The sequence below is a fragment of the Pedobacter sp. 01N416 genome, from assembly GCF_056399685.1.
Window position 1 is genome coordinate 1 of the sequence record NZ_JBFTRT010000054.1, and the last position, 44,411, is coordinate 44,411.

The 44,411-nt window shown below is 38.0% G+C and carries 40 protein-coding genes and 1 pseudogene; 16 read left to right on the top strand and 25 right to left on the bottom strand.

What is annotated here, in order from left to right; all coding sequences use genetic code 11:
* Nucleotides 1-323: 323 nt before the first annotated feature.
* On the bottom strand, nt 324-1,766 hold the full coding sequence (locus AC1DND_RS04895; RefSeq protein ID WP_477579592.1) for an APC family permease: 1,443 nt from the start codon (nt 1,764-1,766) through the stop codon (nt 324-326).
* A gap of 281 nt (nt 1,767-2,047) precedes the next feature.
* On the opposite strand from AC1DND_RS04895, the pseudogene AC1DND_RS04900 reads away from it, so the two are divergent.
* From AC1DND_RS04900 to AC1DND_RS04920, 5 genes and pseudogenes are all read left to right on the top strand, one after another.
* Nucleotides 2,048-4,110, top strand: a pseudogene (locus AC1DND_RS04900) (sodium-translocating pyrophosphatase).
* A gap of 116 nt (nt 4,111-4,226) precedes the next feature.
* On the top strand, nt 4,227-5,702 hold the full coding sequence (locus tag AC1DND_RS04905; RefSeq protein ID WP_477579594.1) for an amino acid permease: 1,476 nt from the start codon (nt 4,227-4,229) through the stop codon (nt 5,700-5,702).
* A 99-nt stretch (nt 5,703-5,801) separates the two neighbouring features.
* A complete protein-coding gene (locus tag AC1DND_RS04910; protein WP_477579595.1) occupies nt 5,802-7,133 on the top strand; it encodes a porin in 1,332 nt (443 codons plus the stop codon).
* A gap of 79 nt (nt 7,134-7,212) precedes the next feature.
* Nucleotides 7,213-7,779 (top strand): MarC family protein, encoded by a 567-nt coding sequence (locus tag AC1DND_RS04915; protein WP_029274105.1) that lies wholly within the window; start codon nt 7,213-7,215, stop codon nt 7,777-7,779.
* Nucleotides 7,780-7,837: 58 nt separating this feature from the next.
* Nucleotides 7,838-8,062, top strand: coding sequence for a hypothetical protein (locus AC1DND_RS04920; RefSeq protein WP_477579597.1), 225 nt, complete (start codon nt 7,838-7,840; stop codon nt 8,060-8,062).
* 89 nt (nt 8,063-8,151) lie between these two features.
* Here AC1DND_RS04920 and AC1DND_RS04925 read toward each other — a convergent pair whose 3' ends face one another.
* The 7 genes from AC1DND_RS04925 to AC1DND_RS04955 form a co-directional block, all read right to left on the bottom strand.
* Nucleotides 8,152-9,321, bottom strand: coding sequence for an RsmB/NOP family class I SAM-dependent RNA methyltransferase (locus AC1DND_RS04925; protein WP_477579599.1), 1,170 nt, complete (start codon nt 9,319-9,321; stop codon nt 8,152-8,154).
* Between the two features lie 33 nt (nt 9,322-9,354).
* Nucleotides 9,355-10,566, bottom strand: coding sequence for an ABC transporter substrate-binding protein (locus AC1DND_RS04930; protein WP_477579600.1), 1,212 nt, complete (start codon nt 10,564-10,566; stop codon nt 9,355-9,357).
* A 111-nt stretch (nt 10,567-10,677) separates the two neighbouring features.
* Entirely contained in the window at nt 10,678-12,207 is a 1,530-nt protein-coding gene (guaA, locus tag AC1DND_RS04935) for a glutamine-hydrolyzing GMP synthase (protein WP_477579602.1), read from the bottom strand.
* A gap of 244 nt (nt 12,208-12,451) precedes the next feature.
* Nucleotides 12,452-12,850, bottom strand: a complete 399-nt coding sequence (locus AC1DND_RS04940; protein ID WP_477579604.1) for a type II toxin-antitoxin system VapC family toxin — start codon at nt 12,848-12,850, stop codon at nt 12,452-12,454.
* Complete coding sequence (locus AC1DND_RS04945) at nt 12,847-13,083, bottom strand: type II toxin-antitoxin system Phd/YefM family antitoxin (RefSeq protein ID WP_477579606.1); 237 nt, start codon at nt 13,081-13,083, stop codon at nt 12,847-12,849. Before AC1DND_RS04945 ends, AC1DND_RS04940 begins: the two co-directional genes overlap by 4 nt.
* A 134-nt stretch (nt 13,084-13,217) precedes the next feature.
* Nucleotides 13,218-13,676 carry a deoxycytidylate deaminase gene (locus tag AC1DND_RS04950; RefSeq protein ID WP_138818054.1) on the bottom strand — a complete coding sequence of 153 codons (459 nt, stop codon included), beginning with the start codon at nt 13,674-13,676 and terminating at the stop codon, nt 13,218-13,220.
* A gap of 64 nt (nt 13,677-13,740) precedes the next feature.
* Complete coding sequence (locus AC1DND_RS04955; RefSeq protein ID WP_215131225.1) at nt 13,741-15,177, bottom strand: MFS transporter; 1,437 nt, start codon at nt 15,175-15,177, stop codon at nt 13,741-13,743.
* Between the two features lie 143 nt (nt 15,178-15,320).
* On the opposite strand from AC1DND_RS04955, the gene AC1DND_RS04960 reads away from it, so the two are divergent.
* Nucleotides 15,321-15,947, top strand: coding sequence for a LysE family translocator (locus tag AC1DND_RS04960; protein WP_477579608.1), 627 nt, complete (start codon nt 15,321-15,323; stop codon nt 15,945-15,947).
* A gap of 672 nt (nt 15,948-16,619) precedes the next feature.
* On the opposite strand, the gene AC1DND_RS04965 is transcribed toward AC1DND_RS04960, so the two are convergent.
* The 14 genes from AC1DND_RS04965 to ubiE all read right to left on the bottom strand — a co-directional run bounded on the left by AC1DND_RS04965 (nt 16,620) and on the right by ubiE (nt 30,725).
* Nucleotides 16,620-18,461 carry an amidophosphoribosyltransferase gene (locus tag AC1DND_RS04965; RefSeq protein ID WP_477579610.1) on the bottom strand — a complete coding sequence of 614 codons (1,842 nt, stop codon included), beginning with the start codon at nt 18,459-18,461 and terminating at the stop codon, nt 16,620-16,622.
* A gap of 451 nt (nt 18,462-18,912) precedes the next feature.
* Nucleotides 18,913-19,734, bottom strand: coding sequence for a glutamate racemase (murI, locus tag AC1DND_RS04970; RefSeq protein ID WP_477579612.1), 822 nt, complete (start codon nt 19,732-19,734; stop codon nt 18,913-18,915).
* 233 nt (nt 19,735-19,967) lie between these two features.
* A complete protein-coding gene (locus AC1DND_RS04975; RefSeq protein WP_057932778.1) occupies nt 19,968-20,546 on the bottom strand; it encodes an OmpH/Skp family outer membrane protein in 579 nt (192 codons plus the stop codon).
* A 63-nt stretch (nt 20,547-20,609) separates the two neighbouring features.
* The gene (locus tag AC1DND_RS04980) at nt 20,610-21,140 is read right to left on the bottom strand and encodes an OmpH/Skp family outer membrane protein (RefSeq protein WP_121283542.1); all 531 of its coding nucleotides are present in this window, start codon (nt 21,138-21,140) and stop codon (nt 20,610-20,612) included.
* Between the two features lie 100 nt (nt 21,141-21,240).
* Nucleotides 21,241-23,784: an outer membrane protein assembly factor BamA gene (bamA, locus tag AC1DND_RS04985; RefSeq protein WP_215131232.1), complete on the bottom strand. Its 2,544-nt coding sequence runs from the start codon at nt 23,782-23,784 to the stop codon at nt 21,241-21,243.
* A gap of 149 nt (nt 23,785-23,933) precedes the next feature.
* On the bottom strand, nt 23,934-24,674 hold the full coding sequence (locus AC1DND_RS04990; protein WP_029274091.1) for an isoprenyl transferase: 741 nt from the start codon (nt 24,672-24,674) through the stop codon (nt 23,934-23,936).
* A 297-nt stretch (nt 24,675-24,971) separates the two neighbouring features.
* Nucleotides 24,972-25,289: a DUF6089 family protein gene (locus AC1DND_RS04995; protein WP_477579615.1), complete on the bottom strand. Its 318-nt coding sequence runs from the start codon at nt 25,287-25,289 to the stop codon at nt 24,972-24,974.
* Between the two features lie 2 nt (nt 25,290-25,291).
* Complete coding sequence (locus tag AC1DND_RS05000; protein ID WP_477579616.1) at nt 25,292-26,173, bottom strand: NAD kinase; 882 nt, start codon at nt 26,171-26,173, stop codon at nt 25,292-25,294.
* 9 nt (nt 26,174-26,182) lie between these two features.
* Entirely contained in the window at nt 26,183-26,845 is a 663-nt protein-coding gene (locus AC1DND_RS05005) for a CBS domain-containing protein (protein WP_029274088.1), read from the bottom strand.
* Complete coding sequence (locus AC1DND_RS05010) at nt 26,846-27,610, bottom strand: alpha/beta fold hydrolase (protein ID WP_057932771.1); 765 nt, start codon at nt 27,608-27,610, stop codon at nt 26,846-26,848. It lies immediately after the preceding gene.
* 183 nt (nt 27,611-27,793) lie between these two features.
* Nucleotides 27,794-28,240, bottom strand: a complete 447-nt coding sequence (locus tag AC1DND_RS05015) for a GatB/YqeY domain-containing protein (RefSeq protein WP_057932770.1) — start codon at nt 28,238-28,240, stop codon at nt 27,794-27,796.
* A 111-nt stretch (nt 28,241-28,351) separates the two neighbouring features.
* Nucleotides 28,352-29,110 carry an SDR family oxidoreductase gene (locus tag AC1DND_RS05020; protein ID WP_477579619.1) on the bottom strand — a complete coding sequence of 253 codons (759 nt, stop codon included), beginning with the start codon at nt 29,108-29,110 and terminating at the stop codon, nt 28,352-28,354.
* Nucleotides 29,111-29,199: 89 nt separating this feature from the next.
* On the bottom strand, nt 29,200-29,997 hold the full coding sequence (gene porT / locus AC1DND_RS05025) for a type IX secretion/gliding motility protein PorT/SprT (protein WP_477579621.1): 798 nt from the start codon (nt 29,995-29,997) through the stop codon (nt 29,200-29,202).
* Nucleotides 29,994-30,725, bottom strand: coding sequence for a bifunctional demethylmenaquinone methyltransferase/2-methoxy-6-polyprenyl-1,4-benzoquinol methylase UbiE (gene ubiE / locus AC1DND_RS05030; protein ID WP_215131244.1), 732 nt, complete (start codon nt 30,723-30,725; stop codon nt 29,994-29,996). Before ubiE ends, porT begins: the two co-directional genes overlap by 4 nt.
* A 154-nt stretch (nt 30,726-30,879) precedes the next feature.
* Between ubiE and yihA the strand changes: the two genes are divergently transcribed.
* From yihA to AC1DND_RS05045, 3 genes are all read left to right on the top strand, one after another.
* Nucleotides 30,880-31,503 (top strand): ribosome biogenesis GTP-binding protein YihA/YsxC, encoded by a 624-nt coding sequence (gene yihA / locus AC1DND_RS05035; RefSeq protein WP_029274081.1) that lies wholly within the window; start codon nt 30,880-30,882, stop codon nt 31,501-31,503.
* A gap of 90 nt (nt 31,504-31,593) precedes the next feature.
* Nucleotides 31,594-32,451, top strand: a complete 858-nt coding sequence (locus AC1DND_RS05040; protein WP_477579624.1) for a UbiA-like polyprenyltransferase — start codon at nt 31,594-31,596, stop codon at nt 32,449-32,451.
* A gap of 75 nt (nt 32,452-32,526) precedes the next feature.
* The gene (locus tag AC1DND_RS05045) at nt 32,527-34,233 is read left to right on the top strand and encodes a M3 family oligoendopeptidase (RefSeq protein ID WP_477579626.1); all 1,707 of its coding nucleotides are present in this window, start codon (nt 32,527-32,529) and stop codon (nt 34,231-34,233) included.
* A 740-nt stretch (nt 34,234-34,973) separates the two neighbouring features.
* On the opposite strand, the gene AC1DND_RS05050 is transcribed toward AC1DND_RS05045, so the two are convergent.
* A complete protein-coding gene (locus AC1DND_RS05050; protein ID WP_477579643.1) occupies nt 34,974-36,191 on the bottom strand; it encodes an MFS transporter in 1,218 nt (405 codons plus the stop codon).
* A 291-nt stretch (nt 36,192-36,482) separates the two neighbouring features.
* Here AC1DND_RS05050 and AC1DND_RS05055 point away from each other — a divergent pair, with 291 nt between their 5' ends.
* Genes AC1DND_RS05055 through AC1DND_RS05065 form a run of 3 tightly spaced genes read left to right on the top strand, consistent with a single transcriptional unit; the run spans nt 36,483 to nt 38,771 of the window.
* The gene (locus AC1DND_RS05055) at nt 36,483-38,051 is read left to right on the top strand and encodes an amino acid permease (protein WP_477579628.1); all 1,569 of its coding nucleotides are present in this window, start codon (nt 36,483-36,485) and stop codon (nt 38,049-38,051) included.
* Nucleotides 38,052-38,083: 32 nt separating this feature from the next.
* Nucleotides 38,084-38,203 (top strand): amino acid permease C-terminal domain-containing protein, encoded by a 120-nt coding sequence (locus AC1DND_RS05060; RefSeq protein ID WP_477579630.1) that lies wholly within the window; start codon nt 38,084-38,086, stop codon nt 38,201-38,203.
* 16 nt (nt 38,204-38,219) lie between these two features.
* Entirely contained in the window at nt 38,220-38,771 is a 552-nt protein-coding gene (locus tag AC1DND_RS05065; protein ID WP_477579632.1) for a hypothetical protein, read from the top strand.
* A gap of 187 nt (nt 38,772-38,958) precedes the next feature.
* On the opposite strand, the gene AC1DND_RS05070 is transcribed toward AC1DND_RS05065, so the two are convergent.
* Both AC1DND_RS05070 and AC1DND_RS05075 read right to left on the bottom strand, forming a co-directional pair.
* The gene (locus AC1DND_RS05070) at nt 38,959-39,111 is read right to left on the bottom strand and encodes a hypothetical protein (protein ID WP_426325474.1); all 153 of its coding nucleotides are present in this window, start codon (nt 39,109-39,111) and stop codon (nt 38,959-38,961) included.
* Nucleotides 39,112-39,114: 3 nt separating this feature from the next.
* Nucleotides 39,115-40,818 carry a KUP/HAK/KT family potassium transporter gene (locus AC1DND_RS05075; protein ID WP_477579634.1) on the bottom strand — a complete coding sequence of 568 codons (1,704 nt, stop codon included), beginning with the start codon at nt 40,816-40,818 and terminating at the stop codon, nt 39,115-39,117.
* 228 nt (nt 40,819-41,046) lie between these two features.
* Here AC1DND_RS05075 and AC1DND_RS05080 point away from each other — a divergent pair, with 228 nt between their 5' ends.
* The 4 genes from AC1DND_RS05080 to AC1DND_RS05095 form a co-directional block, all read left to right on the top strand.
* Nucleotides 41,047-41,529 carry a T9SS type A sorting domain-containing protein gene (locus AC1DND_RS05080; protein WP_477579636.1) on the top strand — a complete coding sequence of 161 codons (483 nt, stop codon included), beginning with the start codon at nt 41,047-41,049 and terminating at the stop codon, nt 41,527-41,529.
* Nucleotides 41,530-41,604: 75 nt separating this feature from the next.
* Nucleotides 41,605-42,216, top strand: coding sequence for a fumarylacetoacetate hydrolase family protein (locus AC1DND_RS05085; protein ID WP_477579637.1), 612 nt, complete (start codon nt 41,605-41,607; stop codon nt 42,214-42,216).
* Nucleotides 42,217-42,219: 3 nt separating this feature from the next.
* Nucleotides 42,220-43,953 carry a M23 family metallopeptidase gene (locus AC1DND_RS05090; protein WP_477579639.1) on the top strand — a complete coding sequence of 578 codons (1,734 nt, stop codon included), beginning with the start codon at nt 42,220-42,222 and terminating at the stop codon, nt 43,951-43,953.
* 177 nt (nt 43,954-44,130) lie between these two features.
* Nucleotides 44,131-44,411 (top strand): peroxiredoxin (locus AC1DND_RS05095; RefSeq protein WP_477579641.1); only part of this gene is annotated, 281 nt, incomplete at its 3' end.

The following is a 44,411-nucleotide window of genomic DNA, read 5'->3' on the forward strand; positions in this document are numbered from 1 at the left end:
TCGGGTTTGGAAAACTGAGTTTAAGCACAGGTTTAACTTAGCTAAACCCGGTAGCAGCGAACACGATCCCGATTTTTCTATCGGGAGAAGTAAAGTGGATAACGGGGCTTTCGGAACCGATTGAAACAGAACCCTGCTTTTCAAAATGTAAAAATGGGATTTGAAGCGGTTAGATATGAGATTTGAGAAGCAAAAAACCTCGCAGTTTTTAAAAGCCTGCGAGGTTTCATGGTAAATTCTCATCTCATTTCGTCATCCTGAATTTGTTTCAGGATCTATCCTACCAGTAAGATGCTGAAACAAGTTCAGCAGGACGCCTCTGGTTAATCTTGCTGCTCTTTTTTATTAATAAAAAAGTAAACAGGCACTCCCAGCAAAACAATCACAAGCCCCGGCCAGGTATACTGCTGTTTATAAATGAGCAGCAAAATACAAAATGCCGCTCCTATCAATAAGTAAATAATCGGTGTAACTGGATATAACCAGGTTTTGTAAGGCCTTTCAAGACCAGGTTGTTTTATCCTTAAATAAATAACACCAAAAACAGTAATCATATAAAATAGCACGATAACAAAGGATATCATATCTAAAAGATTACCATATTGCCCACTTAAACATAAAGCAGATGCCCAAATGCCCTGCATCCAAAGTGATCTTTCAGGAACTCCATTTTTATTGTTTTTTAATGCTGCTTTAAAAAACATTCCATCTTTTGCCATGGTTTGAAAAACCCTTGCACCTGCCAATACGATTCCATTAACACAACCGAAAGTAGAAATCATTACCAACAATGCAATTACAATTGTGCCGATTCCACTACCAAAAATCTGTTCTGAGGCTGCAACAGCAACCCGATCATTGAGGGCAAATGCAATACTCTCTCTGTTTAGGGTATTGAGATAGATAAAATTGACCAATAAATAAAGAATCATCACTGCTGAAGTACCTAAAACCATAGAACGTACAACATTTTTTTTAGGGTTTTCGATTTCTCCCGAGACAAAAGTTACGTTTTCCCAGGCCACACTCGAAAATACCGAACCAACCATGGCAGCTGCAATCCCCCCCATTATTGCCATTCCGGAAATGGATTCCCATCCCGATTTCAAGAAATTGCCGCTTGGATCTGTTTTAAGATTATTGAAAGCATCCCAGCCAAAGCTCATATTTCCGGCCCAAAAACTGTTTTTCACCAAAAGAAAGCCTAAAATAATTAAGCCGATTAAAGCGACAATTTTAGAACCAGTAAAAATGTTCTGCAAAATTTTACCGCCTTCAACACCTTTTGTATTAATATAAGTTAAAAGCAGAATCACACCGATGGCTAAAATCTGTATCCAGGTAATTTTATAACCGCCACTCTGAAAAATTGGAGCAGCATCGTTTAAAGCTGGTATTAAATAGGCCGTAAATTTACCAAAAGCAACAGCAACAGCTGCAATAGTGCCGGTTTGAATTACGGTAAACAAGCCCCAACCGTAAAGAAATCCCATCATTTTACCGAAAATCTCTTTCAGGTAAGTGTATTGCCCACCAGCTTTGGGAAACATGGAAGAAAGTTCTCCATAAGAAATTGCGGCGGCAACTGTCATCACCCCAGTGATCACCCAAACCACAATCAGCCAATAACCGGAACCTAAATTCCGCATGATGTCGGCACTAACAATAAAGATACCGCTTCCGATCATCGAACCCATTACCAGCATGGTAGCATCAAAAAGGCTTAATTTTCTTTTAGAAGGTCCATCTTCTTTTTCAATATTCATTTTTAGTTTGGTTTAGTTTGTGGCTAATTTATTTAAAAAAAAGAAAATAGGAGTACTTCGCTTGTATTATTTTAATTGAGCGAAATTTTATTCTACTTGACAATGAAAAATTTAATCACAAGAAAAATATTTTATTATCTTGCTAGATATAAGTACGTAGTTTGGAGAGAAGCGTTTGGCGCTGAACGTTTGAAATAGATTAAACAATTGACCAATTTAAACAGTTAACCAGTTACACAACAACATAAACAACTAACCAAATATAAAACCAATTATTAACTATGGATTTTTTACAAAACAATTTAATTTACTGTATTCCGGCGCTAGGCCTTGTCGGGATTATAGTTATGATGATTAAAAGCGCCTGGGTAAACAAGCAAGATGCAGGTGATAAAAACATGCAGGAACTTGCGGGCTATATAGCCGATGGAGCTATGGCCTTTTTAAAAGCCGAATGGAGGGTATTGAGCATTTTCGCTGTTTTTACGGCTGCGCTCCTAGCCTACTCAGGAACAATTACCGAAATTAAAGGGGTACCTATGCATTCGAGCTGGATTATCTCTATTTCTTTTATTATAGGAGCGGTATTTTCTGCAACTGCGGGTTATATCGGAATGAAATCGGCCACAAAAGCAAATGTTAGAACCACACAGGCTGCTAGAACAAGTTTAAAACAAGCATTAAAAGTTTCGTTTACTGGCGGTACCGTAATGGGCTTAGGCGTAGCTGGCCTTGCTGTTTTAGGTTTAGGCGGTTTATTTATTGTTTTTTTACAGGTATTCCATGTAACCAGCGCCAATAGCACCGAAATGAGATCTGCTATTGAGGTTTTAACCGGATTTTCTTTGGGTGCCGAATCTATTGCCTTATTTGCCCGCGTTGGTGGGGGTATTTATACCAAAGCTGCTGATGTTGGTGCCGATTTAGTGGGTAAAGTAGAAGCCGGAATTCCTGAAGATGATGTACGTAACCCTGCAACCATTGCCGATAATGTAGGCGATAACGTGGGTGATGTTGCAGGTATGGGTGCCGATTTATTTGGCTCATATGTAGCAACGATATTAGCCACCATGGTTTTAGGACAAGAAATTACAGTAACTGATAAATTCGGGGGTATGTCTCCCATCCTTTTGCCTATGGTAATCTGCGGATTGGGTATTTTATTCTCGATTGTAGGTACCTGGTTTGTAACCATTAAAGATGATAAATCAAATGTTCAGACGGCTTTAAATCTAGGTAACTGGTCATCAATTTTGATTACAGCAGTAGCTTCGTTCTTTATCGTAAAATGGATGTTACCCGAAACATTAAACTTACGTGGGTATGAGTTCTCTAGTATTAATGTGTTTTATGCCATTATTGTTGGTTTAGTAGTGGGTACAATTATGAGTATTGTTACCGAATATTTTACCGCAATGGGCAAAGGCCCTGTAAATTCTATTATCCAACAATCATCAACCGGACATGCCACCAATATTATTGCAGGTTTAGCTGTCGGAATGAAATCGACTGTTATTCCAATTTTGGTTTTAGCAGGCGGGATTATGTTATCGTACCACTTTGCTGGTTTATATGGTGTAGCTATTGCAGCAGCAGGTATGATGGCCACTACAGCTATGCAATTGGCCATTGATGCTTTCGGACCAATTGCTGATAATGCGGGCGGTATTGCAGAAATGAGTCAGTTACCTCCAGAAGTACGCGAACGTACCGATAATTTAGACGCTGTTGGAAATACCACTGCAGCTACCGGTAAAGGATTTGCCATTGCATCTGCAGCCTTAACCTCTTTAGCATTATTTGCAGCTTTTGTAGGCATTGCAGGTATTACGGCGATAGATATATATAAAGCGCCAGTATTAGCAGGATTATTTGTTGGCGGGATGATTCCTTTCATTTTCTCACGCCGATAATTGTTGGTTTTACTTTTGGTCCTGAAGTTTTAGGTGGATTATTGGCCGGCGTAACCGTTACCGGTGTATTGATGGGGATTTTCCAAAGCAACGCAGGTGGCGCATGGGATAACGCCAAAAAATCATTCGAACAAGGTGTAATGATCAATGGTGAAATGCACTACAAAAAATCAGAACCACATAAGGCTTCAGTAACAGGGGATACTGTAGGCGATCCTTTTAAAGATACCTCGGGTCCTTCAATGAACATTTTAATCAAATTAATGTCTATTGTTTCACTAGTTATTGCTCCATACATCGCAGTTAAGGCAATTGCCAGCGAACATAAGCAAGAAGTTCGAAAAGAAATCAGAATTGAGCAAAAAACCGATAGTTTAGGTAACGTAATTACGGATACTTTAACCAATACCACCGACACTTTAAGGCGTTAGTTGTAAAAACATTGATAAAATAATAGCTAAAGGGATTTTTTAACCAAAATCCCTTTTACATTTCCGTAATTTTTAATTACGTTTGGAGCTGAATTAATCTAAACAAAAACTATAATATGGGTTTATTTACTAAAAAGCCAATGCATCTATTGCTTGAAGAAGCAGGTGATTCAAGCAAAGGCTTAAAGCGCACACTTAGTGCAGGTGCATTAGTTGCATTAGGTGTAGGGGCTATTATTGGTGCCGGGCTATTTGTTCGTACTGCTGCTGCAGCCGCTCAAAATGCTGGACCATCAGTTACAATCGGTTTTATAATAGCTGCGATAGGCTGTGCTTTGGCAGGTTTATGTTATGCCGAGCTCTCTTCTTCTATTCCAATCTCTGGTAGTGCATATACTTATACTTATGCTACTATGGGCGAGCTAATGGCTTGGGTTATTGGATGGGATTTAGTGTTAGAATATGCTGTAGGTGCCGCTACTGTAGGTATAGCCTGGAGCGAATATCTGAATAAACTATTGGTAGAAGTATTACATACCTCACCCATACCCTACGAGTGGTGCCACTCGCCTTTCCAATCGCATCCAGATGGTACCGTAAATGGAATTATGAATCTTCCTGCCTTGTTTATAGTAGGCTTGTTAAGTTTACTTTTAATTAAAGGAACTTCAGAATCTGCTTTTGTAAACGGTTTAATCGTAATTACCAAAGTGGGTATTGTTATCTTAATCATTGTTTTAGGTTGGGGCTTCATCCACGAAGCAAATCACCATCCATACATTCCGGCTGCTACCACATATGTAGATCATGCAGGTATTAGCCATAGTTTTGGTGGTTTCTGGGGCGTTATTGGCGCTGCCGGAACGGTATTCTTTGCCTTTATCGGTTTTGATGCTGTAAGTACTGCCGCTCAGGAAACTAAAAATCCTAAAACAGCAATGCCAATTGGTATTTTAGGATCGTTAGCAGTTTGTACTGTATTATACATATTATTCGCACACGTTTTAACGGGAATTGCACCAGTTGAGTTTTTCAGAACTAAAGGTGGTGAAGCATCTGTGGTAGCTGCAATTAGCGAATATATGACCGGATACTCATGGTTATCTAAATTAGTAACAGTAGCAATTTTAGCCGGTTTCTCTTCTGTAATCTTGGTGATGTTATTAGGCCAAAGCCGTGTATTTTATTCGATGAGTAAAGATGGTTTATTACCTAAAATGTTCAGTGATTTACACCCTAAATTTAAAACACCTTATAAAGCAAACTTAGTGATCTTGGTAATTGTAGGTTTATTTGCTGCATTTATCCCAGGCGATGTAGTGGGCGATATGACTAGTATCGGTACGTTATTCGCATTTATGTTGGTTTGTATAGCGGTAATCATCTTAAGAAAAACAGATCCAGATCTTCCTCGTCAGTTTAGAACACCTTGGGTACCTTTAATTCCGATTTTGGGTGTTGTTGCCTGCGGTTTAATGATCCTTGGTTTAGGCTGGACAAACTGGTTAAGATTATTTGGCTGGTTAGCATTAGGATTTATCATTTACTTTGGATACAGTAAAAAGAATTCTCATTTGAAAGACGTTAAATAAATTACATTTTTCAAAAAAACAAAAGCCTCGACCGAAAAGTCGGGGCTTTTTTATGTTAAATAATTGTTAATAAAACTACCTTTGCAAAAAATTGATAACATGTACCGCTATTTTGCTAAATTTAAGATCACTTATTTCTTCTTAACGATTGTTTTGCTATTCATTTCCGCTGCAGGATATGCGCAGAGAACAATTAACGATGTAATGGATTCTACCACGGTTAACCATTTGCTCATTATTTCTAAGAAATATGGTTCATTATCTTTTAGCGGGTACCTGCAGCCTCAATTCCAGGTTGCGCAAGCAAATGGTGCACAGGCAGAATACCAAGGCGGAAATTTTGGCGAGTTTACCAATAACCGGTTTAGGTTGAGAAGAGGTCGTTTAAGGGCCGATTATATGATGTTAACAGATGATGGCAGTCCTTCTACCTATTTTGTACTTCAGTTTGACGGTACTGAACAAGGTGTTGCCATTCGTGATTTTTGGGGACGTTATTACGAAAATAAATGGAAAATACTGGCGGTTACTTTAGGGCTTTCTGGCCGTCCGTTTGGGAACGAACTGCAATTATCTTCTTCAGTAAGGGAAGCGCCGGAGCGTGGCCGGATGTCGCAGATTTTAATGAAAACAGAACGAGATCTGGGGGCTACGTTTACCCTAAATCCTCGTTGGAAAGATGCCCGGTTGAAAAACTTTGTATTCGATTTTGGTATTTACAACGGACAAGGCTTAGCCGGCGCTGGAGAATTTGATAATAGTAAAGATTTTATCTTCAGGTTAAGCCATAAAACCTATGCCTTTAAAAATTTCACCATTGCGGGCGGTATAAGTACGCTACAAGGCGGCTTAAACCATCGCTTGCCCGTAAGTTATAAGATGGATAGAATCGACAACCAATGGAGAATGATGAAGGATTCGTCGGCCAATACCATCAATAAGGTTGCTCCAAGGAGATATTATGGTGCCGATATTCAGCTGGCTACAAAAACCAAAAGCTGGAAATCTGAATTGAGGGCAGAAGTGGTGTCTGGCTTACAAACAGGCACTTCAACTACCTCAACCACACCTGGCTCTTATCCTGTTGATAGCAAATCGATAGCCTTGCCTTATTATACCCGAACCTTCAATGGTGCTTACGTTACATTTGTACAAACCTTGAATAGCACCGACAATCAGCTTATTTTAAAATACGATTGGTATGATCCAAATTCAAAGGTAAAAGGGCTTGATATTTCAAATACTCAGGGGCTTTCTCCAGCGGATGTTCGTTTTGATACTTTTGGATTTGGTTTTTTACATCATTTTAATCCACATTTTAAGGCTGTACTTTATTATGATATCATTAAAAACGAATCGACCCAAATTCAGGGTTATACTGCTGATAGAAAAGACAATGTGCTCACGTTAAGAACACAGTTCTATTTCTAATAAATAACAGTACAATGGAGGAATTGATACAAATTCCGCTACCTTTGCTTAAAATTGCGCTGCTATGAAATTCGATTTTATGACGTTCAACTTAAGCCAGATCCTATCCACAACGATGGTGCTCTTCGCTATTATCGATATTTTGGGCGCCATTCCCGTTGTAATCGAATTACGTAGAAAAGCAGGTCATATCGAATCAGAAAAAGCATCTTTAGTTGCTACAGGCTTAATGATCCTCTTTTTATTTGTTGGCGAATCGTTATTAAAAGTAATCGGATTAGATGTAGAATCTTTCGCTATTGCGGGTTCTTTCGTGATCTTTTTTATCGCTATGGAAATGGTATTGGGATTAACGATTTTTAAAGAAGAAGCACCAGAAACAGTCTCCATCGTTCCGTTGGCTTTCCCTTTAATTGCCGGAGCAGGAACAATGACTACCCTACTTTCGCTAAAAACAGAATATCATACCCAGAATATTTTAGTGGGCATTATACTCAATATGTTGTTTGTATACTTTGTATTGAAAAATACCAACAGACTTGAAAAACTTTTTGGAAAATCGGGCTTGAACATCTTACGTAAAGCCTTTGGGGTAATTTTATTGGCTATAGCGATTAAATTGTTCAGAAATAATACGGGACTATAGGTATCATTTCAAAGATTCGTCACCCTGAATTTATTTCAGGGTCCAATAATCAAAAAAGATGCTGAAACAAGTTCAGCAAGACGACGAACGTAGAAAAGTACTCATCAAAATGACAATCCTCCAATCAATCTGTAACAATAATTACGTATATCCATCTAAACATAAAGCTTACATCATGAACAGCTTTGAAGAATATACCTTAATTATTGGAGCAATAGCCGTTTTAATCGAAGCGGTAAAATACTTTAAAAAGAATTTCAAATCCTGGTTTGAACATACGTAATGTCGCTTTAAGTGAGCGTCATGCTGAATTTATTTCAGCATCTATATGTTAAGACCCTGAAATAAATTCAGGGTGACGATACAAGTAGTTTAATCCTGGCTCTTCTTAATCAACCTCGCCACAAACATCGTATCGGCATTGTTTTCATAACCCTTTATCAATTCCATTTTTTCCAGTTCTAATGGCAACTGATCAATCATATGCTGAACAATGGCTTCGTTTTCTTCGGCAAAGGCAGAGCAAGTAATGTAAATTAAGGGCTTACCTGGCTTTAAATACTTTACAATATTTTGGACAATCCCCTTCTGGATGCTGGCAAATTGATTAATTTTCCGTTCCTCGAAAAATGTAAGCATTTCGGGTGTTCTGCCCCATGTTCCAGAACCAGTGCAGGGCGCATCCAAAATGATCCCGTCAAATTGATAGTGGTGTAAAACCTGATCGTTGTTCTGTAAAAGATCCAGTTCCTTTTTATGGTACTTTTTGATCCCGGCTAAGCGGAAACGTTCATCTAAATTTAAGAGTACACTTTCTCTCAGATCAGAAACCAAAAGCTCAATCACAGGCTCCAAACTGTGCAACAGCAGCGTTTTCCCACCAGATGCCGCGCAGCAATCCCACCATTTATCCCATTTGTTCGGTTTAAAATAACTGCCTGTGTGCTGAGAAGATAAATCCTGAACCTGATAACTGCCTTCTTTTAATATGGTTTCTAACTTGGTTCCATTAGGCAAAGCCAGAGCAGTATCAGAAATCGCTTTAACCGCAATGTTTTCATCTTCTAATTTTGCAATAATAGCTACAGATTCTTCTCCTCCTACCCTGATAAAGAGATCTGGCTGTTTGAAGAATGAGGTACAAAACGCTTCCCGGTCTAATCCATCAGATAGATTTTCGTGAAACGGATATACCTCCTGCAAATCAAAATCCGGATACCTGGTTTTAATGATGGATATTTTTTCTCCCAGCGGCAGTATAATACTTTCCTTTAATTCCGGCAGATTTTTCTCTACAATAAGGCTAAGTGTATCGTGGCATAAGAAATCGGCAATACTTAAACGTTCTTCCTGCGGAAGTGCCGATAAAGCCTTACCTAATCTAAAAAAGCTATACATATGACGTGTAGCCCATCTCCTATCGGATGAACCCATTTGCTTATGCTGCTTAAAATAGGTTGGTAGAAAACGATGCAAGGGCAAACTTCCATCATAATTACTCAAAATCTGTTCAAAGGCTCTTAACTGATGATCTGCTCTCATGCAATAATTAAAATGGAAGAAAAAATTATAGAATTACTCAACTAGGTTTAACGCAAAGTTTTTAAACTTCAGTAACATTAAACTGGTGTTAATATAGCCTAATTTTTCATCATGGATAAATGAAAAGTTATTATGGAGGCCTTTATATTTATCTTTTACCAGATAATCTCTATAATCCTCTCCATAAGTAGTTAACAGTTTACCGAAATAATAGCCAACATCAAAGCCTTTAAAGGCGTATTCTCCAGGCTCAAATCCATACCTATAGCGATATTTTTTAATAAAGGTAACAACTGTACTGTTTTTATAGTCTATTTTATAAGATGAGCTGATAATGGTATTTAGGTCTTGTAATTTATCAGTGGGATAATTCTGTTTTACCCAATTAGGATGACCAAATAGATTAATGCTATAACCACCAGTGGGTAGATGCTTTAATTTATACAGTTTTTCTACTGTTGGCAATACAAAAGTCCTGTCGGATGAGGTAAGCACCACTGCATATTCTTTGCCTTTGATCATTTTTGTTTCAAAAGCATAGGCCGAAGCATACTCCTGTACCACAAACTTGGTACTGGCTTGAAAATAGTTCCTTATTGGCGCTGCAAATTGTTCGTCTTCTGTTTTCTTTGGGTTAATCAGTACCACTATAGTATTGGCAGGATTATAATTTTTAGCAATGTATGTGGCTATCTTTTTTCCATGTAAACCAATATTATTTACAATGGACACCAGATTTGGATTATTAAATTCTGCAGGTTCGGAAGCAGCCAAAGGAGATACGATGATTGCATTGTTTTCTTTGGCATAATTGGAGATAAACTTTAACCCATCAGGAAAAACAGGGCCAATAATTAAATTGCTTTGTTTAAAACGCTCATTTTTGTACAAAACCGATATATGTGCATTATCATCCTGTGTATCGAAAACATTGAGTTTAAAATTTAAACCCTGAGCCGCGGCAGAATCCAATCCCAATTTAAAGCCCTGATAAAAATCGATAGGCATAGCATATTTTTCTATATCGGCTTTTGTTGCTGTTTTTAAATTCAGCTCATCCAATTTAAAGGGAACAAGTAAGGAAACACTTGCCTGCGAAAACTTTTTGATAGGCTTTTTATCTGTTGGCTTTTCTTTTTCAACCGGTTTTTCCGTTTCAGGCTTGGGTGTCCTGATTTTAGGCGAACAAGCACCCAAAACTACCGCAAACAAAACCAGCAACCAATAAACCTTCTTGAAATTCATACCTATCATTTTTAACAAAATATGCTAGCAAAGTTTATTCCACCTTGCTAGCATAAGCATATTATTTGTATATCGACTCCCGACTAATGACTCAGGACTCTGAACTAAAAACTATTCCCACTCGATAGTTGCAGGTGGTTTAGAGCTGATATCGTATACCACTCTATTGATCCCTTTAACTTTATTGATGATTTCGTTTGAGATTTTAGCCAATACCGGATAAGGTAAATGGCACCAATCTGCAGTCATCCCATCAAGTGATTCAACTGCTCTTAATGCAATTACATTTTCGTAAGTACGCTCATCGCCCATCACTCCTACAGATCTTACCGGTAAGAAAATAGCGCCTGCCTGCCATACTTTATCGTAAAGGCCTGCTTCTTTTAAATTGTCGATATAAATTTTATCGGCATCTTGTAAAATGGCTACTTTTTCTGGAGTAACTTCTCCGATAATGCGGATACCCAGGCCTGGGCCTGGAAATGGKTGACGGCCTAAAATAAACGATTCTAACCCTAAAGTGGTGCCTACTCTTCTTACTTCATCTTTAAACAAAGTTTTAAGTGGCTCTACTACTTTAAGTTTCATAAAATCTGGCAAACCACCTACATTATGGTGCGATTTTATGGTTGCCGACGGCCCTTTAACCGAAACTGATTCAATAATATCAGGATAGATTGTACCTTGGGCCAACCACTTTACATCCTGGATCAGGTGAGATTCTTCGTCGAAAACTTCGATAAATACACGGCCAATAATTTTACGTTTTGTTTCCGGATCTTCTACCCCGGCCAATTGGCCCAAGAATTTATCTTTAGCATCAACGCCTTTAATATTTAAGCCAAAATCTTTATACTGTTCTAAAACACTTTCATATTCGTTTTTACGCAATAAACCATTATCAACAAATATACAGTGAAGGTTTGTACCGATGGCTTTATGTAAAAGTACCGCAGCAACACTACTATCAACACCACCTGAAAGTGCCAAAACAACTTTATCGTTACCTACAGTAGCTTTAATATCGGCAATTGTGGTTTCAACAAAAGCAGCAGAAGTCCAGTCCTGGCTACATCCGCAAATATCAACCAAGAAGTTTTCTAAAAGGATTTTCCCATCAATACTATGCGTTACCTCAGGGTGAAACTGGATGGCATAAGTATCTGAATCTTTAATATGGTAAGCTGCGACTTTTACGCTATCAGTACTGGCAATCAGCTCAAAATTTTCTGGAATATCGGTAATGGTATCACCATGGCTCATCCAAACTTGTGAACCGATGTTAATGCCTTTAAATAATTTATTCTCCTGGTTTACAAAATTCAGGTTAGCACGACCATATTCGCGTGTTGAAGATGGCTGAACTGCACCGCCAGAATGTTGGGCAATATATTGTGCACCATAACAAACAGCCAATAAAGGAAATTTTAAATGGTATTTCGATAAATCGATCTGAGGTGCATCTTCCTGACGAACGGAGAATGGACTACCCGAAAAAATAACTCCTTTTACATCAGGCGTAACCTCAGGAAGATTGTTGTATGGATATATTTCACAGTAAATATTTAGTTCGCGAACCCTACGAGCGATGAGTTGTGTAAATTGCGAACCAAAATCGACGATAATGATTTTTTCTTGCATCCGCAAAGGTACCAATTAGATATGATATTTGAAGCCGGAGATTTGAGATTTTTAGCTTAAAAAAGTCCGGAGTCGGCAGTCAGGAGTCCGAAGCCAGTTTGGAGTCAATTAACCGCTTCAAACAGTTAACCGATTAACCAGTATAACTAAAAAGTCCGAAGTTGATTAACTGATTTAAACAATTAACCAGTAAACTACTTATCGTCACCAATGAACTAATGACAAATGAACCATTGAACAATAATCACCAAACAACCTTTAATCCCGCTGATCGGTATTTATTAATGTCTTCGTCTTTACTGATTAAAGTTATATCTTTCTGAATAGCCTGCCATATTAACATCCTATCAAAAGGATCTCTGTGCCAGTTCGCATTTAAGTGATGGTAATTAGCCACATCATTTGGTAAAAGGGGTAAAAGTTCGTAACCGGCCTCGATTGCGAGTTCAGGCAAAGCCTCCGGTATGATTCTCAAAATATCCAGTTTATTGATTGAATGTTTCAAAGATATTTCCCAAAAACTTATCGTACTCACTAGAATTGTATTTTTTTTGTTCTTTAAAATTTCCAAGCAGACATTCGAAAGCTTGGATGAATACATTAATGACCAAACTAGTACATGGGTATCTAAGAGGTAAATCATATGCCTAAGAATTCCTCTTCAGTAATTTTGAAATCATCTTTAAATATTATTTCGGCTTTCCCGTCAAGCATACCTATTTTACGCTCTTTATTGTTTTCTTCCAAATCAGGAACAAAATACCCAATAACCTCTTTTTTTCTTCCATAAGTTACGGCAATACCAATACCTGCCTTAACATCTTCAAGTACTTCAGAAAAGTGAGCTTTAAATTCTCCAACAGACATTGTTTTCATAGCTAATAGATTTATAATCAAATATAAACAAAACTTGTCAAGTTGTCAAGATAAACCGAGTTATGTTTTAGATATAAAATTGGTGAGCTGATTTACAACTTGCAGTCACCAATGACAAATGAACCACTGAACCTTTACGATTCTATCAAAACCACCTCAACCCCAAATTTCCGTAAAAAGTCTACTCCTTCATCGCTAGGCAAACCTTTGTAAGCTGCATACGATTTAGAATAATAAACCAATTTAATTCCTGATGACAAAATCAAGCGGGCGCAGGCAATACAGGGCGATAAGGTGGTATATAAAGTACAGCCTTCTATTTTCGAACCGTTTTTAGAAGCATACAGAATTGCATTCTCCTCAGCGTGTAAGGCTAAAGAACAGCTTCCCTTACTATCACGCGCACAGCCATGCTCAGGCCATTCCTCGTCGCAATTGTGGGTACCAGCTGGTGGGCCATTGTAGCCGATAGAAATAATACGGGTATCCTTTGTTAACACTGCACCTACATGGGCACGCACGCAATGCGAACGGGCTGCCAAATCGGTGGCAAGGTTCATAAATATCGAATCGAAACTTGGTTTATCTGCCATTATAAAAATCAAAAAAGCCACAAAGAACTAAATCTCTGTGGCTGCAAAATTACTTTATTAAAAATTAATGTCCGCCAGAAATTTTTTGATCAAAGTTTATTCCTTGTGATCTTAATATTCCAGCTACTTTCCAGGCATAGAATGCCAAGTAAGCAAAACAGATAATCCCTACAACATAACTGTATTGAATACCTGTAAATTCTGATACAGCACCTTGTGCCCAACTAATAATACCACCGCCCATAATCATCATAATTAAGAAGCTACTTCCCTGACTGGTGTGTTTACCTAAACCGCTTACTGCCAAGGTAAAAATACAAGGCCATAAAGTGCTACAGAATAAACCTACACTGGTAATGGCATAAACACTTACCATTCCTTTAGTAAACATTCCGATTAACAACGCAGTAATACCTATTGCCGAAAAGATTAGCAACATGCGGGCCGGGTTACCTTTACTCGCCATATCAGCAGCAATTAACACCAATATAATCAAACCGTATACATAAAATGGAGCAAGATCATGTTTTGCTATAGCATTTACAGCTAAGAAAATACCAAAAGCTAAATATGGTGCAATAAAACGTAATACTTTTTGTGTGCTGATATTATCAGTAAAAGCTTCAACAGCACCTGTCCAACGACCGATCATCATACTGGCCCAATATAAAGAGATATAAGGTGCGATATCTTTAATGGCAAAGCCTAAATCTTTCTCCATATAAGCCGGTAGATTACTTGCGGTAGATACCTCAACACCCACATAAACAAATATGGCAATCATACCCAAAACCAATTGCGGATATTGCAAAGCAGATCCCTTAATCGATTTAGTATCCTCAACCACAGCTTCAACCAAAGCAGGTCGATCAGGCAACGATGACATTTTTAAGAAAACAGCAACGGCAATAAAAGCAACTCCCAAAATTAGATATGGAATTTTAACGCTTTCTATACTAATATTTGTAGTTGCATTTGCCGCAGAACCAAAAATAGCGAAACTTACAATAAGTGGTCCAATGGTTGTACCAAAGTTATTAATACCACCGGCAAGCGTTAAACGTTGCGAACCTGTTTTAATTGGCCCTAATGCAATAGCTAATGGATTTGCAACAGTCTGCTGTAAGGAGAAACCTAATGCCACAATAAATAAGCCTGAAAGCATTAAAGGAAACGAATGCATGTTTGCTGCAGGATAAAACAATAAGGTTCCAAGTGCCGAAATAACCAGACCAAGCGCAAGCGAATTTTTATAACCCAATTTGTTTACAATATCTTGTCCTATTATAACAGAAATACCGTTATAAATTAAAGCACCCACTGTATAAGCAATATAAAATGCCAATGAAACCAATTGACTTTCGGCTTGCGATAAATCAAAAGCTTTTTTAAATACCGGTATTAAAATATCATTACTGGCGGCTACAAAGCCCCAGAAAAAGAATACCGTAACCAAAGGAATAAACTGCCCCCACTTGGTTTGTGTTTGTTCTGAACTCATTTTTTAAATCTAGTTTTAGTGGCTCTAAACATAAATAAAAAAAAATGAAAACCAGTAAATTTTATGCAACCTATGCAACAAAAATAAATGTTAAATGTTTAGGTATAAAGTTGCATATTCGCATATTATAAACAATACAATGCATGTTTGAAGCCATATTACTAGGTATAGGAGCAGGGATTATTTCGTCGTTTTTAACAGGGCCGGTATTTTTTGCAATGATTAAAACCAGCATAGAGAGGGGCTTCAAAGCTGGGTTTTCTTTAGCTGTTGGCGTAATTATTAGTGATGTGGTCTTAATTGGCCTGGTTCTTTTTGGCAGCCAGTTTTTTGATTATAAAGCAGAATTTGATAAATATGTAGGCACCATTGGGGGCCTATTCTTGTTAGCCGTAGGTATATATTACCTGGTTTCTAAAATAACGGTGCACTATAATAGTTCAACGCTTCAAAAAGTAAGTAAACGTGGCTATGTAATAAAAGGTTTTTTAATGTGCATCCTTACCCCCTCTACCTTAATGTTCTGGATTATTGTAAGCGGGATCATCTCGGTTAAATTGAATAACATGCTGAACGAAAAGCTAGTCTGCTTTTTTATTGCCATGGCTACCCAATTGAGTATAGATGGTGCAAAGAGTTTCTACTCGAGTAAACTCCGTTATAAAATAAAAGAAGACGCGCTTAAAAAACTGAATAAAATCGCAGGTGTGGTTATCATCTTTTTTGCCATTTGGCTCATCGTTAAAACTTACCTGAAGTTCTACGTATAGGTTTTTACCACAAAGATTATAAAGAAAATCGCAGCATACACATCTTATTATTAGCCACGGAAACACAGAACACACGGAAATTTCCTCACGTTTTGTCACCCTGAGCGGAGTCGAGGGGCCGACAAAAATTACTAGCAGTTTTTTTTGAAAAGCAGGGACAGTGCTGCTATTAAACGTTAGTCCTGCCAATGCTGCAAGTCCTCACCCGATAAAGGATCGGGTTCCGGGCTTTCCGCGAATGTCAGGTTTAGATTAGGGAAGATCGTACTCAATCTTACGGTCATCCTGAGCGGAGTCGAAGGGCAAACAAAAATCACTAAACCAGTTTTCTGTTTTTTTGGAAAGCAGGTGCATTGCTGCTATTAAACGTTAGTCCTGCCAATGCTGCAAGTCCTCACCCGATAAAGGATCGGGTTCCGGGCTTTCCGCGAATGTCAGGTTTAGGTAGGAAAAGATTGTTACCTTTTTTGATGGTCACCTTGAGCGGAGTCGAAGGACTCTTCTCTGCATAGGAAGCTACAATTTGTGTCTTCGTGCTCAGCGCTAAACAGGGGCTCGGAACTCTTCTTTTCTCTGTGCAAACTCGTTGTTCTCAGTGGTAAAAAACAAAAAAAATAGCCCATATAAAATATGAGCTATTTATTATTCAAGTACCCTTTAGGGAATTAGGACCTAATAAGCCCTTTGGTTATTTCCTTCTTTCCAGTTAACGAAAGCTTTATTTACCACTTTATTACCCCCCGGGGTAGGATAATTTCCTGAGAAATACCAGTCACCTTTGTTTTTCGGACAAGCTGTAATAATCTGTGCAATTTTAGCCGAAATTTCTTCAGGCGTAAACGGTTTATAAATTTCCTTAACGTGGTTTACAATTTCCTCTTTAGGTAAAAGCAACGAAGCTTTACATTTCGTGTAAACGTCTTCGATCACCTGCCACATACCGCGCTCCGTTAACAACTGAATAGCTGCATCGAAAGCCACGAACTGCCCCATCCTGCTCATATCGATACCATAACAATCAGGGTAACGGATCTGAGGTGCAGAAGAAACAATAATGATTTTCTTAGGGTGTAAGCGGTCAACAATTTTAATGATACTCTGCTTTAAAGTTGTACCACGCACAATCGAATCATCAAGTGCCACTAAAGTATCCTGGTGGTTATTGATAATACCATAGGTAGTATCGTAAACATGTGCTACCATTTCGCTACGGTCTGCGTCCTGAGTAATAAAAGTTCTCAGTTTTACATCCTTAACCGCAAGCTTTTCTACACGGGGCGCTAAAGATAACAGGTCTTCAAGCTGCTGATCTGTTAATGTTTCTTTTTTATGTAAAAGTATATCTTTCTGGTGCCTGCGCACATATTGCTGAACACCATCAACCATTCCAAAAAAGGCTACTTCTGCCGTATTTGGGATAAATGAGAATACTGTATTTTTTAGATCGTAATTAACGGCCTGAAGGATTTTATCGCTTAATAAGCGACCAAGCTGTTTACGTTCGCGGTAAATCTCTACATCACTTCCTTTTGAGAAATAAATACGTTCGAAAGAGCACGACAATCTTTCGGTTGGCTCGCGGAACTGCTCCATGCTCACCTCACCGTTTTTCTTGATAATTAAAGCATGCCCAGGATCGATCTCTTTAACATCTTTGAACTGGATATTAAATGCAGTTTGTAAAGCAGGCCTTTCAGATGCCGCTACAACAATCTCATCATCATAGTAATAATACGCCGGACGGATACCTGCCGGATCGCGCATAATGAACGAATCGCCATTACCCACCATACCACAGATCGAATAACCTCCATCCCATGTTTTGGCCGAACGGCGAAGGATATTTGCAATATCTAAATTATCAGATATTTTGTGTGTAATCGCAATGTTATCATGCCCTTCTTTTTTGTACTGATCGAAAAGCTCCTGGTTTTCATCATCTAAAAAGTGCCCGATTTTTTCTAATACCGTAACGGTATCTGCTTTTTCTTTTGGATGCTGACCTAACTCGTACAATTGCTCCAATAATTCATCAACATTCGTCATGTTGAAGTTACCTGCAATTACCAGGTTACGTGTCATCCAGTTGTTTTGCCTTAAAAAAGGGTGGCAATTTTCGATGCTGTTTTTACCATGCGTACCATAACGCAAATGGCCCATTAACACCTCGCCGATAAAGCTTACGTTGTTTTTGAGCCATTCTGTATCCTGCATTAATTCAGGCGTGTTTTCTTGGATATCGACAAATTTGTTCTGCACATATTCGAAGATATCAGCTACCGCATTAGATGCCATGCTCCGGTATCGGCTGATGTACCTACTGCCCGGTTTCATATCCAGCTTAATGGTGGCAATACCTGCGCCATCCTGGCCCCGGTTATGCTGTTTTTCCATTAAAAGGTATAATTTGTTAAGGCCGTAAAGTGCTGTACCGTACTTTTGCTGGTAGTAAGAAAGTGGTTTTAACAGGCGAATAAAAGCGATTCCGCATTCGTGTTTTATCTGATCACTCATTGTGTGGGTTTGAAGCCGCAAAGTTATCCTTTTAACTCGTTACAACCTAAAGAAAAATGTTTTCTTTTATTATGATGAGTTTAGGCTGACAGATGAACTAAAAGTGCGACTAATCTATCTCTAACTCCAATCGCCCCTTCTAATTAATTCCAATATGTTCAAATAGCCAGCTTAGTTAGTGTAAATTATACACACTTACTTGAATTACCTACAGAGATCGCGCTATTCAATTAATTTCATATATCAACGGTTTGCGTTTTACAGTTACTAATGCAAAAGAGAAAGATTACTGAACCGTCCATCTGTACTGGCAACAAATCAATTTAAAGATTTTTATCAACAGAATAGATACTGAAAGAAGTTCAGCAGGACGCAGATCAGGAATTAACAATTTTCAATGCGCAATTTCCAGTTAACCAATTCAAACAATTAACCAGGGTTCAGTTTACAGTTAAACAATCATTCTATCTGATTTCAACGGCTCTCCGAAAAAAATAGAGGCGTGTTCATCAAAAGCTGCAGGATCACCGCTAGTATAGAAATACCTTTCGCCCTGTTTAGCTAGTTTTTCTTCCATCTCAGGGTGTCTCTTTAAATAATCAGCTAAACTGCGGGATACAATCTCGCCTTGCGTTAAAACGCTTATATGGTCGGGGAATACCTTCTTCAGTTTAGGCATTAATAAAGGATAGTGTGTACAAGCCAATAGCACGCAATCGATAGCTGCCGATTGGCTCAATAACTGATCACAATATTCATTGATAAAAAAGTCAGCGCCAGATTGTAAGTGTTCGTTATTTTCAATCAGTGGAACCCACATCGGGCAGCTTTGCTGGTAAACCTTAATCTCAGGAAAAAATTTATTGATCTCTAAAAGATAAGATTGAGAATTAACTGTACCTCTGGTCCCCATTACCCCTACCGATTTAGTGCTCGTATAACCATCAATTACCTCAGCTGTGGGCCTGATTACGCCAAGCACTCTTCTACCGGGATATTTAGCAGGAAGATCTATTTGCTGGATCGTTCTAAGCGCTTTAGCTGACGCCGTATTACAGGCAAGAATAACCAAATGGCATCCTTTAGCAAAAAGCCATTCTACGCATTCTAAAGTATATTTATAAATGGTCTCGAAAGAATGGTCGCCATAGGGCGAACGGGCATTATCGCCCAAATAGATATAATTGTAATCGGGCAATTTATCGGCAATAGACCGGAAAACTGTTAAACCACCGTAACCTGAATCGAAAATACCTATTGGCGAAGCCTGCATTGTGTTGGAAAGTTATAGATAAATATTGAAAAGTTAAATCTTTAAAACGGTCGTCTTCCTGAACTTGTTTCAGGATCTGCTGCGCTGAAGTTAGACATCAAAGATGCTGATCCCGAAACTCGGGACAGCATGACGAAAATCCTAAAACAAAAAGCGAAACTAAGTTAAACTTAATTCCGCCTTATATTTTGAATTGGTAAGGAGATTTTGAACTCCGAACTTCCGACTCAGAACTACTTTTTAGGTGCTGCTGGTTTTGCAGCAGTTGCAGTGATTCCTAATTTAGTTTTTACTGAAGCAGTAATATCATCACCACCATCCCAGAAAACTAAATTGTTACCACCTTGTCCGTTTGCGATATCGAAAACGTAAGCTAAACCTTTTTCTTTAGCTACAGCAGAAATTGCAGTTGCAACTTTAGCCTGGATAGGTTGGAATAATTCACCTTGTTTAGTACCTATATCTTGCGACGCTTTAGTACGCGCATCAGTAATGCGTTTTTCTAAATCCTGTAATTCTTGACCCGCAGCTTGTAATTCTTTACCTACTGTTTCTTTGTTAGCCTCACTCAAAGTTTTTTGCTTAGCTTCTGCTGCAGCCATTTTACTTTGATATTCTTTGATCATTGCATCAATATCGGCTTGCTTTTGTTTACCTAAGGTTTCTAAAGTAGTTTGAGCTGTTTTAGCCTCTGGTAAATTTGCAAATACCTCTTCAGAATTAATGTGACCCAATTTTTGTTGTGCACTTGCCATATTCGCTGTAAACAATAACCCTGCTGCTACAAAGAATACGTTAATTAACTTTCTCATCGTTTTATTTTACTTTTTTATTTTTTTCTAATTGTTTTTCTTCAAAAATCAGGGGCGAATATACTAATTATTTACAGTCCCTGGTTTATAACCTAATTTTACAATTACGTCATTACTAACATCGTAACTGCTACTCGCATAAATCATCATTGTTGCTTCACTGCTCTTGTCGAAAATGAAGTCTAAATATTTAGATTTTGCAATCTGTTTAATCGCCTCGGCTACTTTATCCTGAATGGGTTTAATTAATTTTACCCTGCTTTGAAAAAGATCCCCATCTGGCCCAAACTTAGAACGTTGAAATTCTTTAGCCTGTTTTTCTTTTTCTATAATCTCGTTTTCACGGCGCTTGCGCATATCATCGGTTAACAAAACCTGATCGGCCTGATAAGCCTTGTACATCCTGTCTATTTCAGAAAAATTCTGGTCCACCTGTTGCTGCCATTGTTTAGAGGCRACATCTAATTGACTTAGTGCCGATTTATATTCTGGTAAATGTTTCAAAATATACTCCGTGTCTACATAAGCAAACTTCTGTGCAAAGGCACCAAAAGAAGTGCAAAGTAGGAATGCGATAAAAAGATACTTCTTCATTTGTGTGTGTGTTAATGATATAGTTAATAACCTAAGCTTTCTTTAAACTCCTATTGCAATGATTTATTGCATAATTAGTTAAATTTTTGTTCTTTATCAATTAAAATCCACCTAATTGTTGTGCGATACTAAATGTAAAATTTTGCTTTCCTCCGTCTGATAGTCCAGGTATGGTATCAAACGCATGTCCATAATCGATACCCAACAAACCAAATATAGGAAGGAAGATCCTTGCACCTACACCCACTGATCTTCTAACGTTAAAAGGATTAAAATCACCAAATCTGTTCCAGGTGTTACCAGCTTCTGCAAAGGCCAAAACGAAAGCTGTGGCTTGTTGGCTTGCAATAACGGGATAACGTGCCTCTAATACATATTTGGTATAAATTGGGCTACCTGATTGCTGCGCTACAGCCGGATCGGATCCATTCGGGATAACAGCATTGTTAGCGTAACCACGCATCGCGATCAGCTCAGATCCCTGCAAGAAATCGAATCCCTGCATACCATCACCACCAAGTTTAAAACGCTCGAATGCTGATTGGCCAACTGCTTTGTTATATTGCCCCAAGAAACCAAACTGGGCCTGCGCTTTGATTACCAGGTTTCCGGCTACACGTTGGTACCATTGTGAATCGAATTTCCATTTATGATATTCAGTAAAGCGATATTTCTCTCTATCTGATGCCGTTGCATAGTTTGTTTTATTTAACAATGAAAATGGTGGCGTTGCCTGAACGGTGAAACGTAAGAATGATCCAGATTTAGGGAAGATCGGCGAATCTCTTGAATCGCGGCTAATCTCCTGTGATAAACTTATGTTGTAAGATGTACCCGTATTGAATAAATATCCTGAATAGTTATTTAAGATGTACTGTTGTACACTAACCGCATGGCTTAACTGAAAATAGTTATCTGGCCAGTTTAATCTTCTACCTAAACTAACCGTTACACCATTTAAACGTATTTTTTGAAACTGCGCATTATCTGAACTTAATCCATTAGATTGTAGTGAAGTAAATGCACTCACACCGAAACTTACCGGTTTCTCGCCACCAAACCAAGGTTGAGAGAAGGAGAAACTATATGATTGGTAATATTTACCGTTGGTTTGTCCACGTAAGCTTAATTTCTGCCCATCACCTTTTGGCAATGGTTTGTAAGCTTTTAAATTAAATAAGTTACGTAACGAAAAGTTATTGAAGGTTAAACCTAATGTACCAATGATACGGCCACCACCAAAACCACCTGATAACTCAATCTGATCTGAAGGTTTCTCTTCTACAGCATATTCAATATCTACAGTACCATCTGCCGGGTTAGGGCGAGGTGTAGGTACAGTTTTAGACTCGTCGAAGTTACCCAATTGACCGATTTCGCGGATGGTACGGATCAAATCACTTTTGTTAAATTTCTGTCCGGGTTTGGTACGGATCTCACGCAAAACAACTTTATCGTTTGTAATGGTATTACCTTTTAAAGTAATGCGGTTGTTGGTATACTGTGGACCTTCGTACATGCGTAATTCCACATCAACAGTATCGCCATAAATTTTGGTCTGTACCGGATCGATATTAAAAGTTAAATATCCATTATCGGTATACATACTGTTAATGTCGCCACCGTTTTCGCCACCGCCGTTTAATTTTTTATTTAATTTTTCTTCGCTAAAAACATCACCTTTTTCGATGGTTAATACTTTTTGCAAAATACTATCCGGATAAATGGCATTACCTGCCCAGGTAATATTACCGAAGTAATATTTTTTCCCTTCGTAAAGGTCCATCCTGATGTTAACCTTTTTCTTGTTATGCTGGTAAATGGTATCTTTTAATAATTCGGCATCACGATAACCTTTCTCGTGCATTTTGGCAATCATTTTCACCTTGTTCTCTTCGTATTTCTCTTTCGCGAATTTTCCAGAGCCCCAAAAGCGCCACCAGGCAAATTGTTTAGGGGTTTTAAGGTATTTTCTGAGTTTTGCTGATTTAAAATCTTTGTTTCCGGTAAAATCGATATGCTGTACTTTAACACGGTGACCTTTATCGATATTTGCTTCTAATACCACACTGTTTTCTGCATTCGGATCTTTACGTGTTTTGTAATCGATCTGGGTAAAGAAAAAGCCCTTATCCAATAAGTATTTTTTAACAATGGCTGAGGTGGTGTTGTACAGGTTATCGTTTACGATTTTACCTGTTTTATCATTTAGCTTTTCTTGAATTGCAGTTTTTTCAGATTTACGGATACCTTTTAAATCGATAGAACTTAAACGCGGGCGCTCAACTACTTCAATTTCAAAATAAACCGAATCCTGAACAAACTTTTCGATATTAAGTTTAACATCATCAAACAATCCCTGCGCCCAAAGCGTTTTAATCGCATCAGAAGTTGCCTCGCCGGGAAGCACGATTTTATCGCCTTTAGTTAGTTTAGATAAGGTAATTAATACTTCTTTGTCTAAATATTGGGTTCCGGTTACCGTGGTACCACCAATGATATATTCTTTTGGACTAAAATAATCGAGATCTAAGCCACCAACCTTTAAAGAAGGGGTTACCGGTGCCTGACCTTGTGGACGTACTTGAGCGAAGGCCGGAGCGGCTAAAACTAGTAGGATTAAAACTTGAAATATTCTTTTCATTAAAATTAATTGTTCAGTAATGGCCAAAAGGTAACGATATTTTATAAAGCAAAATTTCTTTACGTTGTTCCCTTATTATGGTTTCATTTATCGTATAAAAGTGGTGCTAAGTTAGTTTAAACGCTTGTTAAAAAGTGTTAAAAGAAAAATTAGTTTAATTGTTCGCTAATTTTACCAAAACGGCGTTCGCGTTTTTGATAGTCTACAATAGCCTCGAAAAGATCTTCTCGTCTGAAATCCGGCCATAAAACATCAGTAAAATAAAACTCGGTATAAGCCATTTGCCAAAGCAGATAATTGCTGATACGGTGCTCGCCACTGGTCCTGATCATGAGTTCAGGATCGGGTATATTTACAGTTGTTAGTTTAGATGAAAACAGGTCTTCGTTTATATCATCCAAAGAAATCGTATTATCTTTCACAGCTGATGCAATTTTTTTGGCGGCCTCCAAAATTTCCCACTTTGCACTATAGCTCAACGCTAATGTTAAAGTACATTTTTCGTTATGGGCAGTCTTTTCCATGGCTTCTTTTAAATCATCTATACATTCTTGAGGTAAAGATGCAATATTACCAATGGCATTCAGTTTAATATTGTTTTTATTAAGTGTTTCGGTTTCTTTGTTGATGGTAGAAATCAGAATCTGCATTAATGCATCTACCTCTTCTTTAGGCCTGTTCCAATTTTCTGTAGAAAAAGCATACAAAGTGAGGTACTCGATACCTACTTCCACACAACCTTCCACAATGTCTTTTACAGAAAGTACACCTTGTTCATGTCCGAAAACCCGCACTTTACCCTGGCCTTTTGCCCATCTTCCATTACCATCCATGATTACGGCAATGTGCTTTGGCAGGCGGCTATAGTCTATTTGTTCTTTAAATCCCATTAATTATGTCAAAATCAGCTTAAAAGGAATAGCATTTTGAGGATACAAAGGTAAAAGATATGCCAACACTAACAAATAGATAAGTGTCCCTTTTTCTAAAATCGCCTCTTTGGGTACCCGCTTGTCCGATTTGGTAGCGTGAAGGATCGGATAAATTGACCTGATTTTGGCCATTTCCAACTATTACAGGATTAACCGGATAGCGGCCGCTTACATCGTCAATATAATCGGTAAGTGGTGTCCGGTAACCTAGTTCAGTAAAAACACTCCAGGTATTTTTATAATTATACCTGAGCCCTAATCAAACTCGTGCATTGATGTTTTAAAACGGAGGTTTCTTTCACGGAACTGTTCATTACTAGAATTAGCATCATCTGCCTTAACTTGTCCGTAAGTATAATTTAAGCGAGCGCCCAAATATTGGTTAAAGTTACGTTTTACATAAGCACCGCCTGAGAGTCCGCTAATTTGCAATGGATTATTTTGATTGAGATCGCCCATGTAACCTGCTCCTCCACCCATTAGCCCAACTTCCCAGGTGCCTTCTTGCGCACGAAGAATTTGTCCGCTAAAGATAAAGAAGAGGAGAATTAAGAGAGGTTTGGTTGGCGTCATACTTAGTAGTTACGGGTATCAATGCCCCATAATAATTTATTTCTTAACGTGTTTAAGTAGGTTTCATTGTTAAGGCGGATAAGATTTACACAAAAATCTGCCTTTTTTATGCTAATTTTTACTGAACGCTCTACGGTGACAGTTCGGCTATCACAAGAAACCAGAAATTTTGATTCGCGTGCTTCTACCTCAAAAGAGAGTTTATTATCATCTGGTACAACCACCGGCCTTACATTTAAGTTATGCGGTGCAATAGGCGTAATTACAAAATTTTCAGAATCGGGATAAATAATCGGGCCACCACAGCTTAATGAGTAAGCGGTTGATCCCGTCGGGGTTGCAATAATCAATCCATCGGCCCAATAAGAATTAATAAACTCATTGTTCATTGAGGCATGGATAATCATCATGGCAGAATTATCGCGGCGGTGAATGGTAATATCATTCAGTGCAAAATTCTCTTCTCCAAACAGGCCATTATCCGATTCTAAAGTTAAAAGAGAACGGGAATCTAAGGTATATTCTCCGTTAATTAAGGCCTTTAGCGCCGATCCTATTTCATTTTTGTTGATGCTGGCGAGAAAACCCAACCGGCCAAAATTGATTCCTATTACKGGTATGCCCGAATTACGGATTAACGATAAGGTATCCAGTAAGGTACCATCGCCTCCTAAGCTCAACAATACATCGGCAAGGTCTTTTAGTTCGCTATGGTTATGAAAAATAATCGTATTGGCAGGCAACTTAATTTTGCCATGAAGGGATGTTTTAAATTTTGAATATAAAACCGGCTGGATATGATGCTCGGCTAAATGATTAAAAACCTCTTGAACGTAGGGCAAAACCGTGTCATTAAAATCTCTCCCGTAAATTGCAATCCTCATAAAGTAGGTTTATACATTTAAATAGTTCATGAAAGAATCGTAACGCTCCTGCGACCCATCATCAATCTGCGTGTTATTGTATACCTCTTTAACCAGATAATCATATCTTTCGAAAGAAGCTACCAATGAAGTAATTTCTGTTTTATTTACTTTGAGCGTTACTTCTAAACGTGTAGAATTTTCGAAAGAATTCACGTAAGAAGAGAGCACCTGTGCATTATCGGCTTCAACAATCTGTGCAATATGTGCCAGAGAATTATCGCGGTTACTGATTTCCAAAACGATAATTCCTCCAGGTTCATTTACAGCATACTGTTCGGCCACGGCATTTACCATGTTATTGATCGAAATTAAACCCAGGTAATTTTTCTGTTGATCTAAAACCGGAACAGCTGTCAATTTTAACTGACTCAATAACCTGATTACATCATAAGTATGTACGTTACTCAACACGAAAACATTAAGTATGTTTACCGCACTATCGCTTAAAAGTGTATCGTGATTATCAATATTTAGTAAATCATCTTCAGAAACCAGCCCCAATAAAGTTACCTCGTTAACAACCGGCAAATGCTTTAGTTTAAAATCGTTCATACGATCTAAAGCTTTCTGCACCGTGTCATCGGCCCTTAGTGATGGAATTGCATCTGATATGATTTCTGCTGCAAACATTTATTTTAACAATATTCTATCTAAAAATTTCTCTAAAAATGCATTAAATATTTCCGGATGTTCCATCATAGGCGCATGCCCACATTTATCAACCCAATTTAATTCCGAATTCGGCAACAATTCATGAAATTCTTCTGCCACTTCTGGAGGCGTAACCTTATCATTTTTACCCCAGATTAAAGAAACCGGTATGGTAATTTTCGACAGTTCTTTAGCCATGTTGTGGCGTATTGCCGATTTAGCCATAGTTAAAATCCTAATAACCCTCGATCTATCGTTAACCGTTTTAAAAACATCATCAACGAGTTCTTTGGTTGCAGTTGCAGGATCGTAAAAAGTAAACTCTACTTTTTCCTTAATGTAATCGTAGCTCTCTCTCCGCGGGAAAGAACCTCCAAAAGCATTTTCGTATAAACCAGAGCTACCTGTTAGTACCAAGGCTTTAACAAATTCCTGATGGGCAACCGTAAATACCAAACCCACATGGCCACCAAGCGAATTACCAACAAGTACTACCTGGTTTAAATTTTTATATTTTAAAAAGCGATGAAGATATCTCGACAATGCTTTTACGCCCAATGTTAAAATAGGCAAATCGTAAATTGGTAAAATTGGAATAATTACACGATAGCGATCTTTAAACTGTTCTATAACCAGTTCCCAATTGCTTAGTTCGCCCATTAGGCCATGTAGCAATACCAGTGTTTCGCCTGTTCCAGCTTCGATGTATTTAAATCCGTCTTCTTCTATTATCGGGTAGGTCATATATATTCTAGATGGTATTGTGCTACTAAGTTAGTAGAGTAAAATTAAATTTATGCATTTCTATGCCATTTTTCTGAAATAAAATCGAAAACGGTATAAAAACGCCCTTTGTAAAGCGGTAAGCAACTAGCGACCAGCGATAAATGCGCTTTAAGCTTTAGTCTTTCTGCTTTTAGCCTTAAATTAAGCTAGTTTTTCTTTAACAATCTCAGCAATTAATTTACCATCGGCTTTACCTGCAAGTTCCTTATTTGCCATGCCCATTACCTTCCCCATATCCTTAACCGATGTAGCACCAGATTGTTTGATTACAGCCTCAATAATTGCAGCAACCTCTGCCCTATCTAACTGTTTTGGCAAAAACTGACTAATCACTTCAATTTCTTCTTCTTCTACCTGATACAAATCTTCGCGATTTTGTTGCTTGTAAATATCAGCAGATTCGCGGCGTTGTTTAATCAGTTTCTGAAGAATTTTAAGTTCAGTTTCTTCCGTAATTTCTTCTGAAGATCCTTTCTCTGTTTTAGCTAAAAGTAAAGCTGCCTTTATTGCTCTTAAACCTCTTAACTGTGCATTGTTTTTAGCCAACATGGCTTTTTTTATTTCCTGATCTATTGTGTTTGATATCATTTCTTTAATTGGTTAATCGTTCCAGGGGTTAAGTGGTTAATTGTTATAAGGTTAATCTGTTAAATGCCATTGCTATTCACAACAGTTAACCAGTTTAAACAATTTAAACAGTTAACCCCTACTTATAATTGTTGCTGTAGCCTGTGCGGTAGGCATAATCAGCATGTCGTTAATGTTAACATGTTTTGGCCTGCTTACTACATACCAAATGGCATCTGCAATATCGTCGGCAATTAACGGCTCCAGGTTTTCGTATACTTTTTTTGCCCGGTCTTCATCACCTTTAAAGCGCACCACCGAAAATTCGGTTTCTACCATGCCCGGATTAATTTCGGTAACCTTTATGCCGTGGGGCAATAAATCGATACGCATACCTTTACTCAAAGCATCAACAGCATGTTTGCTGGCACAATATACGTTTCCATTTGGATAAACTTCTTTCCCGGCAATAGAACCAATGTTAATAATATGGCCGGATTGGTTTGGTATCATCCAGTTGGAAACAATTTTGGTTACATAAAGCAAACCTTTTACATTCGTATCAATCATGGTGTCCCAATCGTTGGTATCGCCTTTATCAATCGGATCTAAACCCTGGCTTAAGCCCGCATTGTTAATCAAAACATCAACCTTTTTCCATTCTGTTGGCAAAACTTCTAAAGCAGCGGTAAGACTTTCTTTATCGCGAACATCGGCAAAAACCTGTTTGATGGTAATGGCATACTTGTCTTCTAAATGATGGGCAATTTTTGCCAACCGATCTTCTCTGCGGGCCAATAATACCAGATTGTAACCTTGCTGAGCAAATGTATGTGTACAAGCTTCGCCAATACCAGAAGTTGCGCCTGTAATTAATGCGATTTTAGACATTTTTATGAATTTTAAGTCTCGGTAATTCTTTAAGATAACATCTTTGATTTACCTACACCAACAAAGGTAAGTTTTTTTGGATTGCAGGACTATTGAAAAATCAAACTGAATGTTAATTGACGTAATTTCAACTTATCTATCGGATTGGCATAAACCGTATTGTCGTGCTGAAGCAAATCGTTGGTCGAATAGGAGAGTTTTATTTCGGGCGACATTTTAAAATACTCAAAGTAAATGTCGAAACCAATACCTGTTTCGTACGACAGATAATTTCTTTGATTTTTTAAAAACTTATTTACCGGTGTTTCGCCTTCATCGAAAGTTTTCTTTTTCGAAGCTATATCTATTGAATATTTAGCGCCGCCTAACCAATATACCCTAAAATTATTCATCCGGTTCGACTTCACCTTTAGGCCTAATGGAAATTCGAACATGGTTGCCTGAACTTTTCTTTCAACTACGGTTTGAAAGTTTTTCGTTTGCCCATTGCCTACGTTGATCGGCGCCATAGGTTCATACTCGTAAGTTACTATCCTATCACTAAAAATAAGGGACGGCGTTGCCCTGATATCGAAGTTATCAGAGATCATTCTGTTCATTACAAAACCCAACCCAAAACCTTGCGATGGTGGGCTAGAAATAGAATTTAATGTTGAGGTAACCGGAATGCCCGAATTCGGATCGTAAGAAGGATCCAGAGAATTTGGCACCTCATAAAAAGGCGATCGCCAATTTTGCTTTTTAAGAATTTTGTATTCGGCTGAGATATATTGGAAATTAAAACCAAAACTCCAATCTTCATCATCTATTCCACCGCCCCAATTTTGAGCAAAGGCGCTTGTAGAAATCATAAAAAGTGAAAGAATGAGGCTTAATTTTCTGATCATTTGGTTCCTACATATATCGAACTTATTCCAAACGTTAAAATTCTTTGTTTGGTACTTTTAAAGCCAACTTTTTCCATCAGGTTGGTAAAATCTTCTCCGTCGGGAAAAGCTGCTACCGATTCTGGCAAATAGGTATAAGCTCTGTGGTCTTTAGAAAATAGTTTTCCAAAGAAAGGCGTTACCTGTTTAAAATAAAAACTATACAGTTGTTTTACCGGGAAAACCTTTGGCTTAGAAAATTCCAATATTACCATTTTCCCGTTGGGCTTTAATACCCTGTACATATCGGTTAATCCTTTTTCGAGGTTTTCGAAATTACGCACACCATAAGCGCAGGTAATCGCATCAAAAGTATCATTTTCGAAATGCAGACCTTCAGAATCGCCTACCTGAACGGTAAAAACTTCGTTTAAACTACGCTCGTTAATTTTCTTCTTGGCTACTTCTAACATACCTTCAGAAATATCAACACCAATTACCTTTTCGGGATGAAGCTTTTTAATGGCTTCAAAGGCAAAATCGCCAGTTCCTGTAGCTACATCAAGCAAAGTTCTCGGGTGGATGGAAACCAGTTCTTTAATGGCTTTCTTACGCCATAATACATCTATCCCTAAAGAAAGAAAATGGTTTAAAAAATCGTAAGTGCCCGAAATGTTATTAAACATGGTTGCAACCTGCTCCTTTTTAGTTGCATCTTCTACTTGGTATGGGGTGATATTCTGATTCATGATATGGGGCAAAGATAGAGAAAAGAGTTTGCAGTTGGGAGTTTGCAGTTGGGAGTTTAGCGATTCCCTTAAACTTTACGAATTGCTGACGACGGTAGGTTTTTGACTCCACACTCCAAACGCCCAACTCAAAACTAATTGTTACCTTTGCACTATGATTATCAAAACGGCAACATTTGTTTGCAGCAACACCCAGATTTCGGCACTACCAGCACCAACTATGCCCGAATATGCATTTATTGGCCGCTCTAACGTGGGTAAATCTTCATTAATCAATATGTTGGTTAATCAACATGGATTAGCCAAAACCTCTCAACGCCCGGGAAAAACACAATTAATTAATCACTTTCTGATTAACGAAGCCTGGTACATTGTCGATTTACCGGGGTATGGCTATGCCAAGGTTTCTAAAACCAGCAGAGAGAAATGGGAGAAATTTATCCGCGCCTATATAACCAAAAGAGAAAGTTTACAATGTGTTTTTGTTTTGATAGACAGCCGTTTAGAGCCACAGGGAATTGATATAGAATTTTGCTATTGGTTAGGTGAAAAACAGATACCTTTTTCGTTAATTTTTACCAAAGCTGATAAACAGGGCATGACAACTACCCAAAAAAATGTAGCTGCCTTTAAGAAAAAATTAGGTGAGTTTTTTGAAGAGATCCCTGCCACCTTTATTTCCTCTGCCGAAAAAGGAACCGGAAAAGATGAAGTGCTGAATTTCATTTATGAGGTGAATAAAGATTTTGTTGTGCCAACAGATTATAAGAAGTTTTAACCAGTTTTCGGTTCACAGTGCACAATTTTCAGTTTAACATTAAAAATCTGTGTAATCATCCCCTACGGGAAATTAATCAGTTCTAAAAAAATGAAAAAATACTTTTCACTCGTATTATTCGCCCACTCTGTTTTTGCGCTACCATTTGCCATGATTGGTTTCTTTTTGGGCGTAACTACAACAGAAAACCCATTTTCCTGGTATAAGCTGATTTTAGTTTTGCTTTGTATGGTTTTTGCCAGAAACTCTGCCATGGCTTTTAACCGTTACCTGGACAGAAATATTGATGCAAAAAATCCACGCACCAAAATGCGCGATATCCCTGCGGGCAAAGTTTCGGCAAACGAAGCGCTGATTTTCGTAATCGCCAATTGTGTACTTTTCGCTATTACCACCTACTTTATTAACCCACTTTGTTTCTATCTGTCGCCAGTAGCTTTGTTTGTAGTTTTGTTTTATAGCTACACCAAAAGATTTACGGCGCTTTGTCATATGGTATTGGGCTTAGGCCTGGCGCTTGCTCCTATCGGCGCTTACATTGCCGTAACCGGACATTTTGCTTTGGTTCCTGTGCTTTACTCCTTAACCGTATTGTTCTGGGTAAGTGGATTTGATATTATATACGCATTACAGGACGAAGAATTTGACCGGGAAGAGAAATTACATTCCATTCCATCGGCACTTGGCATTAAAAATGCTTTGAATGTTTCGGTGCTGTTGCATATACTCTCTGCTACCTGTGTTATTTTGCCTGTGTTTTTTACCTCCTTTAGCTGGGTTTATTACATAGGTATTGTGTTTTTCTGTTCGATGTTGATTTATCAGCACTTACTGGTAAAACCAAATGATATCAGCAAAGTAAACAGGGCGTTTCAAACCTTAAATGGTTATGCATCGGTAGTATTTGCGATATGCTTTTTAATAGATGCGTATTTGAGACATAAATAAAATGAGAGAAGGCCGAATGATAGAATGTTTAACATTCACTAATTCCATCATTCTCCAATTCAATAATTAAACATCATGATTATAACTAAGAAACCTAGAACATACATTCCACAGAAACTAAACATTACCTGGGAAAATTTAGAACCACTTTTTACCGAACTGCAAAACCGCGAAATAACCAGTACTGCTGAGTTAGAACACTGGTTAAAAGACCGTTCGGAGCTTGAAGCTGCTTTAGAAGAAGATTTTGCCTGGAGATATATTAAAATGAGTTGCGATACCGCAAATGAAGAATTGGTTAAAAACTTTCAATATTTTGCAACTGAAATAGAGCCGAAAATTTCTCCATTCGCCAACGAACTGAACAAAAAATTTGTCGAAAGTCCTTTTATGAACGACCTGGACAAAGAAAAATATTTCGTTTACAGCCGTGCGATAAAAAAAGCATTAGCGCTTTACCGCGATGAAAATATTGAGCTGTTTACCGAATTACAGGTGAAACAACAAAAATACCAGAGCATTACAGGCGCCATGAGTGTTGAGCTAAACGGTCAGGAATATACTTTGGAGCAAGCCTCGATCTTTATCAAAGATTTAAACCGCGAGGTACGCGAAAATGCATGGAAAACGATTCAACAACGCCGCTTAATTGATAAAGATGATTTAAACGTGTTGTTTGATGAGTTGATTAAACTGCGTAATCAGGTTGCCTTAAACGCGGGTTTTGAGAATTACCGCGATTACATGTTCCAGGCTTTGGGCCGTTTCGATTATACCCCACAAGACTGTTACGATTTTGCCAATGCTATTGAAAAAGAAATAGTACCGATTTTAAAAGAGCAGGCCGAAAAACGCCGGGAAGCTTTAGGACTAGAAGTATTAAGGCCTTGGGATTTAGAAGTAAGCATTAGTGGCAAGCCAGCCTTGAAACCTTTTAACAACGGCGAAGAACTGATTGATAAAAGTATTGCCTGCTTTAATGCCATTGATGAAAAGTTAGGCTCAAAATTGGCAACCATGAAAGCCAATAACCTTTTTGACGTAGAGAGCAGAAAGGGTAAAGCGCCAGGTGGTTACAATTACCCATTGGCTGAAACCGGAGCCCCGTTTATCTTCATGAATTCGGCAAATTCGTTGCGCGATTTAACCACAATGGTTCACGAAGGCGGCCATGCGGTACATACTTTTTTAACCGCAGATTTAGAATTAAACGATTTTAAACATTGCCCTTCTGAAGTTGCTGAACTCGCATCTATGAGTATGGAACTCATCTCTATGGATAACTGGGATGTTTATTTCGACAACGAAGAAGATTTAAACCGTGCTAAAAAAGAACAGTTGGCCGATGTTTTGAAAACTTTACCGTGGGTTGCTGTAATTGATCAGTTTCAGCACTGGATTTACACCAACCCAAACCATACTGCGGCTGACCGTGAAGAAACTTTTAAGCAGATTTTTAACCGTTTTGGCGCTGGTTTTGCCGATTGGAAAGATTTAGAACAACAATTTGGAAATGGCTGGCAAAAACAACTGCATTTATTCGAAGTTCCGTTTTACTATATTGAGTATGCAATTGCCCAGTTAGGTGCTATTGCTGTTTGGAAAAACTATAAAGAAAATCCAGAAAAGGCTTTAAATCAATACTTAGCGGCACTTTCATTAGGTTATACTAAGCCAATGAACGAAATATATGAAACAGCGGGAATCAAATTTGATTTCAGCGCAGAATATGTAAAAGAACTTGCAAGTTTTGTAAAAACAGAACTGGATAAACTGGGATAAGGCAGAAGATTTTTTTCTCCTCATAGGAATATAATAAGGGTCGTGGCATTTTGCCACGACTTCTTTGTTTTTATGAACCACAGATAAAAAGGATGAACACAGATTAATACTAGTTCTGGTCTTAGCGTCTCGCTAAGACCGAAGTTTAATTCTTTTTTTACGGCATGGACGTTGTAAAGGCGCTTCGACTCCACTCAGCGTGACACCCTAGGGAGAATTGTCAACTGGATTTAACACATCGTTAAGCATTTTTTTGCTACGGAAACACAGAAGACACGGAAACTAAGCAAGAATTCAGAACCTCATATCTGGTCTTAGCGTCTCGCTAAGGCATTGGTTTTCTCCAAGGAAACACAATAATACGGATATTATAAAAAGACGCATAGACTCCGTTCAGCGCGACAACCCGAGAGAGATTATCAAATGGATTTAACATATCGCTAAGCATTTTTTTGCCACGGAAACACAGAAGACACGGAAACTAAATAGGCGTACATAGCTGCTATTTACCTCACATTTTTTCGGTAATCATACCCATGTTTTATCTGCCGTACCCAAATAATAGACCTGATGGAAGTGAAAATCCCTTTTGGGTGTTGGATAATTATTTTTATCAAAATTTTCCCAAAAGGATTGTAACAAACAGCAGGACTGGACCCTACCTATATATTGCAAACTTTGCTCTTCAAGAAATATTCGACTCCGCTTAGGAAGAGAAAACACACATCATCTCCAATACCTTACACTTCATCTTTTTTTCGAAGCCTAAGAATAACAAACATCACCAAAACTGAAATTAAGATCATGACCAGATAGCTATAACTTAGATTACGTTCATCTTTAGCAGGGATCAGATTTACGATACCATAACTCAAAAAAGAAACAATAACATAGGTAATCCCTCCTGTTAAGCCGCCGGCAATTCCAGCATTTTTGGGGAATTTGCTCAGGCAGAAAGTGAAGTAATTATTAAAAGTGAAGCCTGCTCCTACATGGATTAAAAATGCAAAGAAAATTAACGACCAAATATTAGAAACAAAATTTAAGCTTATAATCATCAGGACTACAAATGCTACCTGAAACAGCGAGTTGATCATTAATCGCTTAAAGAAGGGCTTATTAATGGTGGCCTTACCAATAAAGCCCCCTACCATCCAGGCGAAACCTAAAAACAGGGAACTATAACCTGCAATAACGGGTGAGAAGTTGAAATGATGCTCAATGATAAATGGCCCAGTCATGTTGTAAACCATCACCATACAATAGGCTAAACCCAACATCACAATACCTAAGGTAAAGCTTGTTGTTTTAATCATTTCGATATAAATACCCGTTATCTTTTTCAGTTGAAAATCGGTAAAGTGTTTTAATGTTTCGCCACTGAACAAGAACTCCAGCACTGCAAAAACAAGTGCAAAACCAGCCAAGAAATAGAAATTAGATTCCCAACCAAATAATGTTTGCAGATAACCACCAATAAAAGGTGCTATAATTGGTCCGGTAGACCAGATGATGGAAAACAAACTCAGGTAATGTTTTAGCTGATCGCCCTCAAAAAGATCGACAAAGTATGCTCGTTTGGCCACAATAATAGCCCCTACGGTAAGTCCGTGGATAATGCGCATTAAATAAATAAGGTAAATGTTATGGGTGGTTGCAATGATGATACTTGCTGCGGCAAAAATTAATAATGCGTATAAACAGATTTTATACCTTCCAAAACTATCGAGCACACTACCGATAAAAAGTTGTGCAACCCCATAGCTTATTAGAAAAATGCTGAGTGTAAGTTGAACCTGAACATTGCTCACCTGCATTTCGCCAGCCATGGTAGGTAATGAGGGGATATAAATATCGGTAGCAAAACCCGACAATGGAATTAAGGCAAAGGCCAGTAAAGTAGCAAAACCCTGGTGACGTTCTTTGATGTATTTTATTTGTGCTATATCTGCATTCATAATGGTACTGTAATGGTATATAAATATTCTAATCAAACAAAACTTATATCGTTTTATGTGCTTTACTGATTATTGACAGCAAAATTAACTGTTTCATTTATCCTAAAATTATGCGAATCAAACAAAGGATTATTCAAGCCAAATAATTGTATTTTTTTACTTTAATCTAATAATTACCACTCTTTTTGATGGCATTTTGCCTACTAGCGCGTGGTGTATTGAAAATTATATCCTGCTTTAAACGTTTTTAACCAAACTTTTTATAAGTTTGAGGAAACAAGCAAACAAAAGATGTTCGAAAAGCTATTCAGAAAAAAATCTATTTCCAAGATATTACAAGATGCGGCAAAAGGCTATGGCGACCATGAAAATACATTACATAAAACACTCGGAGTACGCGATTTAACAGCTTTTGGAATTGCAGCGATTATTGGAGCAGGGATTTTTAGTACGATTGGCAAAGCAAGTGCAGATGGTGGTCCGGCGGTAATCTTTTTATTTATTTTTACAGCAGTAGCCTGTAGTTTTGCAGCCTTTGCTTACGCAGAGTTTGCTTCAATGGTACCTGTTTCTGGCAGTGCTTACACCTATTCTTATGTAGCCTTCGGCGAGTTGGTGGCCTGGATTATCGGGTGGTCGCTTATTATGGAATATTCCATCGGTAATATTACGGTAGCCATATCCTGGTCTGATTACTTTACAGGACTACTCTCTACCATCAAAATACCACCCCTCGGCATAGAGGGCATCCATGTGCCCGATTGGATGACAATGGACTATTTAAGTGCCTATAACGGACATAAACATGCTGAAGCGCTTCTGGCGGCTGGCAAAAACCTGGCAGATTTAGATTCGGCTACAGCATTGGCCAATAATGCTTGGCTTACCGCCCCAACAATCGGTAGTTTTCATCTTGTTGCAGATATTCCTGCTTTAGGTATTATCATTTTAATTACCTGGTTAATTTACCGTGGAATGAAAGAAAGCCGGAATGCCAGCAACGCGATGGTAGTGGTTAAACTTGCGGTAATCCTTTTGGTATTAGCGGTAGGTATATTTTATGTAGACACAAAAAACTGGGATCCATTTGCTCCGAACGGTGTTTCAGGAGTTTTAAAGGGAGTTTCGGCAGTGTTTTTTGCTTATATCGGTTTCGATGCCATTTCTACAACGGCCGAAGAATGTAAAAATCCACAACGCGATTTGCCGCGCGGAATGATGTGGGCGATTATTATCTGTACCATCCTTTATGTGGCTATTGCACTGGTTTTAACAGGTATTGTTAAGTCAGATACCTTAGCCGTTGGCGATCCGTTGGCATTCGTTTTCGATCAGATTAACTTAAAATTAATGAGCGGTATTATTGCCGTAAGTGCAGTATTTGCCATGGCCAGTGTACTTTTGGTTTTTCAAATGGGTCAACCACGTATCTGGATGAGCATGAGCAGAGATGGCTTATTACCAAAATCTTTTTCGAAAATTCACCCTAAATACAAAACGCCTTCGTTTGCTACCATTGTGGTAGGCTTTGTAGTGGCAGTACCATCGTTGTTTATGAATCTTACTATCGTTACCGATCTCTGTTCTATCGGAACACTTTTTGCTTTCGTACTGGTTTGCGCAGGGGTTTTAGTATTACAGAACAGGCCCGATGTACAGCGTGGAAAATTCAAGATACCTTATGTAAACAGTAAGTTTATTGTGCCTATTGTTTTAATTGCGACTATAATTTTTGCATTCACAAAATATGGTAAAGAAACCAAAGCTTTCTTTTTCAATTCCCCTAAAACAATCCAAACGGTAACTTTTGTTACTTCTTTAAGTGGCGATGAACTTAAAATTGTTAAAGAGGAAATTTAATTCCGGTTTTAGGATTGATTAGCTGTTTGTACATGATGTGCGAACTTGGCATTTCGAACTGGATCGGCTTCGGCATCTGGCTGGTAGTTGGCCTCGTGGTTTATTTTGCCTATGGTTACAGGCATAGTAAACTGGCAAATCCGGAGGTTTAAGCTATTAATGAATGATATGACAATTTTTGAGAAAATAGAGAAACATCAGACAAAGGAAAATTATGTCAAAATTAAAAGAGACGTTGGTAACAAATCTTATGTACTTTCTCATGGTTATATCTTAGATCACTCATTTGATTTTGTTCTCCTTAAAGTGAACGATGATTTTCTATTTAACGGATTTACCATTTTCCCAATATCTTCTATTATCAAGATCAGACACAACGACTATGATCAATTTTTCGATTCCATAATGGAACAGGAGGGCCAGAAAAAGCTGATCGAAATACCTTACCAAATTGATTTAGAAAGCTGGGAAACCATTTTCAATTCTATAAAAAGCACAAACTTAAAATGTGCTGTAGAAAACGAAAACAATGATCGCTTCTTTTTTAGAATCGGAGAGATTGTGAAAGTGAAAAGAAAAAGTTTAAAAATTTTGAACTTCGATCCCGCAGGTTATATGGATGATGAACCAACAAAGATAAAGTATAAAGAAATTTCTGCTATAGGCTTTGATGATAACTATATCAATACAATGACTAAATACTTAAGGGCAAAGCTATAAATTGTTGCTTATTTACTCATTCTGCGTCATGCTGAAATTTATTTATAGTATCTTCTAATTCTTCGGTAGGTGAGACACCAACCGATAGCCCTCGAGTGGTAAGACCCTGAAACAAGTTCAGGGTGACGATCTCGCAAATGTCCTTCTAACAAAAAATCCCCTTTCTTTAACAGAAAGAGGATTCAATTTATTTCTTCTTTATAAAGGCCAGCGCGGTAATCATCACCAGCCCCAATCCAGATGCAATCATATAATTATTGGCATGATCGAAATGGTACAGTTTAGCTATGGGTCCAGCTATAAACAAACTGATGCCCAATATTAAAATCGCAGTTCTCATCAGTTAAACCGGCAACCTGTTCAATTCAATATCATCTGGTGTAACGAAAATCAACGGAACTTTCTCTACATCAACATAACTGCTATCCAAGCCAAAGCTCCGCTCCTCAGATAAACTTAATTTTTTAAGGATAAAGTAATAATCCATAATCTGTCTTTCATAGAAACTTAACTTGGTAAACTTAGATAAATGTTTTTCTAAAAGAACAAACCTGAAATCGCCAGCAATTTTATGCTTGTTTAACGAAGTGTACTGACAGTTCGCACTGGTTAAATAAACCAGCTGAGAAGAGTATTTCGGAACCGATTCATCCCCGCTCAGTTCAGTTAAAATCTCATAATAATCCTCAATTTCGACATATTTAACAAAGCGGTTTTTGATTTTGCGGGCTACAAACCAACTCCACATCACTGTAAACAATAACGAACCGATTAATACAGTTACCCAACCACCATGTAAGAATTTGGTTAAATTACTGATTAAAAATGTTCCTTCAATAATTACATAGGTAAAAAAGAATATCGCAACTAAATATTTCGGAAAACGTCTACTTCGCAAATAAAAACTAACCAGAATGGTGGTCATTAACATGGCTATGGTGATAGATAGACCATAGGCCGCATCCATTTTCTCTGCCTTTTGAAACAACAGTACAATACCACAACAACCAATCCATAACATCCAGTTAATAGAGGGAACGTATAACTGGCCTTTAGAAACCGATGGGTAAACAATTTTAATTTTAGGCCAAAGGTTTAAACGTACTGCTTCAGCAATTAAGGTAAAAGACCCACTAATTAAAGCCTGACTCGCAATTACTGCCGCCATAGTGGCCAGTATAACCATCGGAATCTGAAACTGATCGGGAACGATCTGAAAAAATGGATTCATTTTTGCACCTGGAACATAACTTCCACTGTTCTGCAAAATCCAAACGCCTTGCCCTAAATAGTTTAAAATAAGGGTTAATTTCACGAAAATCCAACTGATTCTGATGTTATTTCTACCGCAGTGGCCTAAGTCTGAATATAAGGCCTCAGCTCCTGTTGTACATAAAAATACACCGCCAAGAATTAAAAACGCTAGTTTATTGGTAACCAGTAAATGAATGGCGTAATAAGGGTTAAATGCCTTCAGGATAGTAAAATCTTTAACAATAAAAGACATACCCAATACACCCAAGACAGCAAACCAAACAAACATTACGGGCCCGAAAAGCTTTCCAACCAAATTGGTTCCAAACTGCTGGATAATAAACAGAACCGTTAAAATGCTTAATACAATGGGGATAACCGGCACATCGAACTTACTGGTTAAACCTTCAATTGCTGAGGTAACCGTAATACTTGGTGTAATAATTCCATCGGCGAGTAATGCGCAACCTCCTACCACAGCCGGAACCACCAGCCACTTCGCCTTTTTCCGAACCAAAGAAAATAAAGAGAAAATACCACCCTCACCTTTATTGTCGGCCCTTAAGGTAATAATAACATATTTAATGGTCGTTTGTAGTGTTAGCGTCCAAATGATACAGGATAGTACACCAAGAACATTTGTGGGATTTATATCCTGTTTACCGCCTAAAATGGTTGTAAAAATTGCATTTAGGGTATATAATGGAGATGTACCAATGTCACCGAACACAATTCCTAAACTTATTAGAACCCCGCCGGCGGTTAACGCGTTGACATTTTTATGATTTGACACTTCGTTGATTATTTTAGTGCGGCAAAAGTAAACTAACTATAACAATTTAACAACCAAATTATTGTGTATTTTTAACACTATGAAATTTAAATTTTATTGTTAAATTGTGTTAAATTATGGGTTTTAAACAAAATGTTTAATTTCTTTGTTTTAAATTAATACATTTGCTATACCAATTTGATGAAACTCTACGCTAAGATAACGTTCCTCACAAAACTTGCATGCACATTGTGCATTGTCTTACTGTGCGGCGTAAATTCTTGGGCACAACAAGCTGATAGTATTCGCATTAGCTTAAAAAACAGAACAAAAAAAGTAAGCAGAATTCCTGAAATCAAAGCCAACATTACGCCTTACAAACCACTTTATATGACAGTTGGCGGCTCTGGAATGTTCAATACTTACTCCACAACTCCAAAAAATACAACGGTTATAGCAAAAGATAAATTGTTAACCATCGTAAAAATATATCCAAATCCTGTAGAAGATCAGTTAAATATTATCTTATCTATCGGAAAAGATGGCACACAGACTACGATCAAAATCATCGATTTATTGGGAAATGAAGTGGCAACACTTTCAAATGAACGCCTAAATGCTGGTGAGCAGACCAAAAGCTTCGTCATTCCAAACAGGATTAATCCTGGCATTTACTTTTTGAGGGTTATTGCCGGTTCCGAAAGCCAGGTAAAACGGATCTCGGTTTTATAACACCATTTTCTTTTCTATTTTTGATTGATGTGGATTTAATTCCCGTCTATTTTATCATATTTCATATTCTTAAGAATGAAAATCATCGCCATTGGCCGAAACTATGCCGAACATGCAAAAGAACTGAACAATCCGGTTCCAACTATACCCGTAATTTTTCTGAAACCTGATACAGCTGTTTTAAAAGACAATAAACCTTTTTACCTGCCTGATTTTTCTGATGATGTACATTACGAATTAGAAGTGGTATTAAAAATCTGTAAAGAAGGAAAACACATCGCAGAAAAATTCGCCGCGACTTATTATGATGAAGTGGGATTAGGCATCGATTTTACCGCCCGAGATATCCAGAGCAAACACAAAGAAAAAGGATTGCCTTGGGAACTTGCCAAAGCTTTTGATAACTCGGCACCCATCAGTATCTTCTATCCTAAAAGTGATTTTGAGGATCTTTACAACTTAAATTTTGAGTTGAAGGTAAATGGAGAAAGCCGCCAGGTAGGCCATACTAAAGATTTGTTATTCTCGTTCGAGAAGATAATCAGCTTTGTTTCTCAATACATTACTTTAAAAAAAGGCGATTTAATTTTTACCGGAACACCACAGGGCGTCGGAAAAATAAATAAGGGCGATAAATTGGAAGCCTGGTTAGAAGGAAAGCAACTTTTAAATTTTGATGTAAAGTAACGAATGATTAAAAACCCGATCCAGCATAAGTTAAAATTTTTGGTTTCGATCTGCCTTTTATTTGCTTCAACTTTTGTTCAGGCGCAACAGATTTATAGTACGAATAAATACCCTATTACCGATTTCAGACAACCTTTGGATATTAGTCCTCCTGCCCTTGCAGGTTCTTTTGGTGAAATCCGCGGCAATCACTTTCATTCTGGAATTGATTTCAGGACCAACCAACGCGAAGGTTACCCTGTTTATGCCGTTGCAGATGGGTATATTTCGAGGTTAAGGGTTCAGAACAGTGGTTTCGGACAGGCATTGTACATTAATCACCCTAATGGTTTCACTACTGTATATGGCCACCTTCAACGGTTTGCTCCCAAAATTGCAACCATTGTTAAAAACCTTGAATACGAGAAAAAATCATTTGAGATTGATGAGTTTCCCGATGCCACATTAATTCCGGTACATAAAGGCGAGATTATTGCCTGGTCTGGTAACCKTGGAAGTTCGGGCGGTCCGCATCTGCATTTCGAAATCAGAGATACCAGAACAGAAGAGACCATAAATCCTCAGTTTTTCGGGATCATCATACCCGATAACATTCCACCTGTTCTTCATGGTTTGTATGTATACCGTTTAAATGGCAAAACCTTTAACGAAAATACACCTAAACAAGCCATCGGCATTAGTGGAGCAAATGGCAATTATAAAACCACTGCCCCCATCAGTTTAACTGGTGAGGTTGGCTTCGGCATCGTGGTAACCGATCGGCATAATGGTTTATCAGGCACCAACGGGGTATATTCGATCCAACTGGAGCTTGATGGGAAGAAAATATATACTTCTGCCCTTGAACGCTTTGCGTTTGAAGACAGTAAGGCCATCAACTCGCACATCGATTACCCAACTTATTTAAATACCAAAAGAAGTATTCAGAAAAGTTTTGTTGAACCTGGTAACCCTTTAAAAATTTATAGCGGTTTGGTAAACAGTGGTAGGATTAATTTCAATGATGGTGCTTCACACCAACTGCGCTACATCGTAACCGATTCGAAAGGGAACTCTTCTGTCCTCCCTTTTACCGTAAATGCAGGCTCAGCACCTATTGCAGCGCCGGTTATTCCCGCCGGAATAATTTATCCGTATAATAAGGTGAATGAATTTAATACCGATGATATTAAAGTAGTTTTCCCACTCGGAACATTGTACAGCGATTTAAATTTCACTTATAAAAAACTGCCTAAACCGACGGGAAATGCCTGGTCGGCCGTACATCAGATTCATAATAAATACACGCCACTGCATATCGGTTTCGACATCTCGATCAAGGCTGATAACCTTCCGGAAAACTTAAGAAGCAAAGCCCTAATTGTAAATAACAACGGTACATCTCAGGGCGGGTTTTTCGAAAATGGCTATGTTAAGGCTACTCCAAAAAACTTCGGCAGTTTTTATATCGCTATTGATACCCTTGCACCAAGGATCGTACCTGTAAATATTGCTGAAGGAAAAAACATGGCCGGTTTATCTAAAATATTTTTCAGAATCAGTGATAATTTATCAGGTATAAAAAGTTTTAATGGTTATATCGATGGCAAATGGGCTTTAATGGAATTTGACACTAAAACAGCTACACTTTGGCATAGTTTTGACGAAAGAACAACTTCCGGAAAGCATATATTGGAATTAGTTGTAGTGGATATGAAAGAAAACACCAGAAAATACACAGTAACATTCTTTAAATAGGATCAGGATTTTCAAGATTTAAGGGTTTTATGATCGAGTTGCATCAAAACCATAATTAAAACTAAGAAATGTCATCTTTTAACATAAATTGAACAGTATAATAAGTTAAAACGTTTAAATTGCGTGTAATCTTAAGCATTCAATCAATATAACATTCTAAATTCAATCATTATAAATATGGCAGCGTTAAAAGAAGGTGATCAGGCACCGGCAATTACATCAAAAGATCAAAACGGCATTGAAGTTTCTTTAAGCGATTATCAAGGCAAAACGGTTGTTCTGTATTTTTACCCCAAAGATGATACACCAGGCTGTACTGCCGAAGCTTGCGATTTCAGGGATAATTATCAGGGCTTACAAGCAAAAGGCATTGTGGTTTTAGGTGTTAGCGTTGATGATGAAAAATCGCACCAAAAGTTTGTTACCAAGCATAATTTACCATTTACCCTGCTTGCAGA

What these genes read in the sequence shown, in the direction of transcription:
- AC1DND_RS04895 (WP_477579592.1), bottom strand. Translation starts at nt 1,766, where the DNA reads ATGAATATTGAAAAAGAAGATGGACCTTCTAAAAGAAAATTAAGCCTT.
- AC1DND_RS04905 (WP_477579594.1), top strand. Translation starts at nt 4,227, where the DNA reads ATGGGTTTATTTACTAAAAAGCCAATGCATCTATTGCTTGAAGAAGCA.
- AC1DND_RS04910 (WP_477579595.1), top strand. Translation starts at nt 5,802, where the DNA reads ATGTACCGCTATTTTGCTAAATTTAAGATCACTTATTTCTTCTTAACG.
- AC1DND_RS04915 (WP_029274105.1), top strand. Translation starts at nt 7,213, where the DNA reads ATGACGTTCAACTTAAGCCAGATCCTATCCACAACGATGGTGCTCTTC.
- AC1DND_RS04920 (WP_477579597.1), top strand. Translation starts at nt 7,838, where the DNA reads ATGCTGAAACAAGTTCAGCAAGACGACGAACGTAGAAAAGTACTCATC.
- AC1DND_RS04925 (WP_477579599.1), bottom strand. Translation starts at nt 9,321, where the DNA reads ATGAGAGCAGATCATCAGTTAAGAGCCTTTGAACAGATTTTGAGTAAT.
- AC1DND_RS04930 (WP_477579600.1), bottom strand. Translation starts at nt 10,566, where the DNA reads ATGAATTTCAAGAAGGTTTATTGGTTGCTGGTTTTGTTTGCGGTAGTT.
- AC1DND_RS04940 (WP_477579604.1), bottom strand. Translation starts at nt 12,850, where the DNA reads ATGATTTACCTCTTAGATACCCATGTACTAGTTTGGTCATTAATGTAT.
- AC1DND_RS04945 (WP_477579606.1), bottom strand. Translation starts at nt 13,083, where the DNA reads ATGAAAACAATGTCTGTTGGAGAATTTAAAGCTCACTTTTCTGAAGTA.
- AC1DND_RS04950 (WP_138818054.1), bottom strand. Translation starts at nt 13,676, where the DNA reads ATGGCAGATAAACCAAGTTTCGATTCGATATTTATGAACCTTGCCACC.
- AC1DND_RS04955 (WP_215131225.1), bottom strand. Translation starts at nt 15,177, where the DNA reads ATGAGTTCAGAACAAACACAAACCAAGTGGGGGCAGTTTATTCCTTTG.
- AC1DND_RS04960 (WP_477579608.1), top strand. Translation starts at nt 15,321, where the DNA reads ATGTTTGAAGCCATATTACTAGGTATAGGAGCAGGGATTATTTCGTCG.
- AC1DND_RS04965 (WP_477579610.1), bottom strand. Translation starts at nt 18,461, where the DNA reads ATGAGTGATCAGATAAAACACGAATGCGGAATCGCTTTTATTCGCCTG.
- murI (WP_477579612.1), bottom strand. Translation starts at nt 19,734, where the DNA reads ATGCAGGCTTCGCCAATAGGTATTTTCGATTCAGGTTACGGTGGTTTA.
- AC1DND_RS04975 (WP_057932778.1), bottom strand. Translation starts at nt 20,546, where the DNA reads ATGAGAAAGTTAATTAACGTATTCTTTGTAGCAGCAGGGTTATTGTTT.
- bamA (WP_215131232.1), bottom strand. Translation starts at nt 23,784, where the DNA reads ATGAAAAGAATATTTCAAGTTTTAATCCTACTAGTTTTAGCCGCTCCG.
- AC1DND_RS04990 (WP_029274091.1), bottom strand. Translation starts at nt 24,674, where the DNA reads ATGGGATTTAAAGAACAAATAGACTATAGCCGCCTGCCAAAGCACATT.
- AC1DND_RS04995 (WP_477579615.1), bottom strand. Translation starts at nt 25,289, where the DNA reads ATGACGCCAACCAAACCTCTCTTAATTCTCCTCTTCTTTATCTTTAGC.
- AC1DND_RS05005 (WP_029274088.1), bottom strand. Translation starts at nt 26,845, where the DNA reads ATGTTTGCAGCAGAAATCATATCAGATGCAATTCCATCACTAAGGGCC.
- AC1DND_RS05010 (WP_057932771.1), bottom strand. Translation starts at nt 27,610, where the DNA reads ATGACCTACCCGATAATAGAAGAAGACGGATTTAAATACATCGAAGCT.
- AC1DND_RS05015 (WP_057932770.1), bottom strand. Translation starts at nt 28,240, where the DNA reads ATGATATCAAACACAATAGATCAGGAAATAAAAAAAGCCATGTTGGCT.
- AC1DND_RS05020 (WP_477579619.1), bottom strand. Translation starts at nt 29,110, where the DNA reads ATGTCTAAAATCGCATTAATTACAGGCGCAACTTCTGGTATTGGCGAA.
- porT (WP_477579621.1), bottom strand. Translation starts at nt 29,997, where the DNA reads ATGATCAGAAAATTAAGCCTCATTCTTTCACTTTTTATGATTTCTACA.
- ubiE (WP_215131244.1), bottom strand. Translation starts at nt 30,725, where the DNA reads ATGAATCAGAATATCACCCCATACCAAGTAGAAGATGCAACTAAAAAG.
- yihA (WP_029274081.1), top strand. Translation starts at nt 30,880, where the DNA reads ATGATTATCAAAACGGCAACATTTGTTTGCAGCAACACCCAGATTTCG.
- AC1DND_RS05040 (WP_477579624.1), top strand. Translation starts at nt 31,594, where the DNA reads ATGAAAAAATACTTTTCACTCGTATTATTCGCCCACTCTGTTTTTGCG.
- AC1DND_RS05045 (WP_477579626.1), top strand. Translation starts at nt 32,527, where the DNA reads ATGATTATAACTAAGAAACCTAGAACATACATTCCACAGAAACTAAAC.
- AC1DND_RS05050 (WP_477579643.1), bottom strand. Translation starts at nt 36,191, where the DNA reads ATGAATGCAGATATAGCACAAATAAAATACATCAAAGAACGTCACCAG.
- AC1DND_RS05055 (WP_477579628.1), top strand. Translation starts at nt 36,483, where the DNA reads ATGTTCGAAAAGCTATTCAGAAAAAAATCTATTTCCAAGATATTACAA.
- AC1DND_RS05060 (WP_477579630.1), top strand. Translation starts at nt 38,084, where the DNA reads ATGATGTGCGAACTTGGCATTTCGAACTGGATCGGCTTCGGCATCTGG.
- AC1DND_RS05065 (WP_477579632.1), top strand. Translation starts at nt 38,220, where the DNA reads ATGACAATTTTTGAGAAAATAGAGAAACATCAGACAAAGGAAAATTAT.
- AC1DND_RS05070 (WP_426325474.1), bottom strand. Translation starts at nt 39,111, where the DNA reads ATGAGAACTGCGATTTTAATATTGGGCATCAGTTTGTTTATAGCTGGA.
- AC1DND_RS05085 (WP_477579637.1), top strand. Translation starts at nt 41,605, where the DNA reads ATGAAAATCATCGCCATTGGCCGAAACTATGCCGAACATGCAAAAGAA.